Origin of the sequence: Pseudoduganella dura (genome assembly GCF_009727155.1) — a bacterium.
Lineage (GTDB): Bacteria > Pseudomonadota > Gammaproteobacteria > Burkholderiales > Burkholderiaceae_D > Rugamonas > Rugamonas dura.
On record NZ_WNWM01000002.1, the window covers coordinates 6,316,914 to 6,374,584 of the forward strand.

General features: G+C 67.8%; 46 protein-coding genes (2 of these 46 cut by a window edge). 25 read left to right on the forward strand and 21 right to left on the reverse strand.

The window, feature by feature from the left end; translation table 11 throughout:
• Positions 1-564: the 5' portion of a type I methionyl aminopeptidase gene (gene map, locus GJV26_RS27330; protein WP_155711738.1), read on the reverse strand. The gene continues 204 nt to the left of window position 1, outside the view; only the first 564 of its 768 coding nucleotides appear in the window; it begins with the start codon at positions 562-564; its stop codon lies off the left edge, out of view.
• A gap of 280 nt (positions 565-844) precedes the next feature.
• Positions 845-1,837, reverse strand: coding sequence for an AraC family transcriptional regulator (locus tag GJV26_RS27335; protein ID WP_155711739.1), 993 nt, complete (start codon positions 1,835-1,837; stop codon positions 845-847).
• Positions 1,838-1,992: 155 nt separating this feature from the next.
• Between GJV26_RS27335 and GJV26_RS27340 the strand changes: the two genes are divergently transcribed.
• A complete protein-coding gene (locus tag GJV26_RS27340) occupies positions 1,993-2,841 on the forward strand; it encodes a class I SAM-dependent methyltransferase (protein WP_155711740.1) in 849 nt (282 codons plus the stop codon).
• A gap of 147 nt (positions 2,842-2,988) precedes the next feature.
• On the forward strand, positions 2,989-4,383 hold the full coding sequence (locus tag GJV26_RS27345; RefSeq protein ID WP_155711741.1) for an MFS transporter: 1,395 nt from the start codon (positions 2,989-2,991) through the stop codon (positions 4,381-4,383).
• 138 nt (positions 4,384-4,521) lie between these two features.
• Here the strand turns inward: GJV26_RS27345 and GJV26_RS27350 are convergent, their stop codons facing one another.
• Positions 4,522-5,112 carry a hemerythrin domain-containing protein gene (locus GJV26_RS27350; protein WP_155711742.1) on the reverse strand — a complete coding sequence of 197 codons (591 nt, stop codon included), beginning with the start codon at positions 5,110-5,112 and terminating at the stop codon, positions 4,522-4,524.
• A 195-nt stretch (positions 5,113-5,307) separates the two neighbouring features.
• Between GJV26_RS27350 and GJV26_RS27355 the strand changes: the two genes are divergently transcribed.
• A complete protein-coding gene (locus GJV26_RS27355) occupies positions 5,308-7,776 on the forward strand; it encodes a sensor domain-containing protein (RefSeq protein ID WP_173346294.1) in 2,469 nt (822 codons plus the stop codon).
• Between the two features lie 180 nt (positions 7,777-7,956).
• Here the strand turns inward: GJV26_RS27355 and GJV26_RS27360 are convergent, their stop codons facing one another.
• Entirely contained in the window at positions 7,957-9,306 is a 1,350-nt protein-coding gene (locus GJV26_RS27360; RefSeq protein WP_155711744.1) for an MFS transporter, read from the reverse strand.
• A 268-nt stretch (positions 9,307-9,574) separates the two neighbouring features.
• Between GJV26_RS27360 and cyoA the strand changes: the two genes are divergently transcribed.
• The 12 genes from cyoA to GJV26_RS27420 all read left to right on the forward strand — a co-directional run bounded on the left by cyoA (position 9,575) and on the right by GJV26_RS27420 (position 21,333).
• Positions 9,575-10,630 carry a ubiquinol oxidase subunit II gene (cyoA, locus tag GJV26_RS27365; protein ID WP_155711745.1) on the forward strand — a complete coding sequence of 352 codons (1,056 nt, stop codon included), beginning with the start codon at positions 9,575-9,577 and terminating at the stop codon, positions 10,628-10,630.
• On the forward strand, positions 10,611-12,614 hold the full coding sequence (cyoB, locus tag GJV26_RS27370; RefSeq protein WP_155711746.1) for a cytochrome o ubiquinol oxidase subunit I: 2,004 nt from the start codon (positions 10,611-10,613) through the stop codon (positions 12,612-12,614). The genes cyoA and cyoB overlap by 20 nt, the downstream gene beginning before the upstream one ends.
• Entirely contained in the window at positions 12,607-13,242 is a 636-nt protein-coding gene (gene cyoC, locus GJV26_RS27375; protein WP_155711747.1) for a cytochrome o ubiquinol oxidase subunit III, read from the forward strand. Before cyoB ends, cyoC begins: the two co-directional genes overlap by 8 nt.
• Entirely contained in the window at positions 13,239-13,679 is a 441-nt protein-coding gene (gene cyoD, locus GJV26_RS27380) for a cytochrome o ubiquinol oxidase subunit IV (RefSeq protein WP_155711748.1), read from the forward strand. Before cyoC ends, cyoD begins: the two co-directional genes overlap by 4 nt.
• On the forward strand, positions 13,676-14,518 hold the full coding sequence (locus tag GJV26_RS27385; RefSeq protein ID WP_155711749.1) for an SURF1 family protein: 843 nt from the start codon (positions 13,676-13,678) through the stop codon (positions 14,516-14,518). Before cyoD ends, GJV26_RS27385 begins: the two co-directional genes overlap by 4 nt.
• Positions 14,502-15,890: an ATP-binding protein gene (locus GJV26_RS27390; RefSeq protein WP_155711750.1), complete on the forward strand. Its 1,389-nt coding sequence runs from the start codon at positions 14,502-14,504 to the stop codon at positions 15,888-15,890. Before GJV26_RS27385 ends, GJV26_RS27390 begins: the two co-directional genes overlap by 17 nt.
• A 33-nt stretch (positions 15,891-15,923) precedes the next feature.
• Positions 15,924-16,463 carry a response regulator transcription factor gene (locus GJV26_RS27395; RefSeq protein WP_155711751.1) on the forward strand — a complete coding sequence of 180 codons (540 nt, stop codon included), beginning with the start codon at positions 15,924-15,926 and terminating at the stop codon, positions 16,461-16,463.
• 251 nt (positions 16,464-16,714) lie between these two features.
• Positions 16,715-18,481 (forward strand): putative bifunctional diguanylate cyclase/phosphodiesterase, encoded by a 1,767-nt coding sequence (locus GJV26_RS27400; RefSeq protein ID WP_155711752.1) that lies wholly within the window; start codon positions 16,715-16,717, stop codon positions 18,479-18,481.
• 84 nt (positions 18,482-18,565) lie between these two features.
• The gene (locus GJV26_RS27405) at positions 18,566-19,006 is read left to right on the forward strand and encodes a carboxypeptidase regulatory-like domain-containing protein (protein ID WP_155711753.1); all 441 of its coding nucleotides are present in this window, start codon (positions 18,566-18,568) and stop codon (positions 19,004-19,006) included.
• Between the two features lie 11 nt (positions 19,007-19,017).
• Positions 19,018-20,058, forward strand: a complete 1,041-nt coding sequence (locus GJV26_RS27410; RefSeq protein ID WP_155711754.1) for a 2-hydroxyacid dehydrogenase — start codon at positions 19,018-19,020, stop codon at positions 20,056-20,058.
• Positions 20,059-20,123: 65 nt separating this feature from the next.
• A complete protein-coding gene (locus GJV26_RS27415; RefSeq protein ID WP_155711755.1) occupies positions 20,124-20,909 on the forward strand; it encodes an SDR family NAD(P)-dependent oxidoreductase in 786 nt (261 codons plus the stop codon).
• Positions 20,910-20,934: 25 nt separating this feature from the next.
• Positions 20,935-21,333 carry a hypothetical protein gene (locus GJV26_RS27420; protein ID WP_155711756.1) on the forward strand — a complete coding sequence of 133 codons (399 nt, stop codon included), beginning with the start codon at positions 20,935-20,937 and terminating at the stop codon, positions 21,331-21,333.
• Positions 21,334-21,482: 149 nt separating this feature from the next.
• On the opposite strand, the gene GJV26_RS27425 is transcribed toward GJV26_RS27420, so the two are convergent.
• Both GJV26_RS27425 and GJV26_RS27430 read right to left on the reverse strand, forming a co-directional pair.
• Positions 21,483-22,910, reverse strand: coding sequence for a PA domain-containing protein (locus GJV26_RS27425; protein WP_155711757.1), 1,428 nt, complete (start codon positions 22,908-22,910; stop codon positions 21,483-21,485).
• Positions 22,897-23,931, reverse strand: a complete 1,035-nt coding sequence (locus GJV26_RS27430; RefSeq protein ID WP_155711758.1) for a choice-of-anchor J family PEP-CTERM protein — start codon at positions 23,929-23,931, stop codon at positions 22,897-22,899. Before GJV26_RS27430 ends, GJV26_RS27425 begins: the two co-directional genes overlap by 14 nt.
• A gap of 364 nt (positions 23,932-24,295) precedes the next feature.
• On the opposite strand from GJV26_RS27430, the gene msbA reads away from it, so the two are divergent.
• Positions 24,296-26,119 carry a lipid A export permease/ATP-binding protein MsbA gene (msbA, locus tag GJV26_RS27435; protein WP_189442163.1) on the forward strand — a complete coding sequence of 608 codons (1,824 nt, stop codon included), beginning with the start codon at positions 24,296-24,298 and terminating at the stop codon, positions 26,117-26,119.
• A 40-nt stretch (positions 26,120-26,159) separates the two neighbouring features.
• Here msbA and GJV26_RS27440 read toward each other — a convergent pair whose 3' ends face one another.
• Positions 26,160-27,011: a c-type cytochrome gene (locus GJV26_RS27440; protein ID WP_155711760.1), complete on the reverse strand. Its 852-nt coding sequence runs from the start codon at positions 27,009-27,011 to the stop codon at positions 26,160-26,162.
• Between the two features lie 82 nt (positions 27,012-27,093).
• Between GJV26_RS27440 and GJV26_RS27445 the strand changes: the two genes are divergently transcribed.
• Genes GJV26_RS27445 through GJV26_RS27460 form a run of 4 tightly spaced genes read left to right on the forward strand, consistent with a single transcriptional unit; the run spans position 27,094 to position 31,332 of the window.
• Positions 27,094-27,483, forward strand: a complete 390-nt coding sequence (locus GJV26_RS27445; protein WP_229427982.1) for a c-type cytochrome — start codon at positions 27,094-27,096, stop codon at positions 27,481-27,483.
• Positions 27,480-28,475 (forward strand): cytochrome c oxidase subunit II, encoded by a 996-nt coding sequence (locus GJV26_RS27450; protein WP_229419471.1) that lies wholly within the window; start codon positions 27,480-27,482, stop codon positions 28,473-28,475. Before GJV26_RS27445 ends, GJV26_RS27450 begins: the two co-directional genes overlap by 4 nt.
• Positions 28,472-31,027, forward strand: coding sequence for a cbb3-type cytochrome c oxidase subunit I (locus GJV26_RS27455; protein ID WP_155711762.1), 2,556 nt, complete (start codon positions 28,472-28,474; stop codon positions 31,025-31,027). Before GJV26_RS27450 ends, GJV26_RS27455 begins: the two co-directional genes overlap by 4 nt.
• Before the next feature lie 2 nt (positions 31,028-31,029).
• Positions 31,030-31,332 carry a hypothetical protein gene (locus GJV26_RS27460; RefSeq protein WP_155711763.1) on the forward strand — a complete coding sequence of 101 codons (303 nt, stop codon included), beginning with the start codon at positions 31,030-31,032 and terminating at the stop codon, positions 31,330-31,332.
• Between the two features lie 74 nt (positions 31,333-31,406).
• Here GJV26_RS27460 and GJV26_RS27465 read toward each other — a convergent pair whose 3' ends face one another.
• A complete protein-coding gene (locus tag GJV26_RS27465) occupies positions 31,407-32,153 on the reverse strand; it encodes a DUF481 domain-containing protein (RefSeq protein WP_155711764.1) in 747 nt (248 codons plus the stop codon).
• A gap of 211 nt (positions 32,154-32,364) precedes the next feature.
• On the opposite strand from GJV26_RS27465, the gene GJV26_RS27470 reads away from it, so the two are divergent.
• On the forward strand, positions 32,365-33,525 hold the full coding sequence (locus GJV26_RS27470) for a DNA topoisomerase IB (RefSeq protein ID WP_155711765.1): 1,161 nt from the start codon (positions 32,365-32,367) through the stop codon (positions 33,523-33,525).
• A 58-nt stretch (positions 33,526-33,583) separates the two neighbouring features.
• Here GJV26_RS27470 and GJV26_RS27475 read toward each other — a convergent pair whose 3' ends face one another.
• Together GJV26_RS27475 and msrA are read right to left on the reverse strand one after the other, a co-directional pair.
• Entirely contained in the window at positions 33,584-34,618 is a 1,035-nt protein-coding gene (locus GJV26_RS27475) for an alpha/beta hydrolase (protein ID WP_229419472.1), read from the reverse strand.
• Positions 34,619-34,826: 208 nt separating this feature from the next.
• Positions 34,827-35,330: a peptide-methionine (S)-S-oxide reductase MsrA gene (gene msrA / locus GJV26_RS27480; RefSeq protein ID WP_155711766.1), complete on the reverse strand. Its 504-nt coding sequence runs from the start codon at positions 35,328-35,330 to the stop codon at positions 34,827-34,829.
• A gap of 321 nt (positions 35,331-35,651) precedes the next feature.
• Here msrA and GJV26_RS27485 point away from each other — a divergent pair, with 321 nt between their 5' ends.
• Both GJV26_RS27485 and GJV26_RS27490 read left to right on the forward strand, forming a co-directional pair.
• Positions 35,652-36,323, forward strand: coding sequence for a hypothetical protein (locus GJV26_RS27485; RefSeq protein WP_155711767.1), 672 nt, complete (start codon positions 35,652-35,654; stop codon positions 36,321-36,323).
• Positions 36,320-37,240, forward strand: a complete 921-nt coding sequence (locus GJV26_RS27490; RefSeq protein ID WP_189442161.1) for an NAD(P)/FAD-dependent oxidoreductase — start codon at positions 36,320-36,322, stop codon at positions 37,238-37,240. Before GJV26_RS27485 ends, GJV26_RS27490 begins: the two co-directional genes overlap by 4 nt.
• Positions 37,241-37,337: 97 nt before the next feature.
• On the opposite strand, the gene GJV26_RS27495 is transcribed toward GJV26_RS27490, so the two are convergent.
• The 6 genes from GJV26_RS27495 to GJV26_RS27520 all read right to left on the reverse strand — a co-directional run bounded on the left by GJV26_RS27495 (position 37,338) and on the right by GJV26_RS27520 (position 48,812).
• Positions 37,338-38,636, reverse strand: a complete 1,299-nt coding sequence (locus GJV26_RS27495; protein ID WP_155711768.1) for a glycosyltransferase — start codon at positions 38,634-38,636, stop codon at positions 37,338-37,340.
• Positions 38,637-38,732: 96 nt separating this feature from the next.
• Complete coding sequence (locus GJV26_RS27500; protein WP_155711769.1) at positions 38,733-40,520, reverse strand: glycoside hydrolase family 2 protein; 1,788 nt, start codon at positions 40,518-40,520, stop codon at positions 38,733-38,735.
• 625 nt (positions 40,521-41,145) lie between these two features.
• The gene (locus tag GJV26_RS27505) at positions 41,146-42,426 is read right to left on the reverse strand and encodes an NCS2 family permease (protein ID WP_173346360.1); all 1,281 of its coding nucleotides are present in this window, start codon (positions 42,424-42,426) and stop codon (positions 41,146-41,148) included.
• A 198-nt stretch (positions 42,427-42,624) separates the two neighbouring features.
• Positions 42,625-44,310, reverse strand: a complete 1,686-nt coding sequence (locus tag GJV26_RS27510) for an ABC-F family ATP-binding cassette domain-containing protein (RefSeq protein WP_155711771.1) — start codon at positions 44,308-44,310, stop codon at positions 42,625-42,627.
• 180 nt (positions 44,311-44,490) lie between these two features.
• Entirely contained in the window at positions 44,491-46,335 is a 1,845-nt protein-coding gene (locus tag GJV26_RS27515) for a phytase (RefSeq protein WP_155711772.1), read from the reverse strand.
• Positions 46,335-48,812: a TonB-dependent receptor gene (locus GJV26_RS27520; RefSeq protein WP_155711773.1), complete on the reverse strand. Its 2,478-nt coding sequence runs from the start codon at positions 48,810-48,812 to the stop codon at positions 46,335-46,337. Before GJV26_RS27520 ends, GJV26_RS27515 begins: the two co-directional genes overlap by 1 nt.
• A gap of 285 nt (positions 48,813-49,097) precedes the next feature.
• Between GJV26_RS27520 and GJV26_RS27525 the strand changes: the two genes are divergently transcribed.
• Positions 49,098-49,958, forward strand: a complete 861-nt coding sequence (locus GJV26_RS27525) for a GGDEF domain-containing protein (RefSeq protein ID WP_155711774.1) — start codon at positions 49,098-49,100, stop codon at positions 49,956-49,958.
• Entirely contained in the window at positions 49,955-50,965 is a 1,011-nt protein-coding gene (locus GJV26_RS27530) for an AraC family transcriptional regulator (protein WP_189442346.1), read from the forward strand. Before GJV26_RS27525 ends, GJV26_RS27530 begins: the two co-directional genes overlap by 4 nt.
• Positions 50,966-51,039: 74 nt before the next feature.
• On the opposite strand, the gene cphA is transcribed toward GJV26_RS27530, so the two are convergent.
• The 5 genes from cphA to GJV26_RS27555 form a co-directional block, all read right to left on the reverse strand.
• Complete coding sequence (gene cphA / locus GJV26_RS27535) at positions 51,040-53,685, reverse strand: cyanophycin synthetase (RefSeq protein ID WP_155711775.1); 2,646 nt, start codon at positions 53,683-53,685, stop codon at positions 51,040-51,042.
• The gene (locus GJV26_RS27540) at positions 53,682-54,593 is read right to left on the reverse strand and encodes a cyanophycinase (protein ID WP_155711776.1); all 912 of its coding nucleotides are present in this window, start codon (positions 54,591-54,593) and stop codon (positions 53,682-53,684) included. Before GJV26_RS27540 ends, cphA begins: the two co-directional genes overlap by 4 nt.
• Positions 54,586-55,485: an isoaspartyl peptidase/L-asparaginase gene (locus tag GJV26_RS27545; RefSeq protein ID WP_155711777.1), complete on the reverse strand. Its 900-nt coding sequence runs from the start codon at positions 55,483-55,485 to the stop codon at positions 54,586-54,588. Before GJV26_RS27545 ends, GJV26_RS27540 begins: the two co-directional genes overlap by 8 nt.
• Before the next feature lie 8 nt (positions 55,486-55,493).
• Positions 55,494-56,483, reverse strand: coding sequence for a methyltransferase (locus GJV26_RS27550; RefSeq protein WP_155711778.1), 990 nt, complete (start codon positions 56,481-56,483; stop codon positions 55,494-55,496).
• 217 nt (positions 56,484-56,700) lie between these two features.
• A protein-coding gene (locus GJV26_RS27555) for an iron-containing redox enzyme family protein (RefSeq protein WP_155711779.1) crosses the window boundary here: on the reverse strand, positions 56,701-57,671 show its 3' portion. Its footprint extends 466 nt past the window's final position; only the last 971 of its 1,437 coding nucleotides appear in the window; its start codon lies beyond the right edge, outside the window — the gene reads right to left on this strand; the stop codon is at positions 56,701-56,703.

The window sequence follows — 57,671 nt, forward strand, 5'->3', positions numbered from 1 at the left end:
GGTGCCCCGTTCGCCGAAGTGCCGCACCTGCGGTGCCTCGTGCATTTCCCGGCCGATGCCGTGGCCGCAATATTCGCGCACGACCGAGTAGCCGTTGCGCCTCGCATGGCGTTCGATCGCCCAGCCGATGTCGCCGAGCCGGGCCCCGGGGCGCACGGACCGGATACCTTTCCACATCGCCTCGTAGGCGGTCTGCACCAGGCGCCTGGCGGCGGCATCCACATTGCCGACCAGGTAGGTCTTGCTGGAATCAGCGATGTAGCCGTTCTTTTCCAGCGTGATGTCGAGGTTGACGATGTCGCCGTTGCGCAGCACCACCGATGGCGACGGCACGCCATGGCAGACCACCTCGTTGACCGACGGGTTCAGCACGAAACCGAAACCATACTGGCCTTTGCTGGCCGGCCGGGCCTGCAGGTCGTGCACGATGAACCGCTCGACCAGCGCATCGACCTGCAGCGTCGACATGCCGGCAAGGAGAACGCGGTCCAGCATTGCGAACACGGAGGCCAGCAGCCGGCCGGATTCGGCCATCAGGGCCAGTTCATGGGGTTGCTTCGTCATGCCCGTCCCCTGTGCAGCGCTGGCGCTGCCGGGCCGGCGAAATGATGGATGCGTGCGGTGTCACCGATGCGGCACGAACCGCATTCCACGGCGATGATGGTCATGACTGTTCCTTTATATGCGATATATATGAAGTATATACGAAACGTATAATCGCAGGCAACTCGCCGGGCAGTGCGCCGTGCGTCGGCCTGCGCGGGCCGGCAGGTGCGTTGGCGATCGAAGGAAGACCGGAAGGGCGGCCGCGGGCAGAATTCGCGCCGGGCCGTCGGGTACCGGGTCAATGCAGCGGCGCGGCCCGCCAGTGCGAAGGCGGCATGCCGACCAGCCGTGCGAACGCGCGCGTAAATGCCGCCTCCGACTCGTAGCCGACATCGAAGGCGATCGTCGCCACCGGCGCGTGGCTTTGCCGCAGCATCGTGGCCGCCACTTCCATCCGCCAGCGCGCCAGGTAGCGCGCCGGGGCGACGCCCAGCAGGCGGGCGAAGCGCTCGCAGAATGCCGAGCGGGACAGCGCGGCGGCGCGTGCCAGCTCGGCCACGTTCCACGGGTGCCGGGGGTCGGCGTGGATCAGCGCCAGCGCGCGCCCCACCTGCCGGTCGCGCAGGCCCGCCAGCCAGCCGGTGGCATGATCGGGCAACCGGCTGGCGTGGCGGCGCACCGCGTCGATGAACATCGTTTCGCTGATGCGATCGGCCAGCGCGCCGCCGCCCGGGCCGGTGGCGCCGCGGGCGGCCTGGAGCATGAGCTGGCACAACCAGCCGCCGTCGCCGTCCGCCGGCACGTGCAGCAGCCGGGGCAAGCCTTCCAGCAGTGGATTGAACGGGCCGTGGTCGCAACCGAGGAAGCCGCAGACGATATTGCTGCAGCCGTCCGGCCTGCGCGCGGCGTCGCCCCAGGCGAGGCTGGCGCCATCGAGCGCGATCGGCAGCGGTTTGGGCAGTTCCTGCGTGGCGCGCATCCAGTCGATCGAGAATGGCAACGGCGGCACGCCGGGCGCGCTGGCCATCACGTGCGCATCGCCCTGCGGGAACAGCACGACATCGCCGGGCCCCAGCCGTACCGGCGGCTGCCCGGCCAGCGAGGCCCAGGCGGTGCCTTCGACGAGCACGTGGTATTCGATGACGCGGGCCGCGCCGGGCATGACCATCGCGGCGATCTCGGCCGAGGGCGGCGCCTCGACCGCCCACATGGGCCCCACGCTGACGGCGTAGAACACCGCGCCGCGCAGGCGCACGGTGCGCAATACCTCGGACAGCGTGTCGACAGGCATGGCCGTCTCCCGCGATGCGGACGTTTGGTCAAGCATGAACGACGGCCGGACAAGCGTCAAGCGCGGCGGGGCGGCAATAATGGCCAGGCAAGCGACCGGGCGGGATTTGCGTGCCTGCCTGTATCCATGACCTGAACAATCCGAAGGAGAACAGCATGACTGAAATGACCGGAGCGACCACGCCGGACTATGCCGCGATCAAGGCGCGCCAGCAGGCCACCTGGGCCAGCGGCGACTTCGCCATCGTCGGTACCACGCTGCAGATCGTCGGCGAGCTGCTGGCCGAGGCCGCCGACGTGCGGGCCGGCGAGCGCGTGCTCGACGTGGCTGCCGGCAACGGCAACGCCACGCTGGCCGCGGCGCGCCGCTTTGCCGCCGTGACGTCGACCGACTATGTGCCGGCACTGCTCGACAAGGGACGCGCCCGCGCCGCGGCCGAGGGGCTGGAGGTGACGTTCCAGGTGGCCGACGCGGAAGCGCTGCCGTTCGCCGACGGCGCCTTCGACTGCGTGCTGTCGACGTTCGGCTCGATGTTCGCGCCGGACCACCGTCGCACCGCGGCCGAGATGCTGCGCGTGACGCGGGGGGGCGGTCGCATCGGCGTGGCGAGCTGGACGCCGGACGGCTTCATCGGCAAGATGTTCAGGACGGTGGGCAGCTACGTGCCGCCGCCGGCCGGCGTGGCCGGGCCGCCGCTGTGGGGAACCGAGGCGCACCTGCGCGAAATATTCGGGAACAATGCGAACCAGGGTGACGGCGGCGATGTCGAGATCCGCTGCACGCGGCGCGACTTCAATTTCCGCTACCGCTCGCCCGAGCACATGATGCAGGTGTTCCGCGATTACTACGGCCCCGTGCTGAAGGCGTTCGCCGCGCTCGACGCGGACCGGCAGGCCGCGCTGAAGCGCGACCTGGAGGCGCTGGCGCGCGAGGCCGACATTTCCGGCGGCCAGTCGCTGGTCGCCCCGGCCGCCTACCTGGAGGCCATCATCGTCAAGCGCTGAAGGAAGATTTCGGGCAAGGTGCCGGCGGCGGATGCGGATGCGGATGCAAGGCGGCGACGGATGCGCGTAACGTCGAGCGCCGGCGGCCACGGCCGGCCGATCGGCTATAGTGCTGTTTTCATACAACAGCCCCCGCCGGCATCCCGCATGTCCGACCGTATCGCCGAGCGGCGCGCCCGCGCCGTTCCCTGGCTGGTGGCCGCCGCCTTCTTCATGGAAAACCTGGATGCGACGGCGATCACCACGTCGCTGCCCCAGATGGCCCACAGCTTCGGCACCCGGCCGGAGCATCTGTCGATCGGCCTGTCCGCCTACCTGGTGTCGCTGGCCGCGTTCATCCCGGCCAGCGGCTGGCTGGCGGACCGCTACGGGCCGCGCCGCGTGTTCGCGGCCGCGATCGCCGTGTTCACGCTCGCTTCGGTGCTGTGCGCGCTGTCGGGTTCGCTCACCGCGTTTACGCTGGCGCGCATCCTGCAGGGCATGGGCGGCGCGCTGATGGTGCCGGTCGGGCGGCTCGTGGTGTTGCGCGGCACGCCGAAAGCGCAACTGGTGCGTGCGATCGCCACCATCACCTGGCCGGGCCTGGCCGCGCCCATCATCGGGCCGGCGCTGGGCGGCTTCATCACGGCGCACTGGGGCTGGCACTGGATATTCCTCGTCAATGTGCCGCTCGGGGTGTTGCTGCTGGCGGCGGCTTTCATCGTGATTCCCGCCGCGGGCGCGCAACCGCGCCCGTTCGACCTGCCGGGCTTCGTCGCCAGCGCGCTGGCGTGCACGCTGCTGATGGTGGGCGTGGAACTGCCCGGCCAGGGGCAGTGGGCGGCGGCCGCGCTGGCGCTCGCGGCCGGCGGCGCGCTGCTGTGGTGGTGCATGCGCCATTTCCGCCGCGCGCCGGCGCCGCTGATGGACTTGCGGCCGCTGCGCATCGATACCTTCGCTGTCACGATACGGGGCGGTTCGCTGTCGCGCATCGCGATCGGCAGCACGCCGTTCCTGCTGCCGCTGATGCTGCAGCTGTCGTTCGGCCTGTCGGGCACCACGGCCGGCATGTTGCTGCTGTGGCTGTTCGCGGGGAACCTCGCGATGAAGCCCGGCACGGGCTGGATCATGCGCCGCTTCGGGCTGCGTTCGGTACTGGCATGGAACGGCGCGCTGCTGGCGGCCAGTTTCGGCGCCTGCGCGCTGCTGCGCCCGGAAACACCGGTGGCGGCGATGGGCGCCGTGCTGTTCGCGTGCGGCATGTTCCGCTCGATGCAGTTCACCGCGCTTAATACGCTGGCGTTCGCCAATGTGCCGGCACCGCAGATGAGCGGGGCCTCCACGCTGTTCTCCGTGCTCGCGCAGGTCACGACCGGGCTCGGCATCGCGGGCGGCGCGCTGTTGTTGAAGGTCGGCGAAATGGCCGGATGGGCTTCGACGGATGCGGCGGTGTTCCGTCTGGCGCTGGTGGCGATGGGGTGCCTCGCGCTGGCGGCCGTGCTGGACAGCCTGCGGCTGCCGGCCGATGCCGGAGCGCAGGTGAGTGGACATGTCGTGAAATGATTGCGTCGACACTTTGATGGCACCGGGATTGAACCCCCGAATGCCGAAAGTCGAAAGCCGGGGTCGGACCCGGCGGGTCCGCCCCCGGCTTCCGGCGTTCGGGTTTGAACTACAGGAACACGAATTACAGCAACGGCATTACGCCTGCGTCGCGGGCTTGCGCGGCAGCAGCTTCAGCGCCGCGAAGGCCGCGCCAGCCACGCCCAGCACCACCGCGGCGGTGCTGCCCGAAAAGCCGATGACCGTATCCTTGGCGATCTTGCCGGCCTGCGGGGTGACCAGCTGCAGGCGGCGGCGTGTCATTTCCGCACCGAGTTCGCTGAGGCGGTCGCGGCTCAGCTTGCGCTCGGCATCGGGCAACAGCACGGTTTCCTCGTCGGCCACGTGGTGCATCACATCGCGCATCAGTTCGTGTACCAGCTCGTCGTGTTTCGCGCTGGTGGCGGGAGTGGCACGCAGTTGCGCGATCAGCCGGCGCATTTCGTTGTGCTCCGGCTCGGCCTTGAGCATCGTCGGGTCCGAGCCTTCAAGTTCGCGCATCACCGGGTAGAAGACTTCTTCTTCCAGCGTGGCATGGATTTCCAGGGCGGTGCAGATCGTCTCCGCAAGCGCCTTTTTCACTTTCGGCTTCTGTGTCGTCGTGTACTGGTGGAACGTCACCAGCGTGTGCGAGTGGTCGAAGCGGATCATGTCGGTAATCGTCGGGCTGAGCTTATTCAGTGAAAACATCTTTTTCTCCTTGAGGTTCCGGCAAACCTCATCTTAGTCCGGTGCCATGCAAACTAGCGTAGGAATAGCTCCCAGGCCAATGTCGGCGGACTGCGCACAAAGCGCACTCGGCAGGTTATAGTTCACTTCAGAAACCGCCGCCAGGAGCCGATGATGAGATTCCAGCACCGAGCCCCCGCGCGCAGCACACTGCCCATGCAGGGGCGAGGATGGCGCAGCAGGCGCCCGCTGACGCGCTTCGACGACCTGTTCCAGGACCATCCGCAGCCAATGTGGATCTACGACTTGGTGAGCCTGCGCTTCCTGCGCGTCAACTTGGCGGCCTGCCGTCATTACGGGTATTCGGAAGCCGAGTTCCTGCACATGACGATCCGCGATATCCGTCCGCCGTCCGAACAGGCCCGCCTGACGGCGGACATGGCAGCCGCGCCGCACGCGGGGCCGCAGTCGTCCGGCGTGTGGACGCACCTGAAGCGCGACGGCCGGCCGATCAGCGTGCGCATCTCGTCGCACGCGCTGATCCACGAAGGGCGCCGTGCCCGCCTGGTGTTCGCGCTCGACGTGACGCAGCAGGTGGCCGCCGAGCGGGCGCTGTACAAATCCGAACAGTTGTACCGCCGGCTGATCGACACGATGCCGCTGCAGGTCTTCTGGAAGAATCTCGACCTGCGCTACGTGGGCTGCAACCGCCTGTTCGCGCTGGCCTCTGGCCTGGACGATCCCGCCAGCGTGGTGGGCAAGCGCGACCATGACCTGCCATGGCAGCACGGCGCCGCGGAGCACGAGGCGGAAGAGGCGGAAGACCGCGCCGTGATCGAATACGGCCGGCCCGTGCGCGGGCGCGAGCAGACGCTCACCGCGCCCGACGGCCGCCCGCGCCGGCACCTCGTCAACAAGCTGCCGCTGCACGGCCGGCATGGCGAGATCGTCGGCCTGCTCGGCATGGTCGAGGACATTACCGCCAGCCGCGCGGCCGGCGAAACGCTGCGGCTGCAAAGCCGTGCGCTCGATGCCAGCGTCAACGCGATCCTGATCACCCGGCGCGCCGGCGACGACGACGTGATCGAATACGCCAATCCCGCGTTCGCCCGCATCTCGGGCTACGAGCTGGCCGAGGTGATCGGCACCGATTGCCGCTTCCTGCAGGGCGACGACCGCGAGCAGGAAGGCATGCTGGCGCTGCGCGAGGCGCTGCGCACGGAGCGCGAAGTGACGGTGGAGCTGCGCAATTACCGCAAGGATGGCACGCTGTTCTGGAACCAGCTGCACGTGGCGCCGGTGCTCGACGCGGGCGGCGCCACCACGCACTGGGTCGGCGTCATCAACGACATCACGGCCGCGAAGCGCTACCAGCAGGAGCTGGAGCACCAGTCCACGCACGATGCGCTGACCGGCCTGCCGAACCGGAACCTGTTCCAGGACCGCCTGGAGCAGGCGATCGCCTACGCGGCGCGCTACGGCCACCAGATGTGGGTGGTGGTGCTGGACCTGGACAACTTCAAGCTGATCAACGATACGCTGGGCCATGCCGTGGGCGACAACCTGCTGCAGACGGTGTCCGGCCGCCTGCGCGCGGCGCTGCGCGATTCCGACACGGTGGCCCGGCTGGGCGGCGACGAATTCATCCTGCTGCTGCCCGACCAGCCTGGCCAGAACGACGGCACGCTGTCGCCGCGCACGGTGCAGGCCGTGCTCGACGCGGTGAGCGCCCCGATGCGGCTGGGCGCCCACGACCTGGCGCTGACCTGCAGCATGGGCGTGTCGGTCTATCCCCGCGACGGCGATACCGCCGCATCGCTGTTCAAGCATGCCGACATCGCGCTCTACCGCGCCAAGGACGGCGGCCGCAACCAGCTGCAGTTCTATACCAGCGAGATGAACGCCCGCGTCACCGAGCGCACGCTGATCGAAGGCCACCTGCGCAATGCGCTGGTACGGCACGAATTCGTGCTGCACTTCCAGCCGCGCATCGATTGCGCCACCGGCCGGGTGGCCGGCCTGGAAGCGCTGCTACGCTGGCAGCAGCCGGAGCTGGGCCTGGTGCAGCCGGACCGCTTCATCGGCGTGGCCGAGGAAACCGGGCGCATCGTCGAGATCGGCGAGTGGGTGCTGTACGAAGCATGCCGGCAGGCCAAGGCCTGGCAGGATGCCGGGCTGCCCCGTGTGCCGGTGGCCGTGAACGTGTCGGCCCGTCAGTTCCGGCAGGCCGGCTTCGTGCAGGAGGTGCGCGGCGCGCTGGAGGCCAGCGGCCTGGAAGCGGGCTACCTGGAGCTGGAACTGACCGAGTCGCTGATGATGCAGAACGTGGAAGGGGTGATCGCCGCGATGCTGCACCTGAAGGCGGGCGGTGTGCGGCTGTCGATCGACGATTTCGGCACCGGCTATTCGAGCCTGTCGTACCTGCGCCGCTTCCCGCTCGACTATCTGAAGATCGACCGCAGCTTCGTGCGCGACATGCTGCACGACGCGCCCGGATCGGCCATCGTGCGGTCGATGATCACGCTGGGGCACAGCCTGGGATGCCGGATCATCGCCGAGGGGGTCGAGACGAACGACCAGCTGGGGTACCTGACACAGGAAGGATGCGACGAGATCCAGGGGTTCCTGTGCAGCCGGCCGGTGACGGGGGAGGCGGCGGGGGAGTTGCTGTATGCGGACCGGTAAGGGATGGCGTTGTCGATGACGGGCGATGCATTTTATGCAAGCAACGCTTCAGCTTGCTGCCGGTATCGAGCATCGCATCCGGTGTGTCATTCCGGCATCTGCGGCCATTACAACCGCGGAATCCGAAAACAAAAACGGCGGACCTAAAGTCCGCCGTCTTTATTCAGTCATTCGACCAGGTCAGTCCCGGATCTCCAGCTTCCGGTTCACCGACAGCGCGGCCAGCGAAGCGACGGCACCGGACAGCAGGTACAGGCTCACGTAGCCCAGGCCGAAGTTGGCCGACAGGCCCAGCGCCACCAGCGGTGCGAAGCCGGCGCCCACCAGCCATGCCAGGTCGGACGTCAGCGCGGCGCCGGTGTAGCGGTGGCGCGGTGCGAAGTTCGACGTGACGGCGCCGGCGGCCTGGCCGTACGACAGGCCCAGCAGGGCGAAGCCGACGAGGATGAAGATGTTCTGGCCCGATTCGCCACCCTGGATCAGCGTGGGCACGAAGCCCGAGAACACGGCGATCAGCGCGGCCAGCGTGCCCAGCGTGGTGCGGCGGCCGAAGCGGTCGGCGATGAGGCCGGAAGCGAAGGTGCCGATCAGCGCAATGAAGGCGCCCAACATCTGCAGCCACAGGAAATCGTCGATGGCGCGGGTGGTGTACAGCTGCACCCACGACAGCGGGAATACGGTCACCAGGTGGAACAGCGCGTAGCTGGCCAGCGCGGCCAGGGCGCCGATCAGCACATTGCGGCCCTGGGTATGGGACAGCTCGGACAGGCTGACCGGTTCCAGCTCGCGTTCTTCGAGCAGGCGGGTATATTCCGGCGTGGACACCAGGCGCAGCCGGGCGAACAGCGCGACCACGTTGATGGCGAAGGCCACGAAGAACGGGAAGCGCCAGCCCCAGTCGAGGAAGTCGAGCGTGGACAGGTTGCCCACCAGGTAGGCGAACACGCCCGCGGCGATCAGGAAGCCGGTCGGCGCGCCGAGCTGGCCCAGCATTGCATACCAGCCGCGCTTGCCTTCGGGGGCGTTCAGCGCCAGCAGCGACGGCAGGCCGTCCCACGAGCCGCCCTGGGCGACGCCCTGGCCGATGCGCAGCAGCGACAGCAACACGATCGCGGTCGTGCCGGCGTTGGCATAGGACGGCAGGAACGCGATGCCCACCGTGGAGATGCCGAGCAGGAAGAGGGCGGCCGTGAGCTTGCCTTCGCGCGAGAAGCGCCGCTGCAGCCACATGAAGAAGATCGTGCCGAACGGCCGGGCGATGAACGCGAACGAGAAGATGACGAAGGAGTACAGGGTCGCCGTCAGCCGGTCGTCGAACGGGAAGAACAGCGAGGGGAACACGAGCACCGAGGCGATCGCATAGACGAAGAAGTCGAAATATTCGGATGCGCGGCCAATCACCACGCCGACGGCGATATCGCCAGGGTGGATTTCTCCATCGCGAGCATTAATGTTGCGTGCGCCGCTGCTGGTGGGACTTGGCTGATAATCCGCCGGGATGTTACTTCCGTCATAGGTAGTCGTTGCCATATTCGTCTCTCATGGATGTGTTCACAAGTTCTTTGCAAACGGGATCAGATACGATGAAACCTTACCTCGGCAGTAACCGCCTCGACTGTGCGCCGTCTTACATAAAATGCAATCGCATGAGCTGCAACGGCATCGAACGCAATGCGGCAGCATGCCGGTACGGCAACCAGAACCTGCCAGCGGGGTGAGACAAAGTGTCCAATTCCATTTCGCATGCCTGTGACGGTACAGTAGCATGTTCTCAATCCTCTGTAGCGCACATAACTTAATGAAATCATCCATTGTTCGCAGTGGACTGGGTCTTCTCCCCCTGTTGTGGCTCACCGGCTGCAATACGGTGGTGTTGAATCCGTCCGGTGATATCGCGGCGCAGCAAGCTCATCTGGTGGTCGTATCGTTCCTCCTGATGTGCCTGATCGTCGTTCCCGTCATAGCCTTGACGCTCTGGTTTGCCTGGCGTTATCGTCAAAGCAACACGTCCGCCCCCTACGATCCTGATTGGGATCACTCCACCAAGCTGGAGCTCGTGATCTGGGGCGTGCCCCTGCTGCTGATCATCGTGCTGGGCCTGATCACCTGGATCAGCACCCACCTGCTGGACCCTTACCGTCCGCTGCAGCGCATCGACCATCAACGGCCGCTGGCCGCCGACGTGCGTCCGCTGGAAGTGCAGGTCGTGGCCCTCGACTGGAAGTGGCTGTTCATCTACCCGGAGCAGGGCATCGCCACCGTGAACGAACTGGCCACCCCGATCGACCGCCCGGTCAGGTTCCGCATCACTGCTTCCTCCGTCATGAACGCGTTCTACATCCCGGCGATGGCCGGCATGATCTACGCGATGCCGGCGATGGAAACGCAGCTGAACGCCGTGATGAACAAGGTGGGCACGTACGACGGCTTCTCGTCGAACTACAGCGGCGCCGGTTTCACGCACATGCGCTTCAAGTACCACGCCATGAAGGACGCCGACTTCAACGCCTACGTGGCGAAGGTGAAGGCCGAGGGCGGCGCGCTGCAGCGCGCGGACTACATGCAGCTGGCCAAGCCGAGCGAAAAAGATCCAGTGCGTCGCTGGGCACAGGTCGATGGCACGCTGTACAACGCCATCCTGAACCTGTGCGTCGAAGAGGGCAAGCCATGCATGGCGCAGCAGATGCATGAAGATGCCAACCGCAACGCCAAGCACGCGGCCCACAAGGAAGCGCGCCGGCAGGGTGCCAACGAGGTCGCGCGTCTGGCGCGAGCCGACGCGGAAATCTGCACGACGCCCGCGGACAAGACCAAACTTTCCATGAAGAGCAACAATGCAAGCGTATCCAACTGAATCCAATGTGATCTTTGGCAGGCTGAGCTTGGAGGCGATTCCGCTCCATGAGCCGATCCTGCTCGTCACCTTCGCCGCCGTCGTCCTGGGTGGCGGCGCCCTGCTGGGCGCGATGACGTACTTCCGCGTCTGGGGCAACCTGTGGCGGAACTGGTTCACCAGTATCGACCACAAGCGCATCGGGATCATGTACATGATCCTGGGCCTGATCATGCTGCTGCGCGGCTTCGCCGACGCGCTGATGATGCGGGCGCAGCAGGCCATCGCCTTCGGCGACAATGCCGGCTTCCTGCCGCCGCACCACTACGACCAGGTCTTCACCGCCCACGGCGTGATCATGATCTTCTTCGTGGCGATGCCGCTGGTGACGGGCTTCATGAACTACGTGGTGCCGCTGCAGATCGGCGCGCGCGACGTGGCGTTCCCGTTCCTGAACAACTTCTCGTTCTGGATGACCGCCATGGGCGCCGCCCTGGTGATGGCGTCGCTGTTCGTCGGCGAATTCGCCCGTACCGGCTGGCTGGCCTATCCGCCGCTGTCCGGCATCCTGGCCTCGCCCGACGTGGGGGTCGACTACTACATCTGGTCATTGCAGATCGCCGGGGTCGGCACATTGCTGTCCGGCGTGAACCTGATCGTCACGATCGTCAAGATGCGTGCCCCCGGCATGGACCTGATGAAGATGCCGGTGTTCACCTGGACCGCGCTGTGCACCAACATCCTGATCGTGGCCGCCTTCCCGGTGCTGACCGCCGTGCTGGCGATGCTGGGCATGGACCGCCTGCTGGGCACGCACTTCTTCACGAACGAAATGGGCGGCAACGCCATGATGTACGTGAACCTGATCTGGATCTGGGGCCACCCCGAGGTGTACATCCTGATCCTGCCATGCTTCGGCATCTTCTCCGAAGTGGTGTCCACGTTCTGCTCGAAGCGCCTGTTCGGCTACACCTCGATGGTGTATGCGACGTGCGTGATCATGATCCTGTCGTACCTGGTCTGGCTGCACCACTTCTTCACGATGGGCTCCGGCGCATCGGTGAACGCGTTCTTCGGCATCACCACGATGATCATCTCGATCCCGACCGGCGCCAAGCTGTTCAACTGGCTGTTCACGATGTACCGCGGCCGTATCCGCTTCGAACTGCCGATGATGTGGACCATCGCCTTCATGGTGACGTTCACGATCGGCGGCATGACCGGCGTGATGCTGGCGATCCCGCCGGCCGACTTCGTGCTGCACAACTCGCTGTTCCTGATCGCCCACTTCCACAACGTGATCATCGGCGGCGTGCTGTTCGGCCTGTTCGCGGGTATCAACTACTGGTTCCCGAAAGCGTTCGGCTACAAGCTCGACGCATTCTGGGGCAAGGTATCGTTCTGGCTGTGGGTGGTCGGTTTCTATGTCGCGTGGATGCCGGTGTACGCACTGGGCTTCATGGGCGTGACGCGCCGCCTGAACGTGATCGAGGATCCGGCCATGCAGCCGTACTTCGTGGTCGCGTTCCTCGGCGTGGTCATGATCGCCGGCGGTATCGGCGCGATGCTGATGCAGTTCTTCGTATCGTTCCTGCGCCGCAAGCAGCTGCGCGACGTGACGGGCGACCCGTGGGGCGGCCGTACGCTGGAATGGGCGACGTCGTCGCCGCCGCCGGACTACAACTTCGCGTTCACCCCGGTCGTGCATGACAACGATTCGTGGGCCGACATGAAGAAGAACGGCTACAAGCGTCCGCTGAAGGACTTCGTGGCGATCCACATGCCGGCCAACACGGGCGCGGGCTTCATCATCGCCGCGCTGTCGGCGCTGGTCGGCTTCGCGATCATCTGGCACATGTGGCTGGTGTGCGGCCTGGCGTTCGTCGCCATGCTGGTCGCGATCATCGTCCACACGTTCAACTACAAGCGCGATTACTACATTTCGGCCGAGGAAGTCACCCGTGCCGAAGAGCGCCATACCGCTTTGCTGGGAAGCCATGTCTGATACCTACGTAACCTCCGCCGGCGCGGCCAGCGCCGACCCGAGCTCGCGCTACCTGGTGCGCGAGCACCATCCGGAACACGGCACCATGCTGGGTTTCTGGATCTACCTGATGAGCGACTGCCTGATTTTCGCCTGCCTGTTCGCGACCTATGCCGTATTGGGTCGCAACTACGCCGGCGGACCGAGCGGCGCCGAACTGTTCGACCTGAAGCTGATCGCCCTGAACACGGCGTTCCTGCTGTTCTCGTCGATCACGTATGGCTTTGCGATGCTGCAGGCCAAGGTGAAGAACAAGTCCGGCACGCTGCTGTGGCTGGCGGTCACCGGCGTGTTCGGCCTGTGCTTCCTGGGCGTGGAAATCTATGAATTCCACCACCTGATCCACCTGGGCGCGGGCCCGCAGCGCAGCGGCTTCCTGACGGCGTTCTTCGCGCTGGTCGGTACCCACGGCCTGCACGTGACGTTCGGCGCAATCTGGCTGGTCACGCTGATGGTGCAGATCAGCAAGCACGGCCTGATCCCGGAAAACATGCGCCGCCTGAACTGCCTGTCGCTGTTCTGGCACTTCCTGGACGTGATCTGGATCGGCGTCTTCACCTTTGTCTACCTGATGGGAGTCCTGCCATGAGCGGCAACAACCATAACCACGGCCACGGCCACGGTCATAAGGGGCACGATAACGACAGTCATGGCCACGACGACCACCACGACGGTTCCGCCGTGCACGGTTCGATGAAGGATTACGTGATCGGCTTCGTGCTGTCCGTGATCCTGACCGCGATCCCGTTCTGGCTCGTGATGAACGACGTGATCAAGGATTCGTCCACGCTCGGTCTCGTGATCATCGGCTTTGCCGCCGTTCAGATGGTGGTGCACATGGTGTACTTCCTGCACATGAACGCGAAGTCGGAAGGCGGCTGGAACATGCTGGCACTGATCTTCACCGTCATCGTCATCGTCATCACGCTGGCCGGTTCGCTGTGGGTCATGTACCACATGAACAAGAACATGATGCCGAACATGCCGCATATCATGTCGCCGCAGCAGGCGCACGACATGCCATGAACGACGCGCCACCCGGTGGCGCAAATCCGACGCCGCAGCGTGAAGCGCGGGCAGGGCGCCTCCCTTCGAGGGGGGCGCGCATCGCCCTCGCCGCCGCTGCGGCGTTTTTCTTTTGCGCCTTTGCTTTTCTCGGCTGCTGGCAGGTCAAGCGCCTGCTGTGGAAGCAGGACCTGATCGCCCGCGTGGACGCGCGCGTCCACGCCGAACCGGTCGCCGTGCCGCGTGCTGCCGACTGGCCGCGGGTCGCCGTCGACACGCACGAGTACCTGCGCGTGCGCATCCGCGGCAGCCTGCTTTACGATTACACCACCCGCGTGCAGACCACCACCGCGCTCGGCATCGGTTTCTGGCTGATGACGCCGATGTGCACCGACGACGGCATCGTGTTCGTCAACCGCGGCTTCGTGCCGATGCAGCCGGGCGACCTGAAGCTGCCGCCGCCGCCGGTTGCGGGCGGCAACCCGTGCGCCACGGCGGGCGGCGCGCCGGTCACGATCGCAGGCCTGCTGCGCCTGCCCGAACCGAAGGGCCGCATCCTGCGCGAGAACGACCCGGCCGGGGACCGCTGGTACACCCGCGACATCGTTCCGATGGCGGTCAGGCGCGGCATGCCGAAGGCGGCCCCGTTCTTCGTCGATGCGCCCGCCGGCCAGGAATACCCCCGCAGTGCGGACGAGAAGCCGACCGGCGGCCTGACCGTGATTTCGTTCCCGAACAACCACCTCGTCTACGCGCTGACGTGGTTCGGGCTGGCCGCGATGGTCGCGGGCGGCTATTATCTCGTGTTGCGCTACGACCGGCGGCGCAGGACGAGGGCGACGGATGACACAGCAGACTGAACAGCGGCAGGGCGGCGAGCGGCGCCGGCCGGACGGCCGCCGCGCGCAGGTGGCCGCGGCCGGCGTGGAATTCACGGCCGGCCACAAGAACATGATGCAGCTGATCCAGCTGCGCTGGATCGCCGTGATCGGGCAGGCCGCCACGATCGTCGCCGCCATCTACCTGTACGACATCCGCCTGCCGCTGGTGCCGATGCTGCAGGTGCTGGCCTGCCTGATCGCGTTCAACGTGGCCAGCCACCTGCGCTGGCACGAGGTGCGTTACGTGCGCAACACCGAGCTGTTCATGGCGCTGCTGGTGGATGTGGCGATCCTCACGTCGCAGCTGTACCTCTCCGGCGGCGCCACCAATCCCTTCGCGTTCCTTTACCTGCTGCAGGTGATCCTGTCCGCCGTGCTGCTCGCGCCCGCCTATGCATGGACCTTCGTGCTGATCACGGCCGCCTGCCTGGCCGGCCTGTCGCGCAATCACCTGCCGCTGCCGCTCGACGTGGAGCACGAGGGCGGCGTGCTGTCGCTGTACGTGCAGGGCATGCTGATCTGCTTCATGCTTAACGCGGCGCTGCTGGTGTTCTTCATCACCCGCATCACGGCCAACCTGCGCGCCGGCGATGCCCAGCTGGCCAACCTGCGCCAGCGCGCGGCCGAGGAAGAGCACGTGGTGCGCATGGGCCTCCTGGCGAGCGGCGCGGCGCACGAACTGGGCACGCCGCTGGCCACGCTGTCGGTCATCCTCGGCGACTGGAAGCGCATGCCGGAATTCGCGCGCAATCCCGAACTGCTCGAGGAGATCGGCGAGATGCAGGCGCAGCTCAAGCGCTGCAAGGCGATCGTTTCCGGCATCCTGCTCTCGGCCGGCGAAACGCGCGGCGAGTCGTCGATCAAGACCACGCTGGCGACCTTCCTCGACGAGCTGGCGCAGGAATGGCGCAGCAGCCGCCCGGTGCAGCATTTCTTCTACTTCAACCGGTTCGGCGAGGATCTGCCGGTGGTGTTCGACGAAACGCTCAAGCAGATGATCTGCAATGTGCTCGACAACGCGCTCGAGGCTTCGCCGGTGCGCGTGGAGATGGAAGCCACGCGCGAGGACGGCCATCTGATCCTGCGCGTGACCGACACCGGCCCGGGCTTCGACCCGGCCATCCTGGCGCAGCTGGGCAAACCGTATAATTCCACCAAGGGCAGGCCCGGCAGCGGCCTGGGCCTGTTCCTCGTGGTAAACGTGGCGCGCACGCTGGGCGGCACCGTCGGCGCGCGCAACCGCGCCGAGGGCGGCGCCGAGGTGGTGATCCGCCTGCCGCTGTCGTCCATCGCCCTCGAAGGTATCGATCCCGCGTACATCGACCCCGAACCGGGCCCGAACCGGCCCTGAACCGAGCCTGAATTGAGCCTGAACCGAACTGACATGACCGAAGAACAACGCTGCCTGCTGATCGTCGAGGATGACGAAGCTTTCGCCCGCACGCTGGGCCGCTCGTTCGAGCGGCGCGGCTACCATGTGCTGCATGCGGCCAACGTGGACGAAGCCGCCGCGCTGCTGGAAGAGCACACGCCCGGTTATGCCGTGGTGGACCTGAAGCTGAAGGGGAACTCGTCGGGCCTGGCCTGCGTACAGCTGCTGCACCAGCACGATCCCGACATGCTGATCGTGGTGCTGACCGGTTACGCCAGCATCAACACAGCCGTGGAAGCGGTGAAGCTGGGCGCCGCCCAGTATCTCGCCAAGCCGTCCAACACGGACGACATCGAAGCCGCGTTCGCCCACGTGGCGGGCAGCGCCGAAGTGGAGCTGACGGGCCGCGCCACGTCGGTGAAAACGCTGGAGTGGGAGCACATCCACGCGGTGCTGGCGGAAACGGAATTCAACATCTCGGAAGCGGCGCGCCGCCTCGGCATGCACCGGCGCACGCTGGCGCGCAAACTGGAAAAGCAGCGCGTCAAATAGAGCACCGCGCCACGGTGGCCGGAACGGCAACCGCCGGCGGGCGTGTTCTGCAGGGGGGCACCTGAACCTGTGGCGTGCGCGCAGCAAAGTGTTGCGCACGCGAGCGCAGACCCTGCGCGGCAGGCAAAATACCAGTACAATTAATGTTGCCCTGTATCATCTTCGCTTTGATCAGCCTGCAGGGTCGTTCCCGGTGCCCAATCCACGCATCGCCATTTCACGCGCCGCCCGGCGCTATTCCGACTTGACCGATGATCTGCCATAACGAAGCAACGCGCGAACCCGCGCGCCTGGACGCCCTGCACAAACTCGACCTGCTCGATACGCCGCCTTCCGAGGCATTCGACCGCATCACGCGCATGGCTGCGCAGATGTTCGGCCTGCCCGTGGCCGCCGTGTCGCTGACCGATACCGACCGGCAGTGGTTCAAATCGCGCGTTGGCGTGGAGCACTGGTCGATTCCCCGCCTGCGGGCGCCATGCGCCACGGTGGCCGATTCGGCATCGTTCCTTGTCATTCCCGACCTGGCCGAGGACCCCGAGTTCCGCGACAGCCACCTGGCGCGCAACGGCGTGCGCTTCTACGCCGGCGCGCCGCTGACGACGCGCGACGGCCACGCGCTGGGGGCGATGTGCGTGCTGGGCACGGCGCCGCGCCAGATCACGGAAGCTGAACGCGGCGTGCTGACCGACCTGGCGGCCATGGTGATGGCGCAGATCGAGCTGCAGCATGCGATGGGCCGCATCGATCCGATCAGCGGCCTGCCCAATCGCAACCAGTACATCGACGATTTCCGCGACCTGGAGAAAGACCGTCTGCGCGGCGAGGAGCGGCTGGCGATGCTGGTGCACCTGGCCAGCGCCGAACAGCTGGCCAACGCGGCGCGGGTGATGGGGTCGTCGTACGTGGACGGGCTGGTAAGCGAGGCCGTGCGCTCGTTCCGCGCCGAGTTCGGCGCCGACGGCAAGATGTACCACGTGGCCGCCACCCACTTCATCGTGGTCGTGGCGCCCGCTCTGTCGCTGGACGAATGCCACGTGCGTCTCGAGCGCTGGCTGCAGGGCCGGGATGCCTGGTCGACTTCGCGCTTCGTGACGACCCCGGCGGTCGGCATTGCGCCGTTCGCCGTCGGCGAGGCCGATGCGCTGGACGTGCTGCGCATCGCGCAGGGCGCGGTGCACGACGCCTATGCCACCGGCGCCAGCGTGGCGGTGTATTCCCCGGCGCAGGATGCCGCCTATCGCCGGCGCTTCACGCTGCTTACCGAATTCGGTAGTGCGCTGGAATCGCCCAACCAGCTGAGGCTCGTATACCAGCCCCGCATCGACCTGGCGACCGGCGCCTGCATCGGCGCCGAGGCGCTGCTGCGCTGGTGCCACCCCGAACTGGGCGGGGTGCCGCCGGGCGAATTCATGCCGATCGTCGAGCAGACCTCGATGGCCCGTGCCGCCACCGCCTGGGTGGTCGATGCCGCGCTGCGCCAGCTGCGCGCCTGGCAGGATATGGGCATCGCGCTCACGCTGTCGGTCAACGTGGCCGCGCCGAACCTGCTGGAAACCGATTTCGCGCAGCTCATCGAGGCGCGGCTGAAGGCGCACGGCGTGGCGCCGGCGCTGCTCGAGCTGGAAATCACGGAGAGCGCGGCAATGGGCAACCAGAGCGCGGCGGATCGCACGCTTGCCGCATTGCACGCTGTCGGCGTGCGGATCGCGATCGACGATTTCGGCACCGGCTACAGCAGCCTGTCGTACCTGCAGAGCATTCCCGCCCATGTGGTGAAGATCGACCAGAGTTTCGTGCGCGGCATCGAGACGGACGAGCGCAAGCGCGCGCTGGTCGGCACGATGGTCTCGCTGTCGCACGACCTGGGCTACAGCGTGGTGGCCGAGGGCGTGGAAACCGAAGCCGCGGCCGCGCTGGTACGCGCCGCCGGCTGCGACGAGGCACAGGGCTGGCTGTACGCGCGGGCGCTGGAACCGGCGCAGTTCGCCGCATGGCACGCCGCGCGCGCACTGTAGACATTTCGCCCACTGGCACCCGGCTGCCTTCTGAACCATACTGACGGCAACGCGGCGGCCGCCGCACTCGTGGAGGAGGATGCGATGAAGCCGATCAGGACGATGGTGGCGATGGCACTGGCCTGCGCACTGCAGCAGGGCGCCTGGGCCCGGGAAGAGCTGAAATCCGGCGGCGGCGGTGTCAGCTACGTCAGCGGCGGCGTGGGCAAGGAACAGCAGGAGGCGCTGGCGGCGCGGCGCCCGGAATTCAACCTGTACCTGACCTTCGCCCGCGGCCACAGCGGCGAATTCCTGGCTGACGTGGCGCTGGAGATCACGGACCGCAAGCGCAACCGGGTGCTGGCAGCCGATGGCGTGGGCCCGCAGGTGCTGGTGAAACTGCCGGCCGGCATGTACTGGGTCAATGCCACGTTCGGGAACCAGGAGCAGAGCCGCAGCGTGGTCATAGGAAACGAGGCCGCAGGCAAGGGCGGGCGCGAGGTGACGTTCCACTGGAACCCCGCCGACCAGGCCACGGTACGATAGGGAGGCGTGCGATGACAGCTCCCCAATCCAACCCGCACCCGGTCCGCGTGGCGATGTTCAGCGCCCAGCCCTACGACCGCCGGTTCTTCGAGGAAGCGCGGGCGGCAGGCGGACCAGGCCGCGGCGACATCGCGATCGACTACCACGACACCGCGCTGGACATCGGCACCGCCGTGCTGGCGCAGGGCTGCGGCGCCGTCTGCGTGTTCGTCAACGACGTGCTCGATGCCGCCGTGCTCGAACGGCTGCACGGCGGCGGCGTGCGCGCGATCCTGCTGCGCTGCGCCGGCTTCAACAACGTGGACCTGGCTGCGCTGGCGCGCCTCGGCATGTTCGCCGCGCGCGTGCCGGCCTATTCGCCGGAAGCGGTGGCCGAGCATGCGCTGGCGATGATCCTCACGCTGAACCGGCACACGCACCGCGCCTTCAACCGCGTGCGGGAAGGCAATTTCGCGCTCGACGGCCTGCTGGGCTTCACGCTGCACGGCAAGACGGCCGGCATCGTGGGCACCGGCAAGATCGGCCTTGCCACCGCGCGCATCCTGCGCGGCTTCGGCTGCCGCGTGCTGGGATACGACCCGTATCCGTCGCCGGCGTTCGAGGCGCTGGGCAGCATGGTTCCGCTGGACGAGCTGCTGGAACTGTCGGACATCGTGTCGCTGCATTGCCCGCTCACCGAAGCCACGCGCCACCTGGTCAGCCACGCCACGCTCGGCCGGATGAAGGCAGGCGCCATGCTGGTCAATACGTCGCGCGGCGCGCTGGTCGATACCGCCGCCGTCATCGAGGCGTTGAAGTCGCGCAGGCTGGGCGCGCTGGCGATCGACGTCTACGAGCAGGAGAGCGCACTGTTCTTCCGCGACCATTCGTCCGACATCATCGCCGACGACGTGTTCGGCCGGCTCACTTCGTTCCCGAACGTGCTGATCACGGGGCACCAGGGATTCTTCACGGTGGAGGCGCTGCGCGAGATCGCGGCCATCACCTTCGACAACCTGGCGTGCTGGCGCAGCGGCGGGGCATGCGCCAACATGCTGCCGTCCCCGGACTAGGAGCAGGGCGTTTTCTGCAGGAACTTTTCGGGCGCGCTATAGTGGTTTTTTCACAAGGAGGAACCATGCACATCGATCTTAGCGGCAAGACCGCCATCGTAACCGGCTCGACCCGCGGCATCGGCTATGCGATCGCCGCCGGCCTGGCCGGCGCGGGGGCGGATGTCGTCATCACGGGGCGCCAGCAGGCCGACGTCGACGCCGCGCTGGCGCGCCTGCGTGCCGATGCGCCCGGCGCGCGTGCCCGCGGCCACGCCGTCGACCTGGGCGACGCGGCCGGCTTTGCCCGGCTGCAGGCGGCCGAGCCGGACTGCGACATCCTCGTCAACAACCTGGGCGTCTTTGGCCCCCAGCCCTTCGCCGAGATTCCGGACGAGGAGTGGACCCGGTTCTTCGAGGTGAACGTGATGTCCGGCGTGCGTGCCAGCCGCGCCTGGCTGCCGGGCATGCAGCGCAGGAACTGGGGCCGGATCGTGTTCATCTCGTCCGAATCGGCAATCAACATCCCGGCCGACATGATCCACTACGGCATGACCAAGACGGCGAACGTGGCGGTCGCCCGCGGGCTGGCGAAGAGCCTGGCGGGCACCGGCATCACCGTCAACTCCGTGCTGCCGGGCCCCACGTTGTCCGAAGGCGTGCAGCACATGGTGGCGCCGGGTGAAAGCGCCGCCGCGGCGCTGGAGAAGGCCAACGCGTTCGTGCGCGAGCATCGCGCCAGTTCGATCCTGCAGCGCGTGGCCCTGCCCGAAGAAGTGGCGAACATGGTCGTCTACATCTGCTCGCCGCAAGCTTCGGCCACCACCGGCGCCGCACTGCGCGTCGACGGCGGTACCGCCGACACGATCTGAACCCCGACATGAAATGGAAAGACCGATGACCGACGAATCGCTGCGCGCCGTGCTGCGCGAGCTCGCCCGCCATGCCCGGGGCCTGCACAAGGCCATGCTGGACGTGGAAACCCAATACTTCGGCGCCGTGGGCGGCGTGCTTGAGCACCTGCAGCTGGTGACCAACCATCCGCATTTCGCCTGGCTGCTGAAGCTGTCGGGCCTGATGGCGGAACTGGACGAGAGGCTCGACGACGACGAGGCCATCGAACCGGCCGACGCGGCGCAGTTCCGCACCGCGTTCGAGCAGCTGATCGGGCCGCGCGCGGCGATCGACGGCGATTTCCGCAAGCGCTACCTCGCGCTGCTGCACGATGCGCCGGAGGTGGCGATCGCCAACGGCCCGCTACGGCAGGCGCTGGCGAAATTGCCGCAGGCAGAGTAGGCCCGATCGCGCGCCATCGCCACCGCGCGATGACGTTCGCGGCCGCCGCCATTGTGCCAACGCCGCGGCAGTCATGGGAAGAAAAACAGCGCCCCATGAAAAAGGCCGGGCGAGCGCCCGGCCTCAAGGTCATGCGAACCGGCTGACGATTACCAGCCGATATCCTTCAGCAGCGGCAACGACAGGTCCTTCGGCGGAATCACTTCCTGCGTCAGGTCGGCGTTGATCGACGGTTCCATCAGCTGGTTCGGCGAAGCGGCCGTGGTGTAATGCGACACCGAAGAGCCCGGCGCGAACGTGGTCGGCGTGTACATCAGGATCCGCTTCTGCTTGTCCGTACCGGCCAGCTGCGACGGGTCGGAACCCAGCTTGGCGATGACGCCGGACTTGGTGCGGCTGCGGGCCTTCAGCGCGGCCTTCAGCGCCACGCCGTCCGCCTGCGAAATGCGCACCGACGGAATCTTCACGGCCGGATCGCTGCCGCTCATGCCGGCCGGGTCGCCCGGCGCGTTGTCGGCCACGATCATCGCGATCGCGCCGGCCGCCTGCACATTGGCGGCCTTGATGGCGAAGTTGCAGGTGCCGCGGTCGACCAGCGCGACATTGCCCTTGACGGCGATGGCGTTGGCGCCCGTCAGCGGCGTACAGGCCAGGCCCGTGTTGGTGGCGTAGTTTTCCACGACCGGCAGGATATCGCCGGTCACGTTCGCGTCGGTGATGCGCGGGCCGAAGCTGGCTTCGCCGAACGCATGCTCACCGGCCGTGGTGCCGGCCGCCGGGCCGCTGAAGGCCACCAGGCCGCGCGGGCCCAGCACGTTCGGTACGGCCGCATTCACGTTCGGGCCGTCCCACGACAGGCCGTCGCCGCTGACCGCGTTCGCCACGCGTTCTTCCTCGCTCAGGTCGATCCACTTCGTGTTGGTGCGGTTGTCCGTCATGAAGTGATCCCACACGGCCGGCACGCCGGCCCAGTACTCGCCGGTTTCCTCGTCGGTGAAGCTCTGGAAGCCCAGGCCGTGGCCCATTTCGTGCAGCAGCACGGTGACGAAATCGGTCGCCGTGCCGTGGTTGCCGTCGATGCCCAGGTAGAACGGCGAGCCGGGCAGGCAGTCGGCCGCCAGGCCCAGGCGCGAGTTGAAGCGGGCGCGGATGTCGGCCATGGCCGGGTTCTGGTCCACGCCGGAGAGCTTGTTGGCGAGCGCGGCCGGGTACCAAGTGTTGGCTTTCGGCGCGTTCGGGAAATCGGAGAACACTTCCAGCGCACCCGCCGAGCCCAGCGTGGCGCTGTTGGCGGTGCAGTTCAGCGGCTCGAAGCTGGCCTGGATGCGGATCGGCACCGAGCTTTGCAGCTTCGCGCCCCACAGGTTGGCGGCGTGCGTGAACGCGATCAGGCGCTGTTCGCCCAGCGTGGTGCCGGTGTTGCCGCCGACCGGCGCGGCCGGCGTGGTGTCGTTGAAGCCCACGCCGGGAAGATTGCCATTGACGATCACGATCTGGGTGGCGGCTTGCGCGGCACCGATGGCGCCGAATGCGAAGGCCAGGGCGGCGGCGACTTTTTTCATGTTATTGCGCTTCATGGCGTGGTTCCTTGGCTTGCGCGGTGCGCGTATTGTTGACCAGTGCATTGGCGGCGTCTTCGCCGGTGACGCAGGCTTCGGCAAGCGAGCCGTCGGCGTTGCGCGTCACGACCGAATACACGGCCTTGTCGGCCACGCTGGCCGAGCGCGTGCCGTTCTTTGCCACGGTGACCTGCGGCGCGGCGACGATGCCGCGGGCGAACTTGCGGTCATGCGCCGCGGCGGCGCTCGGCACCAGCGCGCGGTATTCCTCGGCGGTGGGGGCGCGCAGCGCGCCGCTTTCGGCGTCGCGAACGACGACCAGGCCCTGGTCCTTCGCGACATCGTGGGCCATCGCGCCTTGCGACATGCCCAGTGCCGCCAGTGCCAGGCCGGCGCCGGCTGCGGCACGGCGGCTGCGGCGCGCGGCAAAGCCCACGGCGCCCAGGCCCAGGCCGAGCATCAGCCAGGTCGACGGTTCGGGCACGGCGGCGATCGCCACGCTGTCGATGCCGATGTAGTCCGCGTTGCCGACTGGGCCGGTGTAATGGAAGCCGAAGCGGCCGGTGCCAGTGCCGGTGATGTCGGCCGTGTAGCGGGTCCAGCCGTCAGGGTAGGCGGTGCCGCCGCCCACCGTCAGCAGCGCGGTCGTGAAGCCCGAGGTGCCCGTGCCGCTGCCGGCACTGAACAGCACCTGCAATGTATCGTTGAAACCTTCCGATGCGCCGTCGCGCGTGTAGAACGTCAGGCGCGTCGCGCCGGTGAGCGTGATTTCCGGCGTGAGCAGCCAGCTGTCGACCACTTCGCCCGCCGCGGCGCTGACGAAGCTCGTGGCGATGTACGACGATGCCGCGCCCGCCTGGGCATCGAAAATGCCGGTGTTGCCCTGGAACCAGGAGTCACTGCCGCTGGCCAATACCCAATTGCCCAGCGTGCCGACATCGTCGAACCCTTCGGTGAGGCTCGTCGGTGGCGTTTCCGCATGCGCGGCAGCCGATAGTGTCAGCGCCGCTGATGCAAAGAGAGTGAGGAAGGTTTTCATTGATTCACTTTCATTGACTTGTGGAAGAAGATGCAAATTGTTTTGCAAATTGCAACTTGAGTATAAGACCAAGAACTGCCGAGTTGCGCTACCCACGCTTACTAATTGAAATGTTTTCTTGATCCGTATCGAAAATGCAACGCAACAGATTTTGCGCCGTTGCAAGCCCAGTATCCATGCGGCCTGCAGCCCGGCATATCGCCGCCACGGGACGTAACGGCAGAGTACTCTTGACAAGTAAATCGGCTTGTGCGGCGTAATAAAAGATAAATAATGTTACTGCGCGGACCGTTCTTGCCGGCATTTCGTGGCGGCATCGATCGCGGGTACAATGCTGCCTTTATTCCTAGTTCCCCGCTGCCACGTGTCGAGCCGCCAACTGTATTCCCGCCTGCTGCTGCAATTTAAGCCTTATTCCGGCGTGCTGGTCGCCACTCTGGTGGCCGTCGGCATCGCGTCGCTGACCGATGTATTGCTGATCGGGCAGTTGCAGAACGTGGTGGATTCGCTGCGGCCGGAGGGCATCGCGCACGGCGCCGAGGCCGCCGGCGGCGTGCTCGCCGCGGTGCGGGCGTGGATCGACCGCCTTCTGCCGGTGTCTCCGGAGCAGGCCGGGCTGTGGGCGATCCCGGCCGTCATCCTGGCGCTCGTCTTCCTGCGCATGGTGAGCAGCTTCGCCGGCGACTATGGCGCCGCATGGCTCAGCAACCGGGTGCAGGCCGACCTGCGCGAGAAGATGTTCGCGCGCATCCTGCGCCTGCCAACCGGCTATTTCGACCAGTCGTCGACGGGTACCACGCTGTCGCGCGTGACCTTCGATGCCAACCAGGTGTCGCAGGCGGGCCTGAATGTACTGAACGTGGCGGTGCGCGATTCCGTTCTCGTGATCGGCTACGTGGTCACGCTGTTCGCGCAGGACTGGCAACTGGCCCTGTTCTGCCTGGCCCTGCTGCCGTTCGTGGCGGCCGTGGTGACGTTCGCGGGCCGGCGGATGCGCCGGCTGTCGGAAAGCGGGCAGCAGGCGATGGGCGAGCTGACCCGCGTGCTCGACGAAAGCATCGGCGGCCAGCGCGTGGTGAAGATCTTCGGCGGCCAGAAATACGAGCAGCGCCGCTTCGACGACGTCGTGAAACTGAACCGCCAGCTGGCGGTGAAGCACGCGGCCACGGCGGCGATGAACTCGGGCGTCATCATGATGCTGCTGGGCGCCACGCTGTCCGCGGTGATCTATTTCGCGATGCTGCGCGCCCAGGCCGATGCGCTGACGCCCGGCGCGTTCGTGGCGTTCATCGTCGCGCTGACGGCGATGCAGTCGCCGATCAAGAACCTCACCAAGATCAACGAGCCGCTGCAGCGCGGCCTGGCGGCGGCGAAATCGGTGTTCGGCCTGATCGATGCGCCGGCCGAGATGGACGACGGCGCCCGGTCGCTCGGTCGGGCCAGCGGCCACATCGAACTGTCGTCCGTCAGTTTCCGTTATGGCGCCGGCGATATGGACGCCGCCCCCGCGCTGGCCGGCGTGTCGCTCGACATCCGGGCCGGCGAGACCGTCGCGCTGGTCGGCGGCTCCGGCAGCGGCAAGACCACGCTGGCCAGTCTGCTGCCGCGCTTCTACGACGTGACGGGCGGCCGCATCCTGCTCGACGGCGTGGACGTGCGCGATTATCGGCTGTCCGACCTGCGCGCGCAGATCGCGCTGGTGAGCCAGGACGTGGTGCTGTTCAACGACACGCTGGCCGCCAATATCGCCTACGGCGACCCGGCGCCGGACCAGGCCCGGATCGAGGCCGCGGCGCATGCCGCGCATGCCCATGAATTCATCGTGCGCCAGCCGCAGGGCTACGCCACCGAGGTGGGCGAGAACGGCTTGCGGCTGTCCGGCGGGCAGCGCCAGCGGCTGGCGATCGCCCGCGCGCTGTACAAGGATGCGCCCATCCTGATCCTCGACGAGGCCACCAGCGCGCTCGACACGGAGTCGGAGCGCCTGGTGCAGGCCGCGCTGGAGCGGCTGATGGAAGGCCGCACCACGGTCGTCATCGCGCACCGGCTGTCGACGATCGAGAACGCCGACCGGATCGTGGTGATGAACGGCGGCACGATCGCCGAATCCGGCACGCACGAAGTGCTGCTGGCGCAGGGCGGCTTCTACGCGCGGCTGTACCAGACGCAGAAGCAGCTGACCCACTGACCGCGGCGTTGTACGCGTCGGTGGGCGCACCGGCGTGCGCTCAATCCAGGCTGAGCAGGTAGGCCGCCATGTCGCGGGCGTCGCGCTCCGATACGCCCAGGTCGGGCATCGCCGACTGGGGATGCACGGCCTGCGGCGCGCGGATCCAGCGCACCAGGTTGTCCGGCGAATTCGGCAGGCCGCCGGCCACGTACTTGCGCCGCGCGAGTCCTTTCAGGGGCGGGCCCACGAACGTCGCCGGTCCCGTCACGCCGGGGATCGAATGGCAGGCCTGGCAGGCATATTGGGTGAGCGCCATGCGGCCGCGTTCCACGTCCGGCGGGCCCGTTACGGGCAGTGGCGGCAACGGCACCGGTTTGCCGGCGCCCGCCACCACGGCGCGGTAGCGCGCGGCGGTATACGCGGGGTACTGCTGCAGGAATGCCACCACGTCCCACAACTCCTCGTCGCGCAGGTGGAATTCCCATGCCGGCATGCCGGCCATGCGGATACCGTGCCTGGTGATCCAGTAAAGCTCGCGAGGCTGCCAGCGCCGCGCCGCGTCCACCAGGGGGCCCGGTACGGGCTGCATGCTCTTGCCGAGCGGCTCCTGCGCCATGCCGGGGGCGCCATGGCACTGCTGGCAATGCTGGTGATACAGGCCGGCGCCGCGCACGGCGCGCGACGCATCGGCCAGCGCGGGCGCCCGGATGTGCTTCGCGTGCGCGCGCACCGATTCGCGCATGCCCTTTTCCAGCACCGAGTGCACGGGCTGGATGTGCTGCTGCGTGGCGGCCACGTTGTACCAGCCGCTTTCCAGTACCAGCCAGCCCGCGAGGCCGCCGATGGCCGCCAGCGAAATGGTGGTGGCGAACGCGGTCTTGAGGATCAGGCGGAGTCGGTTGGAAGCCATGCAGGGGTGCGCACCGTTGAAAAAAGTCCATGAAGTGTTTGCTTTATTATATGGACTCTTCCAGTTTCTGCAGGAACGGTACGTGCGCGAAACAACCCGACGTCGAATCTTTGCAGTCCTGCTGGCCGGGCCGCTCGCCTTCGCCATCGCCGGTTGCGACGACGACGGACCGCAGGCGCAGCGCGTGGCGGGCGGCGATGTCGAACGGGGCAAGCGGCTGCTGGCGCAGTTCCAGTGCGGCGCCTGCCATTCGATTCCCGGCGTGGAGGCCGCGCGCAGTACCGCCGGCCCGCCGCTCGATACGTTCGGGCGCCAAAGCTACGTGGCCGGCCACCTGCCGAACTATCCCGAATCGCTGGTGCGGTGGATCGTCGATCCGCCGGCCGTCAAGCCGGGCACGCCGATGCCGAACCTGGGCGTGTCGCCCGAGGATGCGCGGCATATGGCCGCTTACCTGTACACATTACGATGACTGCGGTAACGATGACGGCGGCTTCGATGACCGTGCCGGCGACACAGGCGCCGCGGCAGTCGGCGCTGGCGCCGGCCGGCCCCGATGCGGCCATCATCGACCAGCTGGGCTGGACGATGACGATTGGCTCGGCCGTCATCCTCGTCGCCGTGATGGCGCTGCTGGCGAGGGCCATGCGGCCGGGCCGCCCGGTTCCCGCGCGGTTCTGGATCGTCGGCGGCGGCCTGGTGCTGCCGCTGGCGATCCTGACCGCGCTGCTGGGCTGGAGCCTCGCCAGCACCGCTGGGCTGTCGCGGCCGTCGTCGCTCACGGCATTGCGCGTGGCCGTGACGGCGAAGATGTGGTGGTGGGAAGTGCGCTACATCGACCCCGCCACGGGGCGCGACGTGGTGCTGGCCAACGAGATCCGCCTGCCGGTGGGCCAGCCGGTCTACCTGTCGCTGACATCGGACGATGTGATCCACTCGTTCTGGGTGCCGGCGCTGGCCGGCAAGGTCGACATGGTGCCCGGCCGCGTGCACGGCCTCACGCTGCGGGCCGACCGCGCCGGCACGTGGCGCGGCCAGTGCGCCGAATTCTGCGGCATCCAGCATGCGAGGATGGCGCTGCATGTGGTGGCGCAGCCGCCGGCCGAATTCGATGCGTGGCTCGCGGCCCAGGCGGGGCCGGCGGCGGCACCCGCCGCCGCGCAGCTGTTGCGCGGCAGGCAGGTGTTCCTGGAACGGCGCTGCAATGCCTGCCATGCCGTGCGCGGCGTGGCCGAAGGCACCCGCGATGGCGCTGCAGGAAGTCCTGCTGCGGGGCCGGACCTGACCCACGTGGGCAGCCGCCTGTACCTGGCGGCCGGCACGCTGCCGGTCCACCAGGGCACGCTGGCCGGCTGGATCGCCGACCCGCAGTCGATCAAGCCGGGTGCGCGGATGCCGGCGGCCCGCGGCCTCGAAGGCGATGAACTGCGCGCGCTTGCGGCCTGGCTGGAGTCGCTGAAATGACCCGCAGGCTGCCCAGCACGGTGCCGCGCCCGCCCGGGGAGCTGGAGCGGCTGGAGGCGGTATGGCGCACGCCGCAAGGCTGGCGCCTGCTCAGTTCCGTCAACAACACCACGATCGGCCTGCTGTACATCGGCACCTCGCTGCTGTTCTTCGTGCTGGCCGGCGTGCTGGGCCTGCTGATCCGGGCGCAGCTGGCCGTGCCCGAGAACGACCTGCTGGGACCGGGCACCTACAACCAGGTTTTCACGATGCACGGCACGGTGATGATGTTCCTGTTCGCGATTCCCGTCGTCGAGGCGGTGGCCGTGTACCTGCTGCCGGGCATGCTGGGCGCGCGCGACCTGCCGTTCCCGCGGTTGTCCGCGTATGCCTACTGGGCCTATGCGTTCGGCGGCCTGGGTTTTTTCTGCACGCTGTTCGTGGGCCTGGCGCCGGATGGCGGCTGGTTCATGTATCCGCCGCTGACCGGCAAGGCGTATTCGCCGGGGCTGAATGCGGACTTCTGGCTGCTGGGGATCGGCTTCATCGAAATCTCGGCGATCGCCGGTGCCATCGAGCTGATCATCGGCATCCTGTTCACCCGCGCCCCCGGCATGACGCTGGCGCGGATGCCCGTCTACGCGTGGGCGATGCTGGTGGTGGGGGTGATGATCGTGTTCGCCTTCCCGGCCGTGATCGCCGGCACCGCGCTGCTGGAGCTCGAGCGCGCCTACGACTGGCCGTTCTTCGATGCCGCGCGTGGCGGCGATCCGGTCCTGTGGCAGCACCTGTTCTGGTTCTTCGGGCACCCGGAGGTGTACATCATCTTCCTGCCCGCGGCCGGCATGGTATCGACGATGATTCCCACCATCGCCGGTACCGCGCTGGTCGGCCGGCGCGCCGTGATCGTGGCGATGGTGGCGGTGGGCTTCTTCAGTTTCGGCCTGTGGGCGCACCACATGTTCGCCACCGGGCTGGGGCACCTGGAAGCGGGTTTCGTGTCGGCGGCCAGCATGGCCGTGGCCGTGCCGACGGCGATCCAGGTGTTCGCGTGGATCGGCACGCTGTGGGCCGGCGCATTCAATGGAAGAACCTCGGGGCGCGGCAGGCTGGCGTTGTCACCGCCGGCGCTGTTCATCCTCGGCTTCATGTTCATCTTCGTGCTGGGCGGCTTGACCGGCGTGATGGTGGCCGTGGTGCCGTTCGACTGGCAGGCGCACGATAGCTACTTCATCGTCGCCCACCTTCACTACGTGCTGATCGGCGGCATGGTATTCCCGCTGTTCGCCGCACTGTGCTACTGGCTGCCGCTGGTGAACGGCAACGCGGTGCCCACCCGGGTGGCGCGCTGGTCGTTCGGGCTGATGTTTGCAGGTTTCAACGTGGCGTTCTTCCCGATGCACATCACCGGCCTGCTCGGCATGCCGCGCCGCGTGTACACCTATCCTTCAGGCCTGGGCTGGGAAGTGCTCAACATGGTATCGACCGTGGGCGCGTTCGTGTTCGCGTCCGGCGTGGTGCTGTTCTTCGCTGGCATGGCGCGGGCGCTGGCGAAGAAGGAAAAGGATCCCGGCAATCCGTGGAACGCCGGCACGCTGGAATGGCTGCCGTCGGAATCGTACGCCACGCGCAGCATTCCCCAGGTGGAGTCGAACGACCCGCTGTGGACCGATCCCGGGCTGATGCGCGAAGTGGAGGAGGGAGCGCACTGGCTGCCGGGCACCGCGACCGGCAAGCGCGAAACGATCGTCACGACCCCGGTCGGCGCGAAGCTGCGCTACCTGCTGGTGCTGCCGACGGACAGCTGGCTGCCGTTCCTGTCGGCGCTGGGCACGGCGGGATTCTTCCTGCTGCTGACCGCGAAACAGACGATGGTGGCGTGGCTGTGCGGCATCGTGGCGATCGTCACGCTGCTGGCGTGGCTGTGGGAGCAGGACCGTCCCGCCCCGTGCCGCGAAGCGAAGGTCGGCGAGGATGCGGCGGGCGGGGACCTCATGCTGCCGGTCGGCGCGACCGGCGCCGCCAGCCACTCCTGGTGGGCCACGATCATCATGCTGGTCGTCGATGCCGGCGTGTTCCTGTCGTTCCTGTTCGCCTACGTGCACGTATCGATGCGGCTCGACATCTGCCCGCCGCCGGGCGCCAGGCTGGCGGCGCCATGGCTGCCGGCGCTGTCCTTCGCGCTGCTGGCGGCAAGCGGCTTGCTGGTCGCGCTGGCGCGGCGGCGGCCACTGGAAGCGAAGCAGGGCGCACTGCGCTGGCTGTTCGGCGGCGCCCTGGTGCTGGCCATCGCCGGCTTCGGCATCGAGCTGGCCGGGCAGCTGGACAGCGGCCTGAGTCCCACCCGCCACGCCTGGAGCGCGGCGGTGGCGGCGATGATCGCCTACCAGGGATTGCACGTGCTGCTGTGCGCGATCACCGGCGTTTATGTGATCGCCCGCTCGGCGCGCCGGCAACTGACGCCGCACAGCCGCGGCACGCTCGATAACACGGCGCTGATCTGGTATTACACGGTGCTGCAGGGGGCCGTGACTGGCGTGGCGATCCATGTCTGGCCGCGGCTGATGGGGTAGGCATGGGCGACCGCTTCTTCCACAAGCTGTGGCAGGGAACCGCGCCGCTGGTACTGTGGGCAACCCACTTTTTTTTCTGCTACCTGTATGCGGCCAGCGGCTGCCGCCGCGAAACCTGGGCCGTGCTGCTCGGCGTCACGCTGGCCGCGCTGGCGCTGGCCGGCTGGCTGGTGCGGCAGGGGTGGCAGGGCGGCAAGGAGCCGCGCACGCTGCTGGGGATGGCGCAACTGGGCGGCGCCGTGCTGGCGCTGGTCGCCCTCGCCTGGAGCGCCATGCCGCTGTTCGTGTTCGGGGCGTGCGCATGATGGCGCGGGCATGACGGCGCAAGCGCGATTGCACCGCATGGCATGACATCGGGCCCGGGTGGCGGGCCGGACTGTCAGAACGAGTAGACCAGCGTCACCGATGTCTGCGTGTCGGTATTCTTCTTCTCGACCGGCACGTTGGAGTCGTTGCGCGCGCTGAAGGCGGCTTTCATCTGCATCGTGCCGTTGATCTTGGCCGACAGCGCCGTCTCGGCCACCGAGTGGGTATTCGACGTGCCTCGCTCGACGGCGACGGTTTGCGAGAACAGCGCCGAATCGCTGATCTGCCAGCGCATGTTGGCGGCGCCGCGCACCGTCACGCCGTCCTCGTCCTCGCCGGTGGCACGGATGCCCGAGAAGTAGCCCGGCCCCAGCTCGACTTCGACGATCTTGTCCGGCGATTTGTACAGCCGCTTGGCGCGGCCGACGGACAGCGACGAGTAGCGTGTGTAGGCGCCGAAGCGGTCGTTCACGTGGGAGCCCAGCACGAACATCCGTTCGCCTTCCTCCATCAGCTTGTAGGCGGCGCGCGCGGAGAACGCGAAGCGCTCGGCCGAACGCACGTACTTCTCGTCGCCGTCGCTCGTCCGCGTCTGGTCTTCCTTGAAGAAGCCGGTCAGGATGTACTGGTTGCTCCAGTCTTCCAGCTCCTGGCGGGCATCGATCTTGCCCGTGACGGAGGTACCGGTCGTGTTGCCGGACGTCGTGATGGCGCCCAGTTCGGCGGATGTGCTCCAGGTGCGTTCTTCGATCGTGTCGGCGCCGAACGCTGCGCCATGCCCGAGGGCCATCGCGAGGATGAGTACAGAACGGAAGGTCATCGATTTTCTGTGGCCGGGAAAACAATGGAGCCGGCATTGTACCGCAGCCTCGCGTTCGCGTCCGTTCGCGGCCCGCCGCCGGGCCGCCCGGCGCATCCGCGCGCGCAGTGAAGCGGAGCGCTGTCGAGTTGTCACTTGCTCATGGATGTTGCCCATCGTACGGAGCGCCGAGCGCGGTGGTGCGACACTGGCTACTCCTTGAGGAGCTGCGATGAAACCCGATGAACTGCTTACCGATCCTCCGCTGGCGGCGCGCGCCGCGGGATTGCGCTACGTCAGCGACAGCAAGCCCGGCATGTCCCGCGTCGCGGCGAAGGACGGCTTTCGCTACCTGGACGCCGGCGGCGACCCGGTCGACGACGACGCCACGCTCGCCCGCATCAAGGCGCTGGCGATCCCGCCGGCATGGACCGACGTGTGGATCTGCGCACAGGCCAACGGCCACCTGCAGGCCACCGGCCGCGATGCGCGCGGCCGCAAGCAGTACCGGTATCACGCGCGCTGGCGCAGCGTGCGCGACGACGTGAAGTATGAACGCATGATCGCGTTCGGGCGGGCGCTGCCCGGCATCCGGCAGGCGGTCGACACGGCGCTCAGGCAGCCGGGGCTGCCGCGCGAAAAAGTCCTGGCGACCGTGGTCTACCTGCTGGAGCACACGATGATGCGGATCGGGAACGAGGAATATGCGCGGGACAACAAGTCCTTCGGCCTGACCACGCTGCGCAACCGCCACGTGCGGATCGACGGCCGCGAGGTCGGCTTTCGCTTTCGCGGCAAGAGCGGCGTGTATCACGACGTGAAGGTGGCGGACCGCCGCCTGGCCCGCATCATCGAACGGATGCGCGACCTGCCGGGCCAGGAGCTGTTCCAGTTCGTCGACGACGACGGCGCCACGCATTCGATCGATTCGTCCGACGTCAACGATTACCTGCGCACCATCACCGGCGAGGATTACACGGCCAAGGATTTCCGCACCTGGTCCGGCACCGTGCTGGCCGCGCTGGCGCTGCAGGCGTTCGAGAAATTCGATTCCGAAACGCAGGCCAAGAAGAACGTCGTGCGCGCCATCGAGTCGGTGGCGAAAAAGCTCGGCAACACGCCGTCGGTGTGCCGCAAGTGCTACGTGCATCCGGCCGTGCTGGAAGCCTACATGGATGGCGCGGAACTGGCCGCGCTGCGCGTGCGTGCCGAAGAAGAGTTCACCAGCGAGCTGCATGCGCTGCAGCCGGAGGAAGCGGCCGTGCTGGCGCTGCTGCAGGAGCGCCTGGCGAAGGCCGCGGAAGAGATCCGGCCGGCGAAAGGCAAGACCGGGCGCGCTGCTTTGCGCAAAGGAACACGCAAAGGCACACGCGTGCCGGCGGCGCCCGCCTGAGCGACCGGCAAGACGGCCGGCGGCCGCCTGCCGTGCCCGCCGCTTTTACATGCACCTGTCAGCGTTTCGCCTCAAATGCCTTCTTCAGCCCTTCGACGGCGAACTTCTGCGCATCCTGCGCTTTCGGTACCACCGGTCCCATGCCGAAGAACTCGTGCGTGACGCCGTCGAACTGCCGGTAATCGACCTTCACGCCGTCCTTTTTCAGCCGCTCGGCATAGGATTCGCCTTCGCTGGCCAGCGGGTCGATTTCGGCCGTGAGCACCGTGGCGGACGGTAGCCCCTTCAGCGTTTGCGCCTTCGCCGGCAGCGCGTACGGGTTTTGCGGGTCGGCACCGTAGTGCTTGAAGAACCACTGCATCATGGGCTTGTTCAGCGGCCTGGCGTTGGCATTGCGCTGGTACGACGGCGTGCTCATGTCGTCGCTGACGACCGGGTAGATCAGCAGCTGGTGGACGGGTGCCGCGACCTGCCTGTCGCGCGCCATCAGCGCGACCACGGTGGCCAGGTTGCCGCCGGCGCTTTCGCCAGCGACCGCCACGCGGGCCGCGTCGCCGCCGATGTCCTTCGCGTTGGCCAGCACCCACTGGTAGGCGGCGAACGCGTCGTTCGGCGCCGCCGGGAACTTGTGTTCCGGTGCCTGCCGGTATTCGACCGATACCACGATTGCACTGGTACCCGCGGCGATCGCCTTGACCGACGATTCATAGGTTTTCGTGTCGGCGATCACGAAGCCGCCGCCGTGGAAATAGACCACGACAGGGAAGGGGCCCTTGCCGGGCGGCGTGTAGACGAACAGGGGGATCTTGCCCTGCGGGCCGTCGATGCTCAGCTGCTTCGACGTTACGCCGTCCTTCGGGGCCGGCACGGCTTCTTCCTTCATCAGCTTCACGACCGCGTCGGCCGGTGTCGGCTGCTTGCGCGCTTCCTCGGGCGCCAGCGTTTCGACCGGCTTGCCGCCCAGCGACGCCAGCGCGTCGAGTACCTTCTGCATGCGCGGTTCGGCTTTCGGCGGTTCGGGGCTGTCGATGGCGAAGGCGCCAGCGCTGGCGAGCATGCCGGCAACCGCCAGCGACATGTTGTGTAGTTTCATCTGGTTCTCCTGAAAGTGTGACTTTCAGGGTCGTACAAACTGTCGTGCCCGCTCGGTGCGCCACTTCACTGTCGGGATAGCGCGACGGGACCGGTTCCGCTGTATGGTTCGCCAGCCAACACAGGCGGTGCCGGCGTGGCGAAGCATGTTCAGCGGGGCTGGCGGGACACTCGCTCCGCATGTCCCGGACGCCGCGGAGCAACCGGTATCAGCGCTTCGGCAACTGCCAGTCCGGCCGGAGCCAGTGGCAGGTGTAGCCGTTCGGATGCACCTGCAGGTAGTCCTGGTGTTCCGGCTCGGCTTCCCAGAAAGGGCCGGCCGGCACGATTTCGGTCACCACCTTTCCCGGCCACAGGCCGGACGCGTCGACATCGGCCACCGTGTCTTCGGCCACACGCTTCTGCCCGGCGTCCCGGTAGAAAATGGCCGAGCGGTAGCTGGTGCCGATGTCGTTGCCCTGGCGGTTCCGGGTGCTCGGATCGTGGATCTGGAAAAAGAATTCCAGCATGCGGCGGAAGCTGGTGACGGCCGGATCGAACACGATCTCGATCGCTTCGGCGTGCGTGCCATGGTTGCGGTAAGTTGCGTTCGGCACGTCGCCGCCCGTGTAGCCGACGCGCGTGGCAAGCACGCCGGGCTGGCTGCGGATCAGTTCTTCCATGCCCCAGAAGCAGCCGCCGGCGAGGATGGCGGTTTCGGTTTGTTGTGTCATTTTGCGATCTCGAATGTTAAGGGAAGGGCGCGCACTCCGGCGCGCCCCGTTTGAGATGGTACATAGTTCCTGCAATCGGTGCTGTCGCGTGCGCTGGTCGCACTCAGGCATTGTGGACGTACCTGGCTTGTGGGCGTGCTTGGGCGGTGCCGGTGTGCTCATGCACATCCGATATTTTAAAGCGCATGCGTGAAAGGCGCGATCCGGCGCGCGCCAAGGGCGGTCGGGAACCGTTCCGACCCGTCCATGCGGCGTGCTCCTACGGGCCGCAGCGGCGCGGCATGACAGAATCGCCGGACCTACAAAACGAAGGAGAGCGCCATGAAGATGAATTCTGCATTGATTCTTGCAGCCCTGCTGGGCACGTCCGCCGTCCACGCCCAGACCGTCACGACGCCAGCGGCGCCCGCAGGCGCCGGCCAGGTGAACACCGGTGTCAACACCGGCATCAATAGCGGCGTGAACACGGGTGCCGGCGGTGTGAACCGGGTGACGAATCCGGCAATGCGCGTTGCGCCCGCACCGGTCAACGGCACGGTCGCACCCGCGACCGGCTCCATCGGCACGCCCGGGGTAACGTCGCCCCTCGGTACGGTCGGCAATTCGACCAGTGGCGCCACGCTGCAAGGTCAGACCGGCTCGTCGGCCACCACCATCGGCCCGTCGCCTGTAACGGGCGCGACCGGTGCGCCGGGCACGTTGGGCGGCAATGCGCTGGGCACGGGCAACACGACAGGCGGCGCATCCGCCACAGGCACCTTGAACAGCGTGACACCGGCCGGCACCAACCGTTCCGCCACCACCCGAGGCGCGGCCGGCACGAGGGCGGGCGGCACCACGTCGGGCGACTCTGCCGGCGGCACGACGGGCAGCGGCGCAACCGGCAGCGGGGTCGCGACCGGAACCAGCGGTACCACGACCGGCACCAGCGGAACCGGCACCAGCGGAACCGGCACCACGGGTACTGGTGCAGGCACAGGCACGACCAGGTGAGCGAAAGCAGGACCTGCGAAGTCCTCGTCATCGGCGGCGGGCCCGGCGGGCTCACCGCCGCCGTCTACCTGCGCCGGTTCCGGCGCGACGTGATCGTGGCGGACAAGGGAAACAGCCGGCTGTCGATGATCCCCATCAGCCATAACTACCCCGGCTTTCCCGGCGGCGTGCCGGGGGCCGAGCTGCTCGGGCGCTTGCGCGAGCAGCTCACCTGCTATGGCGGCAGCGTGGATGGCGTGGAGATCACCGGCCTGGCAAAGGAGGAGGACGTCTTCGTCGCCACTTACGACGGCGGTGAAATCCGCACGCCCGTCGTGCTGCTCGCCACGGGCGTTGCGGACAAGGGTTTGCCAATCGAAAACTGGCATGACGCCGTGGCCAGCGGTGCCGTACGCCTGTGCCCCGTCTGCGACGGCTACGATATCCTCGACAAGCGCGTGGCCGTGGCCTCGCAGCCGCACAACCGCACCGGCCATGCGCTGTTCATGCGCACGTTTTCCTGCGACGTGACGCTGTTCGAGCGCGAACCGGATGTGCCGCTGTCCGAAGAGGAAGCCGAAAAGCTGCGCGTGGCCAAGGTGCGCTATGTCGCTTCGCCCGTGAAAGGCGTGACGTTGACGGACGCGATGGAACCGGTGCTGCACACCGAGGACGGCGAGGACCACCTGTTCGATGTGTTCTATCCGATGCTGGGCGAAACCGCCCGTTCCGGCCTGGCGCATGCATTGGGTGCGCACTGCGGCGATTGCGACAAGGTGATCGTCGACAAGCACCAGCGCACCACCGTGCCCGGCATGTATGCCATCGGCGACTTGGTGGTGGGCCTAAACCAGATCAGCGTCGCGATCGGGCAGGCGGCGATCGCGGCTACCGCCATCCACAACGCATTGCCATGGCGGTTCCGGCAGCGGCTTTGAACGGCAACTGTCGGACCAGGTATGAAAAACGGCGGCCAGTGGCCGCCGTTCTTGTTTGGTCAACGCCGGGGAACCGTGCGGTTCCCCGTGCTGCACGTTACTCCGCTTTCACCGCCGCCTGTGCGGAGGCGGATTGGGATAGCTGGTAGGCCGCGGCCGTGGCGCCGGCCACGGCGCCGCCGCCGATCACGGTGCCGACCTTCGGCGCGGTGGCCGTGGTGGCCGTGGTGCGCAGCGGGTTGACGTTGTGGGCCGCTTCGCCGTAGGACATTTCCTGTGCCGTGAGCCGCTGGAACTTGCGCGCCGGGGTGGCGTTCTCGATCAGGTCGCGCATGCGGGTCGCGGTGTTTTCCCACGAGGTCTTGGCCACCACTTCGCGCATCTTCCGGGCCATCGTCGCGGTCTGTTCGTCCGTCTGCGCCAGCGCGGCTTCGATATGGGCGACGAATTCCGCCGCGTCGTGGCCGATCGCCACCACGTCGCCATACGGCTGCTCCACATCGCGGATCGGCGTCGACACGATCGGCAGCTCGGCGGCCATGTATTCCAGCACCTTGGTCGGGCTGATGAATTTCGTGGCTTCATTGATCGCGAACGGCATCAGGCATACGTCCCAGCCGGCCAGGAACTTCGGCAGGTCGTCGTAGCCGCGCTGGCCCATGTAGTGAATGTTCGGGCGCTGCGGCAGATGCGCCGGATCGATCTTCACGACCGGACCCACCAGCACGATCTGCCAGTCCGGGTTCGCATCGGCGATCTTCGCGGTCAGCTCGGTGTCGAAGCGTTCGTCGATCACGCCATAGAAGCCCAGGCGCGGATGCGGAATATGGGCTTGGTCTGCGTGGCTGGCCTCGCGCTCCAGCGATTGGCGGAAGTGCTTCGCATCGACCGAGCTGGAGAAGCAGTGCGCATTCGAATGGCGGTTCTTCTTCGCTTCATACAGGCTCGGGCCGCCAGTGAACACGAGGTCGGCGATGTTCAGCAACGCCGTTTCGCGCTGCAGCAGCTGGCGCGGGGGATTCTTGAAGGCCGACAGCTCGTCCATGCAATCGTACACGACGAGGCTGGCATGCAGCTGCGGCAGCAGCGGCAGGGCCATCGGCGTATAGAACCACACGATCGGGTCTTCGCCTTCGGGCACCAGCTTGGCGACCATCGGCTGCACCAGCGGAATCTGGTCGTCGTGGAAACCCCACTGCTGGATCGGCGTGTGCGGCTGGCAAACCGTGATGTTGGGCGCCGGCTCCCAGGTCTTCATGAAGCTTTCGCCCTCGTGGTGAATGGGCTCTTCCACAAGCACGATCTTGTAATGTTTGGCCAGGCGGGTGAGCAGGTGCTGCGGACGCTGAAAGACGAAGTCCCAGCGAAGGTGGCAGAACACGATAATGGTCGACATGGTTTCTCCCTTGCCCGATACGGGTCGTTAATTGTGGTTCGTAAATTTTCAAACAGCTTGCCAACGGCGCCGCGTCCCCGCCGGGGACGGCGGGCGCTAGACCGGTTCAGGCGGATCCTGCGCGACGAGCTGGACGCTGCGGGTAGCGGCGCTGATCTTCTCGAACGGGATCTTCGGCGTGCGGTCAGCGTTCAGCAGGCCGTTCGCTTCCTGGTACGTGTCGGCGAACTGCGTATAGCAGAAGCCGGAAAACATTTGCGTCTCGTTCACCACCTTCAGCAGAGCGGTGTAGTGCTCGTAGAAGGATTCGGCCGTGTTCGCCCGCGAATAACCCCACGTGTCGATGTCGGGCGCTTTCGTATCGAAGGCGATGCCGCCGAATTCCGTCAGCACGATCGGCTGGCCGCGGTGCGGGAAGCCGTCGAGCGTCAGGATACGGCCGCCGGGGCGACGCTGATCGAACAGCGTGCGGGCCGGGTCGCTCACCTCGTAGCGCGCCTTGATGCGCTGCGGATCGCTGTCGTAATCGTGGATGCCGAGTATGTCGGTCGCCGAAGCTTCCCAGCCATCGTTGCCGATCACGGGGCGCGTCGAGTCCATCATGCGCGTCATGTGATACAGCGCTTCCACGGCGTTCCGATGTGCCTGCATCGACGTCAGGTTCGGCACACCCCACGATTCATTGAACGGCACCCACACGATCACGCACGGGTGACTGTAGTCGCGCTCGATGGCTTCCTGCCATTCCTTGATCAGGCGCGTCATCGATTTCGGGCTGAACGAATAGGCGGAAGGCATTTCTTCCCACACCATCAGTCCCAGCTTGTCCGCCCAGTAAAGATAGCGCGGATCTTCGATCTTCTGGTGCTTGCGCACACCGTTGAAGCCCATCAGCTTGGCCAGTTCCACGTCGCGCTTGAGCGCTTCGTCGTTCGGTGCCGTGATGCCGCTGTCCGGCCAGTAACCCTGGTCCAGCACCAGGCGCAGCGGGTAAGGCCTTCCATTGAGCATGAACCGGTCCCGGTTGATGGCCACGGAACGCAGTGCCGTATAGGATCGTACCGTTTCCAGCTCTTTGCCGTCGCACCGCAGCGTGAGTTCCACATCGAGCAGCGTGGGCCGTTCCGGGCTCCACAGCAGGTCGTTGCGCGAATCGTCGATGCCGGGGTCTGAGATGGCGATCTTGCGATGCGCTTCCTGGCCCATCAGCTTGTATTCGTCGTCGGCCAGCAGCACGTCGCCGTGCCACAGCTTCACTTCCACCGTCAGTTTCTCGCGGCGCTCGCCGGCCGCCAGGATGTCGCAGCCGATCTCGAAGCCGTCGAAGTGCGGCGTCCAGCGCACCCGCTTCAGGTACGTGGCCGGGACCTGTTCCAGCCACACGGTCTGCCAGATGCCGGTGGTGCGCGGATACCAGATCGAGTGCGGTTCCAGTTGCCAGTCCTGCTTGCCGCGCGGCTTGGCCAGGTCGTGCGGATCGTCTTCCGCGCGCAGCACGATCACCTGGCGCGTGCCTTCGGCCAATGCGTCGGTGATGTCCACGCAGAACGACGTATGCCCGCCCTGGTGCGAGGTCACGAGGCGGTCGTTGACCCAGACCTTGGCCTCGTAGTCGACGGCGCCGAAGTGCAGGATCGTACGTTCGCCACGGTTTTCCATGTCGAACTCGAGCCGGTACCAGGCTACGGTATGGAAACCCATGTCGTGGATGCCGGACAGTTTCGTTTCCGGTGCATACGGCACCTGGATCTCGTGCGTCCAGTCGATGTTGTCGTCGGGACGGCAGTGACGTTCTTCATCGTCATAGGCGAACTGCCACGTGCCGTTCAGGTTCTGCCAGTTGTCGCGTACCAGCTGCGGTCGCGGATAGTCGAAATCACTCATCGGATCCTCTCTTTATTTTGCATTTCTTGTGGGCCTTGTGGCTGGAGGTTGGCGGGAATGAGCTGCGTCGCGGCAGCGCCTGCGGCGCCGGCCCGCGATTCGGACCCGGTCATGGCACGCCGTCCCGCGGCAGCGGCCGTGCCGACAGGGCACAACGGCACGCAGGCGCCGCTGGTGCCGGCGGCCTTGCGCGACGCGTTCGTCGGTTCTTCAGATATCGGAAAGGGGACGGGCCGCCCGCCATCGTCGCGGTGCGTTCCCGGCACGGAGGTGCGGTGGAAGGCAATGTTGGAGGCACCGGCGGCCGCACCGACCGGGGAACGTCCGTTCCCGCGGAAAGGTGGTGTGCGGCAGTCGTCTGGCGAGTAGCGCGGTGCGTGCATGCGACAGGTTCCGTTCTCAATGTCTTGAGTGGACATCCTATCAAGTATTGACCGCGCGATAAGTCAATTCCGCGCGGCAATTCCTACTATTTTCGACTCAACAGTTCGTAACTATTGGTATCTGGCCGGGGCTGGCACCCGTTGCTATGGCAGGTGGCTAACCACTGGTTAAAGTTATGTAGGAACAGTCCTGCAAATCGCCTAGTTAAGAGCTGACACCTCAAAAGCAAGTTTTCTCAGGGTCAGGCCCCCAGCCACGTGTACTTGAACAGGAACACCAGGGCGATGATCCAGACCACGGCCTTCACTTCGCGCACGCGGCCCGTCAGCAGTTTCAGCGCCGCATAGGTGATGAAGCCGAAAGCGATGCCGTGGGCGATGGAATAGGTGAACGGGATCAGCAGCGCGGTCACGGCGGCGGGGATGCTCTCGGTGGTTTCGTTCCACTCCACGTCGGCCAGGTCGCGCAGCATGAGGCAGGACACGAACAGCAGTGCCGGCGCGGTCGCGTAAGCGGGGACGACACCGGCAAGCGGCGAGATGAACAGGCTCGCCAGGAACAGCAGCGCCACGACCACGGCCGTCAGCCCGGTACGCCCGCCGGCCTGCACGCCGGCTGCGCTCTCGACGTAAGCCGTGGTGCTGGACGTTCCCATCACCGACCCTACCACGATCGCGGTGCTGTCCGCCATCAGCGCGCGGTTCAGCCGCTCCATCTTGCCTTCGACGAGCAGCCCGGCCCGCGCCGCCACGCCCATCAGCGTTCCCGTAGCGTCGAACAGCTCCACCAGGAAGAACACCAGCACCACGTTGAGGATGCCGGTGCCGAACGCGCCGCTGATATCGAGCTTGCCGAAGGTGGGCGCCAGCGAGGGCGGCAACGAGAAGATGCCATTGAAGGTATTGCCGCCGAAGAAGAACGACAGCACGGTGACGATCACGATGCCGATCAGGATCGCGCCCTTGACGCGCAACCTGTCCAGGGCCACGATGACCAGGAAGCCGATGATCGCCAGCAGTGCCGGCGCCTTGTGCAGGTCGCCCACGGTGACCATCGTGGCCGCGTTCGCCGTCACGATGCCCGCGCTCTTCAGCGCGATCAGGCCGAGGAACAGCCCGAGGCCGACCGTGATCGCGGTGCGCAGCGATGTGGGGATGCCCTTGACGATCATTTCGCGCAGCCCGAAGATGGAAATGATCAGGAACAGGCAGCCGGAAATGAAGACGGCGCCCAGCGCCGTCTGCCAGGGCACGCCCATGCCGAGCACGACCGCGTAGGCGAAATAGGCGTTCAGGCCCATGCCGGGCGCCATGCCGATCGGGTAGTTCGCATAGAAGCCCATGATGAACGTGCCGAGCGCGGCCGCCAGGCAGGTGGCGACGAACACCGCGTCCTTCGGTACGCCGGCATCGGCCAGGATCGCCGGGTTGACGAAGATGATGTAGGCCATCGTCAGGAATGTTGTTATCCCGGCAATGACTTCGGTGCGCACATCCGTGCCGCTTTCCTTCAACTTGAACATTTTTTCGGCAATCGACACGGCTTGCTCTCCCGATGGTAGTGATGTTGGCCGAAAGCATAACACTCGCTTCCATTCTTGAAGCCATCTGCTCGGCAATATAGCAATAAGTGTTGCAAGGATATAATGCTTCGGGCTTTCTGTGGGTTGCTGGGGTGCGAAGCCCGTCTTTGTCGGGCAAACGGCGGTCGCCATGCGGTTTCAGCTGCGCCGGCTGCACGGCGCAAGTACCCAGCCGTCTGGGTGCCAGGCCAGCACATGCGTCAGATGCAGGGCGTCCAGCAGGTGGCGGTCGTGCGACACGATGGCCAGGGCGCCGGGCCATGCATTCAGGGCGTCTTCCAGCGCCTGCAGGGCGGGCAGGTCGAGATGGTTGCCGGGCTCGTCGAGCAGCAGCAGCCGGGCGCCGTCGCGCCGCCAGGCGGCGCAGGCCAGCGCCGCCTTGACACGCTCGCCGCCGGACAGCGCGCCGGCCGGCGTGTTCAGCCGGGCGGCATCGAGCCCCAGCAGCGCGAGCCGGCTGCGCAGTTCTCCTTCCGGCAGCGGGGTTCCCGACCGTGCCAGACGCTCGAGGACGGTCATCCCGGGTGGCAGTATGTGTTCGGCCTGCTGGTCCAGCCAGGCGCTCGGCACCTGCGCCGAACAGGTGCCGGCACGCGGCGCGATGTCGCCGGCCAGCATCTTCAGCAGCGTGCTTTTTCCGCAGCCGTTCGGCCCGGTAATGGCCAGTCGTACCGGGCCCGCCAGCACCAGGTCGAGCGGCTGCGCCTGGACCGGCCATGGCGCCAGTGCCCCCTCGCACGCGATGACGACACGCCCGGCCGGCACCGCCGCATCGCCCAGCAGCAGGGCCGGCTGCGCTTCATGGCCGACGCTGCCGGCCGCCGCGCGCACCGCTGCATCCAGCTGCGCGCGCATCGCGTCCGCGTGCCGGGCCTGCTGGCCGGCATGGGCCTGGGCGCCCGCCTTGCGCCGGCCAAGCACGATCGCCGCCTGGTTCTCTTCGCGGGCGGCGCGGCCGGCACGCGCCGTTCGCCGCTGCCGCGCATCGTGCTCGTCGCGCAGTTGTCGCAGCCCGGCGTGGCGCGCCGTGCGCGCGTGCTCCAGCGCGGCCCGTGCGGCCGCTGCCTGCGCGTCGCGCTGTGCGCGGTAATGGGTGAAATTGCCGCCGTATGCATGCAGCCCGCGCTCGTCGAGCTCGACGATCGCGCCGGCCGCGTCGAGCAGTTCACGGTCGTGGCTGACCATGATCGCGGTGCCGGGCCAGGCATCGAGCCGTGCCCGCAGCCAGGCACGGCCTTCGCGGTCGAGGTGGTTGGTCGGTTCGTCGAGGACCAGGATGTCGCTGCCGGATAGGAACACACCCGCCAGCGCAACCCGTGCCAGCTGGCCGCCGGACAGGGTCGCAGCCGGTTCTGCGGGTTGCAGGTGCGGCAGGCCCGCGCCGGCCAGCGCCGCCGCGAAATCGGCCGCCAGGTGCCACCGGCCGTCGAGCAGCGCCAGGTCCTCCGGCGTACCGTCGCCGCGCGCGAGACGCTCCGACGCCGCGAACAGCGGCCCGAGGCCGGCGATGCCGGCAACCGTGGCGCCGGGCGCAACGGTAATCCGCTGCGGCAGGTACCGGACGGCGCCATGCGCCGCAACGCGGCCGCTGTCCGGGACCAGCAGCCCGGCAAGCATGCGCGCCAGCATGCTCTTGCCAACACCGTTGCGGCCGACGAGGCCGGTGCGGCGCGTGCCGAACGTGTGGGTGAGGTTGTCGAACAGTGTCCTGCCGCCCGGCAGGCGCAGCGTGACGTGCTGCAGTTCGATGGTGAAAGTCGCCGGTGCGGCGGCCGCTGTTGCAGCCGGTGCCACAGCCAGTGCGGCAGGCAGGGAGTGAGCCATGTGGAAACCTCGCGAAACGCGTGAATGGTCCGGCCGTGACGAACGGCGCGGCGTTTTCGGTGCGAAGGCTCAGATGGTCATTTTGGGGGAGTGCTCCTGCGGTCCGCTACTGGTTATTCCCGCCCGCCGGCAAGCCGGCAGGCGGGGAAGCGGTCAAGTTTAGACGATTTACGGGCCGTGTCAATCCAGGCCGAGCGCGCGGGCGATGTCGTCCCACGCCACCAGCTTGAAGTTCTGCGGTCCGTCCGGCATCCGCTTGTAGCCGTCCTGCACCACCAGCATGCCGCGTGCGAACGGGCCGCCGAGGTTCGCGGAAGTCACTTCCAGTCCATCGGTTTCGGACGCGCCATCGATGCCGGCCGTCACGTTCACGCCGATGCGGAAGGCACCGCGCACCTTGTACGGCGGGGCCGCGTCGAGCACCACGTAGCTGTCGTTGCCCTGGCTGGAAACGACCACGTAGCCGCGCCCCGCGCCGTCGCCGGCGGCCCGGTAGATCCCGACACCCTCGACATCGGCCTTCAGCACGCCGCCGACCGGCAGCACCATCGTCAGCCGCGGTTCCCGCGTCGCGTCGGCGTCCGTCACCCACAGCCCGCGCTTTTCTTCGCCCACGAACAGCTGGCCGCTGGCTTCGTCGGCCACGCAGCCCTCCGGCTGGCTGGCGGTGCGGAAGCGGCGCACGACCTGCGCCGTAAATTTGCCGGCCGCGCGGCCGATGCGGTAGTGCAGGTAGCGGCCATCCTTGTCGTTGACGAAGGCATCGAGCCCGCCGCCGGCCGGCCGGAACACGCAGGCGCCATAGATCTCTTCGAGCTCCGTGGGCAGCCGCGCGGCCTCGGCCACGGTGCCGTCGGCCGCGATCGTGAACAGCACCATCGAGTTCTCGTCGCGCTGGGTGGCCAGCGCCAGGTCGAACCGCTCGGCGCCGAACGATACGTCCTGCCGCACATCCACGTTGTTCAGGCGGCCGGCTTCCAGCAACTGGGTTTGCCGGCCCTGCAGGTCGTACACCAGCAGGCCCTGCTTCTTGTTGGTGCCCAGCACGCGCGACGCGGCAGGGTCGCGCGGATGCAGCCAGATCGCCGGATCGTCGGCAGCGTCGCCGGCACGGGCCACCGGCTCGGTTTGCGTGCGCGGCAGCACGACGGGGAGCGGCGCTTCGGGCGCAGCCGCTGTCAGGGCCAGCGGTACGGCCTTCCACCCCTTTCCAACGTGCGCGAGCAGCCGGCCATCGGCGTCGACCGCGACGTTTTCGACGCCTTTCGCGTTCACCGGCACCGCGCGCCACGCCGCGCCGGTGCGGCGCCACGCATGCAGCCCGCCCTTGCCGTCGGCGGCGGCGACGCCGCCGGGCACCACCGCCAGCGCATGCGCGCCGTCGGCCAGCTTGCCGAACGGCGGCGCCAAGGCGACGGGCTGCCGCGCCGGCGCGCCTTCGGCATCGGCCCGGTAGGCCCACAGCCCGAGACCCTCTTCGGCGGCATACAGCGTGCCGGCCGCGTCGTCGGCACGGCAAGCCTTCACGTGCGGCGGCAAGGCCAGCCGGCGCACGCGTGCCGGTGCGTCGCCATCGAGCAGCCACTGCTCGGCCTGGCCATCCTTGCCGACCAGGAACGCGTGCGTCAACTGCTGCGCGTCCCGGTACAGGCAGGCGGCCTCGATGCCGTATCCCGCCGCCGGCAGGGCGGGCAGGGCGGCCAGCGTGCCGGCGCGGGCGTCGGCGCGCACCGGGACCGCCCGCTCGGCGTTGGCGTCGATGACGAGCGCCAGCGTGTTACCGGCGCTGTCGGTGCGCACGTCGAGCTGGCGCCCGCGCACCGGCAGGCTGGCCCGTTCGCGGCCGGCGGCATCGACGAGGCGCAGCGCGTTCTTGTCCAGCACGAGCCAGCCGTGCGGCAGCGGCGCGAGATCGCGGGCCTTGGCCAGTGCGGCCGGGATGGTGCCGGCGTTGGCCGCCGACACGGCGGACAGCCCGGCAGCCAGGCCGGTGGCCAGCAGGGAAATCGTGAAGACATGTTTCATCAGAACAGGCTCGCTTTCAGGCCGATCTTGTAGGTGCGGCCGTATTGTTCGTACTGTACGTTGTGCGCCTTCACGCCCTGGTACACGTAGTATTTTTCATTGTTCAGGTTGCTGGCCTCGAAGGACAGCTGCCAGCGCCGGTCGATTTGCCACGACAGCGAGAAATCGAGCTGCGTCTGGCTGTCGACGATGCGGTCCTGCGACGCGTCCAGCACGTTCTCGCCCAGTTCCAGCAGGTAGCCGGACTTGTAGTTGGCGGCCAGGCGGGTGCTGACCGGACCGGCCTCGTAGCCGACCATCACGTTCGCCATGCGGTTCGACTGCCCCGGCATCCGGATCGAGCGGCCCATGCGGGCGCCGGCGTCCTCGTCGAAACTGTCGATGCCGGCGCGCGAATGCGTCAGCGCGCCGTTGATGCCCACCAGCAGGCCGTTGAACGGCGCAGGCAGCATGCGCAGCGGCTGCTGCCACGCCAGCTCGATTCCTTTCACCTTGGCGCTGTCACCGTTGGCGTACGACGTGGCGGTGGTGTAGTCCGCCCACTGTCCCGAGCCGGCCAGGTTGGTCGCGTAGGTGAAGTTCTTGATGTCCTTGTGGAACACGTAGGCGGACACGGTGCCGTCGTTGCCCAGCACGCGCTCGATGCCCAGGTCCAGGTTATGCGATTTCAAAGGCGCCAGGTCCGGGTTGCCGATCGTGGCTTCCATCGCGCTGTCCAGGCTGATGCCGGGCGCGAGCTGGCTGAAATTGGCGCGCACCACCGCGTTGCTCCACGCGGCCCGCACGCTGGTGGCACGGTCCAGGTCGTAGCGGCCCTGCAGCGTGGGCAGCCAGTTGGTGTACGAACGGCCGGCCCGGCGCGGCGTGATCGTGTCGCCATCCGCCACCTGCTGGCCGGCGGCCCGGAAGCGCGTGTGCTCGGCGCGCACGCCGGCCAGCAGCGACCATGCGCCGCGCGCCAGCGTGCCCTGCACGTAGGCCGCGTCGATATCCTCGCTGATCGCGAAGTCGTCCAGTGCCGATTCGGCGGCCAGCTGCGCGCCGGCGCGCGGCAGGTTCGCCACGCGGGCGCGGATCGCGGCCGGGTCCAGCGCGGCGCCGATCGGGCCGAACGCGTAATCGAGCTGCTGCGTGCGGACGAATGCGCTCATCGAGCGCGTACCGGTGCCCCAGTAGCTGGCGCTGCCCGTGTTGCCGCTGTTGTAGGACCACTGGTCGGTGTCGTTGTCCTTGTCGCGGCGGCTGCCCTTGGCGCCGAACTTGACGGCGAACCCGTCGTCGAACTGGCGCGTCAGGTCCAGCCGCAGCGCCTTCGCGCGGTCTTCCGCGTAGCTTTGCTGGAGCGTGATCGCATTCAGGTTGTAGCTGGCGGCGTCGTAGGCGGCGGCCGGCGCGATCAGGCGCGGCGCCATCGTGTTGGTGAAACCCACGCCGCTGAAACTGCCGCGAAAACGCGCGTCGTTGACCGATTCGGGCGCGTCGTCTGTGGCGCGGCTGGCCGACGCCTCCGCGTGCAGGCGCCAGTCGTCGAACCGGCGGTCGGCGCTGGCGGTCAGCGAACGGATCTCCTGCGTGTACTTGCGCTGGCGCAGCCGGCGCTCCAGGCGCGCCTTGTCCGTCACGCCTTCGGCCAGGTCGTCGTTCTCGACGTTGCTCACGGTCAGGCGGTCGCGCACTTCGTCATCCGAGAAGCGGCTCACGAAGCCGCGCAGCGCATAGCTCGATGCCGCATCCGGCCGCCAGTCGAGGTTGAGCGCGGCGGCGCGGCGCTCGCGCACCGGCAGGTACTCGCGCAGCTCGAAGCCTTCGAGCCGGTTTCCGCTCCACGCGCCGCCGGTCTCCACGTTGTCCGAGCCGAACTTGCGCTTCTCGCCGGACAGGCCGGCCGCCACGCCCACCGTGCCGCCGGCGAAACGCTGAGCCCACAGCACGCTCGCGGAAGGGCTGGTCTGGTCCGTGTTGGTATCGTGGCTGGCGGCGGCGCCGATCGTCAGCAGCCTGCCGGGCAGGTCGAACGCGGACAGCGTCTTGACTTCCACGGTGCCGCCCAGCGAGCTGGCGTCCTGGTCCGGGGTGAGCGTCTTCGACACTTCCAGCGTGCGGATCAGTCCGGCCGGCAGCACGTCGAGCGCCACGGCGCGGGTGCCTGCTTCGGGCGACGGCACCAGAGCGCCGTTGATGGTGACGGCGTTCAGGTCCGGCGCCAGGCCGCGCACGGTGACGTAGCGGCCTTCGCCCTGGTCGCGCTGAACGGCCACGCCGGGCAGCCGCGCCAGCGCTTCGGCGGCATTCTTGTCCGGCAGGCCGCCGATGCCGTCGCTGGAGACGACGCTGACGATGTTGTCGGCCCGCTCCTGGGCAGCGATGGCATTGGCGAGGCTGGCGCGCTGGCCGGCGATGACGACCGTCGGATCGCCGGCGGCGTGGACTGCCGTGACGGCCAGCAGGCCGAGGGCGGGGATGGCAAGGTGTCGCATGTTTTGATGGTGGGGTTGGTGAAGGACGGGGCGGATTCTAGGCAGCCAATGTGACGGATCGGTGACAGGCGGCGGGCCCGCGGCTTGCCGGCGGCATGAGTGAGCCGAATTGACCCGTGCTCCGGGGCGGGCACACGACGGGCCGGGGACGGGCATGGCGGGACATCGGGCGTGCGGTACACATTTTTCCGGTGGCCCGTGAGCCGTTCGCACCCCGGGCGGCGGCGCAACGCCGTGGTCATCCTGTCATGCTCATGTAATAAGGGCACGCTAAGCTGGCCGGTCATGAACACGATCCAACGACATGCCCTCGCGGCCGCCGCCATCGCCTGCACGGTGCTGGCGTTGCTATATGCCGCCGCCGGCGCATTGAAACCCTTCGCGGCCTGGAAGTGGTTCGACATGGCCAGCGAGGGCGGCACGGCGCTGGCCGCCGCGGCGTGGTGCCTGATCGTGCTGGGCAACCGCCCGGACGGCCGTGTCACCCGCTTCCTGGCCGCCGGTTTCGCCGCGATCGCGCTGGGCTCCTGGGCCGACTGCATGGACGAACTGTTCACCGTCGACAAGGCGGCGCTGTGGGACAACGCCCTGGAGGCCCTGGTCCCGCTGGGCATGGCGATACTGACCGCCGGCATGTTCTTCTGGCGCCAGGAACAGGCCAGCCTGACCGAGCACCTGAAAAAGCGCGAGCGCCTGTTCCGCGACCACCGCGCGTTCGACCGCGTGACGCAGCTGGCCGATGCCCGCTACCTGCGCGCGCAACTTGAGAGACAGAAGGGCGGCTGCGCACTGGTACTGCTCGACATCGACGGTTTTCACCGCATCAATCGCGAGCATGGCCAGGCCGAGGGCGACCGCGTGCTGCAGGCCGTCAGCCACATGCTGCTGCTGAACCTGCGCAACGACGACCTGCTGTGCCGCTACGCGGGCGACCGGTTCGCCGTATTGATGCCGGGGCTCACGGAAGCGGCCGCGACCGACGCGGCGCGGCACCTGTGCGCGATGGTGGCGATGATGCGGCACCATGCGGCGCACCTGCCGGTACCGTTGACGTTGCGCCACAGCTGCGCGCAGGCCGATGCTTCGCCCGGGCGCACGCCGGACATGGTGCTGGCGGACCTGTGCCGCCAGGTGGACGCCGCGTGATCGCGTGGCGCGGTGCGGCCGAACCGTCGATTCCGGCATGCCAGCAGCCGGCGCTGGTGCTGGCGTTTGCCCGTTCGCGCGACGCGGACGAGGGCGCGCTGTTGCGCGGCACCGGGATCGAAGCGCTCGCCGAACCGGGCGCGCTGGTGGCACCGGCGCAGTACCTGGACCTGCTGGCGAACGCGCTGCGCGCGCTGGACAGCCCGGACACCAGCTTCATGCTGGGACAGCAGCTGCTGCCGGGCCATGACGGCGCGCCCAGCAACGCGCTGGTGCAGGCGCCGACGCTGCGCGAAGCGCTGGCGCTGTTGTGCCGCTGGCATACCCGGCTCACGCCGCTGCTGCGCCCCCGCTTCGAGACGTGGGACGGCACGGCCGCGCTGTACTGGGTCGACAGCCACGGCGCGCCCGCGCTGCGCTCCGCCCTGGTGGAGATGCACATGACAGCGGTCGTCGCGCTGTGCCGGTGGCTGGGCGGCGAACGGCTGCCGTGGCGCTTCTGCTTCAACCGCACCGCGCCGCGGCACGTCGAGCAGCATCACGTCCACCTGAGCAGCGCGCTGCGCTTCGACTGCCAGTTCGATGCGATGCTGATCGGCGCCGAGTGGCTGGACCGGCCGTGGCCGCGCGGCAGCGCCCTGGCCGCCGCGCTTGCGCTGCGCGCCGCCGAGGGCGAACCGGCAAGGCCCGCCGGCTTGCTGGCCGCGCTGTACGACTACCTGCTGGAACGGGTGCGCATGGCGCCCGTGCTGGAGCGCACCGCCGGCGATTTCGGCGTGAGCCCGGCCACGTTCAAGCGGCAGCTGGCACGGCACGGCACGCATTTCCAGGCCGAGCTGGACCAGGTGCGCACGCACGTGGCGCTGTGGATGTTCCATGCGCAGGGAGCCGATAACGAAGCGGTCGCGCGGTACCTGGGGTTCCACGATGCCGCCAATTTCCGGCGGTCGTTCAAACGGTGGACGGGGTTGACGCCGCTGTTGCTGAAGGCAGGGCTGGCGGGATAGCGGCGAAAACCGGTGTCGGATACCGAAGCTTCAGCGTCGATCGCTGAAAGGTGTTCCGGACGGCGCGCCGGCCGTCACACCATTACCAGCGCCGCCTGCGCGGCGATCTGCCGCGCGCTGGCCGGATCGCTATCGCGCAGCGCCTCGACCACCTCGTTCAGCGACGAGCCGCAGGCGAACACCATGACGTCGCCCGGCTTGCACAGCGACAGCCCGTGCCGCAGCGCCTCCTGGCCGGCGAGACGGCTGTGCAGCACGTCCCGCGGCTTGCCGCTGCGCTGGGCGCCGGCCAGCATCAGTTGCGCGCATTCGCCGGTGGGGCGGCCACGGTTGCCCGCTTCGTACACTACGATCTCGTCGAAGCCGCGCGCGCAAGTTTCGCCGACGGCTTCCAGGTCCTGGTCGCGGCGGTCCCCCGGCGCGGTGATCACGCCGACGACCCTGCCTTTCGACAGGCCGCGCGCCATGCCCGACATCGCGTTGTACGCGGCCGGATTGTGCGCATAGTCGACGACCACCGTGATGCCGCGCACGTCGAACACGTTGCTGCGCAGCGGATTGGTGCGGCCGTCCGAGACGAAGCTGGCCAGGCCGGCGGCGATCTGCTCGACCGTGAATCCCGTGGCCAGCAACGCGGCGGCCGCGGCCAGCCCGTTGGCGATGTTGTAGCGGGCGTGTCCGCCCAGCGTGGAAGGCATGTCGGCCGCCCGCAGCAGCACCTGGTGGCGGGTACCGTCGGCGACGACCAGCTGGCTGTCCTGCAGGTAGGCGCCGCGGCCGCCGTTGTGCAGGTGCTTGAGCAGCACGGGATTGTCCGGATCCAGCGCGAAGTACAGCACTTCGACGGTGTCCTTCAGGCGGCCACCCAGGCGCACGCAATGTCTGTCCTCGGCATTGAGAACCACGCAGCGCGAGGCGGCGCCGGCCACCACGCCCTTGACGCGGGCCAGTTCTTCCACCGTATCGACGCCGTCGAGGCCCAGGTGATCGGCGCTGATATTGAGCATCACCGCCACGTCGCAGCGGTCGAACGCCAGGCCGCGCTTGAGGATGCCGCCGCGCGCCGTTTCCAGGATGGCGAAATCGACGGTGGGATCGGTCAGCACGGTGCGCGCCGACCAGTAGCCGCTGCAGTCGCCGCTGGCGATCTGGCGGCCGTCGACGTAGATGCCTTCGGTCGTCGTCACGCCGGTGCGCAGGCCCGCCATGCGCACGCAATGGGCGGCCATCAGCGTGGTGGTGGTCTTGCCGTTCGTGCCGGTGACGGCGATGACGGGAATGCGGCCATCGTCGTCGCCATACATCGCCTCGACGATCGCGTCTCCCGCGTCGCGCGGCGTGCCGGCGGCCGGATACTGGTGCATCCGGATGCCGGGCGCGGCATTGACTTCGATGATCGCGCCGCCCTGGTCGGCCAGCGGCCGCGCGATGTCGCGGCAGACCAGGTCGATGCCGGCCACGTCCAGGCCGATCTTCTGCGCGGCGCGCACGCAGATCGCCCGCGTTTCATCGGGCAGCAGGTCGGTGACATCCTCGGCGGTTCCGCCGGTGGAGAGGTTGGCGTTGCCGCGTAGCGTGACGGGCACGCCCGCCGGCGGCACGCTGTCCAGACCGTAGCCGCGCTTTTCCAGTGCCTGGAGCGCGTGCTCGTCGAGCGGGATCTGCGTGAGGATGTTGGTGTGGCCCTGGCCGCGCGCCGGATTCCGGTTTTCCGCCGCGACCAGCTCGCGGATCGTGTGGCGGCCGTCGCCCACGACCGTGGGCGGGCGCCGCAGCGAGGCTGCGGCCACGGTATCGCCGGTGACGAGCACCCGGTAGTCGTTGCCTTCGATGAAGCGTTCGACGATCACGCTGCGCGAGAATTTGCGGGCCGCGTCGAATGCCGCCGCCACCTGCTTGGGAGTGGTGCATTGCGTGGTCACGCCCTTGCCCTGGTTGGCGTCCAGCGGCTTGACGGTCACGATGCCGCGCAGGCGGCGCGCCGCGCGCTGCGCCTCGTCGGTGCTCGTCACCACGCTGCCGCCCGGCACCGGCACGCCGGCTTCCTTCAGCAATGCCTTGGTCAGCTGCTTGTCGCTGGCGATGCGGCAGGCGATGTTGCTGGCGTCGCCCGTCATCGTCGCCTGCAGCCTTTTCTGCCGGCTGCCCCAGCCCAGCTGGAACAGGTTGGCGTTGTCCGATACGCGGAAGTACGGGATGCGCCGGCCCCGCGCCGCCTTCAGCACGGCGGCGGTGCTGGTGCCGATGGCATTGCGCTCGGCCGTGAGCCGCAGCGCGGCCAGCGGCTCGTCCAGCGCGAACGCCTCGCCCCTGGCCAGCGCAACCACGATGGCCAGCGCCAGGTCGAAGGCTTCCACGACCACCGCTTCCACCCGGTAGGCGCAGACCACGCGATACACGCCGGGCTGGCCGCGCACGCGCCGCGTGCGGCCGAAGCCTGCCGGCGTGCCGGCCAGGCATTGCAGTTCCAGCGTCAGGTGTTCGACGACATGGCCCATGTAGGTGCCGTCGCGCAGCCGTTCGGCGAAGCCGCCCTGGTGGCCGGGCGAGCAGCGGTGCGCGTGCAGGCCCGGCACCAGCGCCAGCAGCGCGTCGGTAAAGCCGGGTACATCGCTGGACGCGACCCCGTGCAGCGTTTCGAGGTCCAGCACTGTCAGCAGGCATGGCCTGGCCGCATACAGGTTGGGGCCGCGCAGCACGCGCTGGTCCAGGATGTTCATGACAGGGAAGTCCTCTTTGTTACGTTGCGAACGAAGTCGAGCAATGGGGCCGGCGTGGTGTGCGTGGCGCCGGGGGGCAACTGGTGCGGATGGTCGATCTCCCCGGACAGCGCGAAGCTGCTGCCGGCGGGCAGCAGGTGCAGCCGCACGTCGATCAGCTGCGGCGTGCCGCCGGTCGAGATGTCGGCCACATCCGAGATCATCGTGCGGCCGTCGACGACCGTCACGCTGCCGGCGCCGATCACTTCGATGCCGACGCCGCGTTCCACCACCAGCGCCGTGTCCTCGTCGATGCCCACGCCCAGCAGATAGGGATTCTGGGCGACGATGGTGAGCAGCCGCGCCAGGCGGTGCCGCTCGGAGAAATGCTGGTCGATCACCACGCGCTGCACGAAGCCGAGGCCGGCGCCCAGGCTGACCGAGCCTTTCTCCGGCAGCAGGTCGGCCTTGCCGTCGGCCAGCATGTGGCCGCACATCGCCGAGGCGCCGGCGCTGGTGCCGCCGATGCAGGCGCCGGATTCCTTCAGCGCGGCGTGCATCGCTTCGTCGAGCAGCGTGCCGCCGATCATCGCCAGCAGGCGTTTCTGGTCGCCGCCGGTCATCCATATGCCGGTACAGGCGCGCACGCGCACCGCCAGGGCCGGATCGTTGGCCGTGGCGCGGTCCGGCAGGTCGACGCGGATCACTTCGCGCACGCCGATCTCGCGGAACGCTACGTCGTAGCGCTCCCACATCTTGTCCGGCACGCGGCTGGCGGCGGTGATCACGGCGATCGCGGCGCCCTGGCCGCCGGAAAGCTGCACGAAACGCGACAGGATTTCCTTGCTGTTTTCATGGTCTTCGTGGCCGCCCACGATGACGAGGTGGCCGTGCCGGCCGCCGTCGAAGTCCGGCATGCGCTCAGTCATGCATGACCTCGGCACACGGCATGTCGCGGTTGCTGTGCATGGCCGCGTCGCCGCGGCCGACGGCGATCACGCCCACGTCGATTTCCTCCGGCAGCAGCTCGACGCCGCGGCGTACTGCGTCGCCGACCGCCATGCCGGCGGCGATCCACGCATAGACGGTATGGGCCAGCAGGTGACGCACGATGTGTTCGCCGATGCCGGTGACGGCCACGGCGCCGTCCGCGCCCGCATAGAATCCGCTGCCGATGATCGGCGTGTCGCCGACCCGGCCCAGCAGCGACGGCGCCGAGCCGCCGGTGGAGCAGGCCACGGCGAAGTTGCCGGCGGCATCGCGCACCACGGCGCCCACCGTGTCGCACGGCGAGAACGCCGGCGGCGTATCGTAGTTCCAGTAGTCGGCAAACGCGCGGTTGGCCACGCCCGGCGTGGCCGCGGTGCTGCCGCCCAGCGTGGCCAGCAGGCGTTCGTGCTTTGCCCGCTGGCGTTCGCTGATCTCGTGGTGGGGCCCGAAACCGGCGGTGCGGGCGAAGCGCTCCGCGCCTTCCCCGGCGAGGAGCCAGTGCGGGGTGCCCGCCACGGCCTGCGCGACGAGCACGGGATTCTTCACGCGCTGCAGGCAGGCGACGGCGCCCAGCGCGCCCTGCGAATCCATCACGGAGGCATCCATTTCGATGGTGTGCCCGTCGAGGCACAGTACCGAGCCGCTGCCGGCGTTGTAGCGGCCGTCGTCTTCCAGCGCGACGACGGCCGTTACGGCGCCCTGCAGCGCGCTGCCGCCGCCGGTTAACCGGTCGAGCCCGGCACGGGCGGCGAAGCGGCAGCCGTCATCCTGCTCGCGGCTGCCTCCAGCACCGCCGTGGGTCACGACGGTGGCGCGCGGTTGTCCGGTCATGATGTCTTTCAGTGCAGGGGTTTGGAAGCCTTCAGCCACACCGCCGCGATGCGGTCGGCGTCGGCATAGGCGGGGGTATCGAGTTCTTCGCCGAACACGTCCGGATCGATTTCCTCGTAGTGCCAGTTCATGCCGGCCTGCGCCAGCAGCGGTTCGATGCGGCGCAGGAATGGGTCTTCGTTACGCATCATTACCACGCCGGTGTACAGCAGCAGGCTGCCGCCCGGCGCCAGGCGGCCCAGGGCCTGCGTGGTCAGCGCCAGCGACAGGCCGGCGCCCAGTTCGCCGCCGCCGTGGCGGTAGGCACGCTCGGACTTGTCGAGCAGGTACGGCGGGTTGGAGATGATCAGGTCGAACTCGCCCGGCACGTCCTGCAGCAGGTTGCTGTGGCGGGCGGTCACGTTGCGCAGATCCGCCAGGCCGGCATTGATGCGGCACAGGTGCATCGCACGGGCATTGATGTCCAGCGCCAGCACGTCCGCATCCGGATGGTGATGCGCGATCGTCAGTGCGCCGGGGCCGGCACCCGCGCCGACGTCGGCGGCGCGCCTGACGGGCCGGCCGGCCGCTGCGATCGCGGCCAGTTCGCTGCGCAGCGCGCGGGCGAACCGGTACGTGTCGGGACCGAAGAACACGGCATCGCTTTCGCTGGTGGGATATGCGGAATGGAAGTACAGCTGGCCGTCCAGCGTGGAGGCGCGCAGCGTCGAGCGCCAGCCGTCGCGGTGCGGCTGGGCGATGCCGGCACGGATCATCAGTGCCAGCATGTCCGGCGACAGCGCATCGGCATGGAACGGCCGGCTCCAGCCGAAGATGTCGGCCAGGTCGCGCGCCCAGACGTGATCGCAGCGGCGCTTGATGCGGCTGTGCGTGGCGGGGGTGACGGTGGTGAAACGGTAACGGGCGGATTGCAGGGCGCGGCCCAGTTCCAGCAGCGCAGCCCCGTCCGGCAAGGGCAGCGTGTGTGGCACGGGAGCGCACGCCGGTGCGGATGTCATGGCAGTTGCGGCAGAAGCGGCGGATGTGGCGGATTCGGGCAGGTCGGCAGGTGCCGCTGCGGCGGCCCCCTGGTCGGGCAGGCCCCCGCGTGCGGTTACATTCATCATCGTTTCCCCTCTTTTCGTTATGGTAATAATTATGGTGCCAACCGGGTTTCGCGCCGATGCATTGCCGCATTCCCGAGCCGGCGCCGCGCCCCCGCAGCGCGGCACTGCGTCACTGATACAGGCGGTTGAACACGCGCGTGGCCATCAGGCCGGCGGACGTGTGGTGCTGGTCCGGCGACATCAGGCCGATCAGCAGGGCCATGGCCTCGTCCTTGCTGCTAGTGGCAGCCAGCTGGGCTTCCAGCAGGCGCAGTTCGCAGCCGATGGTTTCCCATGCGTGTTCGTCGGGCGGGAAGGCGTGGCGGATCAGGCCGCGCGGCGCGGCCTTGCGGGCCGGCGCGGCGTCGAACGTGTCGAGACTGCGGCGCAGCGCGCGGTGGCTCGGCACGCGGGCGATCGCAGGCTCGGAGCCGTCGCGCGGGGTGACGATCCAGTCTTCCAGCAATTGCTGTTCATAAGGGCTGAACACGCCGAACATTTCGGCGCGTTCGCCCTGGATCAGCTTCCAGAACCGGCTGTTCTCCGCCGGCTCGCCGCGGCGGATCCAGCCTTGCTCTTCGAGCTTGACGAGGAATTGCGGAATGCCGGCCGGGTCGGCCAGCCAGTCGTTGACGGTGCGGCCGCCCACGCGGCAGTAATCGGAGTGCATGTTCCTGCCGACAGCGGCCTTCGATGCCAGCATCGCGACGGTTTCGCGCTCCAGGTCGAACGACGCGATCGATTCGACGGTGCCGACGCCCAGGTCGTTCATCCGGAAGCCGGCCGCGACACGACGCAGGAACGCGGCGCTGTCGCCGACGCGGGGCACGACGCGCTTGAGCGCTTCGAGCGCCGTGTGCGCATGGCCGGTGTCGGCATTGTCCACGGTGACGTGCAGCGTGAAGTAATAGGGATCGATGCCGAGTTCGTTCAATTCGTACGAGGTGATCAGCAGGTGCAGCGGCAGTTGCTCGTAGCCGAGGTTGTAGCCGACCAGTTCAGGCAGGAAATCGTCGGCGCCGGCGGCCAGCGCAAGCTGGATCGCCCCGTGCACGAAGTAGCGCTCGGGCAGGCCGTTCCAGTGTTCGCAGCCATGCTGCT

Bases quoted from the DNA above. Each gene is read 5' to 3' on its own strand.
- GJV26_RS27525 (WP_155711774.1), top strand. From the start codon at position 49,098: ATGAACACGATCCAACGACATGCCCTCGCGGCCGCCGCCATCGCCTGC.
- GJV26_RS27440 (WP_155711760.1), bottom strand. From the start codon at position 27,011: ATGGCTTCCAACCGACTCCGCCTGATCCTCAAGACCGCGTTCGCCACC.
- cyoB (WP_155711746.1), top strand. From the start codon at position 10,611: ATGCAAGCGTATCCAACTGAATCCAATGTGATCTTTGGCAGGCTGAGC.
- GJV26_RS27450 (WP_229419471.1), top strand. From the start codon at position 27,480: ATGACTGCGGTAACGATGACGGCGGCTTCGATGACCGTGCCGGCGACA.
- GJV26_RS27420 (WP_155711756.1), top strand. From the start codon at position 20,935: ATGACCGACGAATCGCTGCGCGCCGTGCTGCGCGAGCTCGCCCGCCAT.
- GJV26_RS27425 (WP_155711757.1), bottom strand. From the start codon at position 22,910: ATGAAGCGCAATAACATGAAAAAAGTCGCCGCCGCCCTGGCCTTCGCA.
- cyoC (WP_155711747.1), top strand. From the start codon at position 12,607: ATGTCTGATACCTACGTAACCTCCGCCGGCGCGGCCAGCGCCGACCCG.
- GJV26_RS27510 (WP_155711771.1), bottom strand. From the start codon at position 44,310: ATGGCTCACTCCCTGCCTGCCGCACTGGCTGTGGCACCGGCTGCAACA.
- GJV26_RS27465 (WP_155711764.1), bottom strand. From the start codon at position 32,153: ATGACCTTCCGTTCTGTACTCATCCTCGCGATGGCCCTCGGGCATGGC.
- GJV26_RS27430 (WP_155711758.1), bottom strand. From the start codon at position 23,931: ATGAAAACCTTCCTCACTCTCTTTGCATCAGCGGCGCTGACACTATCG.
- cphA (WP_155711775.1), bottom strand. From the start codon at position 53,685: ATGAACATCCTGGACCAGCGCGTGCTGCGCGGCCCCAACCTGTATGCG.
- GJV26_RS27395 (WP_155711751.1), top strand. From the start codon at position 15,924: ATGACCGAAGAACAACGCTGCCTGCTGATCGTCGAGGATGACGAAGCT.
- GJV26_RS27460 (WP_155711763.1), top strand. From the start codon at position 31,030: ATGGGCGACCGCTTCTTCCACAAGCTGTGGCAGGGAACCGCGCCGCTG.
- GJV26_RS27540 (WP_155711776.1), bottom strand. From the start codon at position 54,593: ATGACTGAGCGCATGCCGGACTTCGACGGCGGCCGGCACGGCCACCTC.
- GJV26_RS27415 (WP_155711755.1), top strand. From the start codon at position 20,124: ATGCACATCGATCTTAGCGGCAAGACCGCCATCGTAACCGGCTCGACC.
- GJV26_RS27500 (WP_155711769.1), bottom strand. From the start codon at position 40,520: ATGAGTGATTTCGACTATCCGCGACCGCAGCTGGTACGCGACAACTGG.
- GJV26_RS27495 (WP_155711768.1), bottom strand. From the start codon at position 38,636: ATGTCGACCATTATCGTGTTCTGCCACCTTCGCTGGGACTTCGTCTTT.
- GJV26_RS27475 (WP_229419472.1), bottom strand. From the start codon at position 34,618: ATGAAACTACACAACATGTCGCTGGCGGTTGCCGGCATGCTCGCCAGC.
- GJV26_RS27400 (WP_155711752.1), top strand. From the start codon at position 16,715: ATGATCTGCCATAACGAAGCAACGCGCGAACCCGCGCGCCTGGACGCC.
- GJV26_RS27545 (WP_155711777.1), bottom strand. From the start codon at position 55,485: ATGACCGGACAACCGCGCGCCACCGTCGTGACCCACGGCGGTGCTGGA.
- GJV26_RS27520 (WP_155711773.1), bottom strand. From the start codon at position 48,812: ATGCGACACCTTGCCATCCCCGCCCTCGGCCTGCTGGCCGTCACGGCA.
- cyoA (WP_155711745.1), top strand. From the start codon at position 9,575: ATGAAATCATCCATTGTTCGCAGTGGACTGGGTCTTCTCCCCCTGTTG.
- GJV26_RS27385 (WP_155711749.1), top strand. From the start codon at position 13,676: ATGAACGACGCGCCACCCGGTGGCGCAAATCCGACGCCGCAGCGTGAA.
- GJV26_RS27350 (WP_155711742.1), bottom strand. From the start codon at position 5,112: ATGTTTTCACTGAATAAGCTCAGCCCGACGATTACCGACATGATCCGC.
- GJV26_RS27410 (WP_155711754.1), top strand. From the start codon at position 19,018: ATGACAGCTCCCCAATCCAACCCGCACCCGGTCCGCGTGGCGATGTTC.
- GJV26_RS27345 (WP_155711741.1), top strand. From the start codon at position 2,989: ATGTCCGACCGTATCGCCGAGCGGCGCGCCCGCGCCGTTCCCTGGCTG.
- GJV26_RS27335 (WP_155711739.1), bottom strand. From the start codon at position 1,837: ATGCCTGTCGACACGCTGTCCGAGGTATTGCGCACCGTGCGCCTGCGC.
- msrA (WP_155711766.1), bottom strand. From the start codon at position 35,330: ATGACACAACAAACCGAAACCGCCATCCTCGCCGGCGGCTGCTTCTGG.
- GJV26_RS27470 (WP_155711765.1), top strand. From the start codon at position 32,365: ATGAAACCCGATGAACTGCTTACCGATCCTCCGCTGGCGGCGCGCGCC.
- GJV26_RS27340 (WP_155711740.1), top strand. From the start codon at position 1,993: ATGACTGAAATGACCGGAGCGACCACGCCGGACTATGCCGCGATCAAG.
- cyoD (WP_155711748.1), top strand. From the start codon at position 13,239: ATGAGCGGCAACAACCATAACCACGGCCACGGCCACGGTCATAAGGGG.
- GJV26_RS27485 (WP_155711767.1), top strand. From the start codon at position 35,652: ATGAAGATGAATTCTGCATTGATTCTTGCAGCCCTGCTGGGCACGTCC.
- GJV26_RS27405 (WP_155711753.1), top strand. From the start codon at position 18,566: ATGAAGCCGATCAGGACGATGGTGGCGATGGCACTGGCCTGCGCACTG.
- GJV26_RS27355 (WP_173346294.1), top strand. From the start codon at position 5,308: ATGCAGGGGCGAGGATGGCGCAGCAGGCGCCCGCTGACGCGCTTCGAC.
- GJV26_RS27550 (WP_155711778.1), bottom strand. From the start codon at position 56,483: ATGACATCCGCACCGGCGTGCGCTCCCGTGCCACACACGCTGCCCTTG.
- GJV26_RS27505 (WP_173346360.1), bottom strand. From the start codon at position 42,426: ATGTTCAAGTTGAAGGAAAGCGGCACGGATGTGCGCACCGAAGTCATT.
- GJV26_RS27455 (WP_155711762.1), top strand. From the start codon at position 28,472: ATGACCCGCAGGCTGCCCAGCACGGTGCCGCGCCCGCCCGGGGAGCTG.
- GJV26_RS27390 (WP_155711750.1), top strand. From the start codon at position 14,502: ATGACACAGCAGACTGAACAGCGGCAGGGCGGCGAGCGGCGCCGGCCG.
- GJV26_RS27515 (WP_155711772.1), bottom strand. From the start codon at position 46,335: ATGAAACATGTCTTCACGATTTCCCTGCTGGCCACCGGCCTGGCTGCC.
- GJV26_RS27360 (WP_155711744.1), bottom strand. From the start codon at position 9,306: ATGGCAACGACTACCTATGACGGAAGTAACATCCCGGCGGATTATCAG.